Annotated in this window: 55 protein-coding genes, 3 tRNA genes and 1 pseudogene (2 of these 59 running past the window's edge); 28 read left to right on the forward strand and 31 right to left on the reverse strand. The window is 62.2% G+C overall.

The annotated features are described in order from the left end of the window. On the reverse strand, positions 1–524 hold the 5' portion of the coding sequence (locus NKI17_RS07285) for a PAS domain-containing protein (protein ID WP_352492545.1). It extends 115 nt beyond the left edge of the window; 524 of the gene's 639 nt are visible here — the first part of the coding sequence; it begins with the start codon at positions 522–524; its stop codon lies beyond the left edge, outside the window. 393 nt (positions 525–917) lie between these two features. On the opposite strand from NKI17_RS07285, the gene NKI17_RS07290 reads away from it, so the two are divergent. The 4 genes from NKI17_RS07290 (at position 918) to NKI17_RS07305 (ending at position 4,396) form a co-directional block, all read left to right on the forward strand. After that, positions 918–1,685, forward strand: coding sequence for a rhomboid family intramembrane serine protease (locus tag NKI17_RS07290; protein WP_352570900.1), 768 nt, complete (start codon positions 918–920; stop codon positions 1,683–1,685). Positions 1,686–1,785: 100 nt separating this feature from the next. Next, entirely contained in the window at positions 1,786–2,217 is a 432-nt protein-coding gene (locus NKI17_RS07295) for a CBS domain-containing protein (protein WP_023717464.1), read from the forward strand. A 189-nt stretch (positions 2,218–2,406) separates the two neighbouring features. Then, positions 2,407–3,906, forward strand: a complete 1,500-nt coding sequence (gatB, locus tag NKI17_RS07300; RefSeq protein WP_023674811.1) for an Asp-tRNA(Asn)/Glu-tRNA(Gln) amidotransferase subunit GatB — start codon at positions 2,407–2,409, stop codon at positions 3,904–3,906. A 1-nt stretch (position 3,907) separates the two neighbouring features. Continuing rightward, positions 3,908–4,396 (forward strand): GNAT family N-acetyltransferase, encoded by a 489-nt coding sequence (locus NKI17_RS07305; RefSeq protein ID WP_352905563.1) that lies wholly within the window; start codon positions 3,908–3,910, stop codon positions 4,394–4,396. A 16-nt stretch (positions 4,397–4,412) separates the two neighbouring features. Here the strand turns inward: NKI17_RS07305 and NKI17_RS07310 are convergent, their stop codons facing one another. From NKI17_RS07310 to NKI17_RS07330, 5 genes are all read right to left on the reverse strand, one after another. Further along, positions 4,413–4,754 carry a hypothetical protein gene (locus NKI17_RS07310; protein ID WP_352905564.1) on the reverse strand — a complete coding sequence of 114 codons (342 nt, stop codon included), beginning with the start codon at positions 4,752–4,754 and terminating at the stop codon, positions 4,413–4,415. 151 nt (positions 4,755–4,905) lie between these two features. Beyond that, entirely contained in the window at positions 4,906–6,117 is a 1,212-nt protein-coding gene (locus tag NKI17_RS07315; protein ID WP_352905565.1) for a hypothetical protein, read from the reverse strand. A gap of 146 nt (positions 6,118–6,263) precedes the next feature. After that, positions 6,264–6,563 (reverse strand): hypothetical protein, encoded by a 300-nt coding sequence (locus tag NKI17_RS07320; protein ID WP_352646745.1) that lies wholly within the window; start codon positions 6,561–6,563, stop codon positions 6,264–6,266. A gap of 94 nt (positions 6,564–6,657) precedes the next feature. Beyond that, the gene (locus tag NKI17_RS07325) at positions 6,658–8,058 is read right to left on the reverse strand and encodes an ArnT family glycosyltransferase (protein ID WP_352905566.1); all 1,401 of its coding nucleotides are present in this window, start codon (positions 8,056–8,058) and stop codon (positions 6,658–6,660) included. Positions 8,059–8,267: 209 nt separating this feature from the next. After that, the gene (locus NKI17_RS07330; protein ID WP_352570906.1) at positions 8,268–9,428 is read right to left on the reverse strand and encodes a helix-turn-helix transcriptional regulator; all 1,161 of its coding nucleotides are present in this window, start codon (positions 9,426–9,428) and stop codon (positions 8,268–8,270) included. A gap of 258 nt (positions 9,429–9,686) precedes the next feature. Between NKI17_RS07330 and NKI17_RS07335 the strand changes: the two genes are divergently transcribed. The 3 genes from NKI17_RS07335 to NKI17_RS07345 all read left to right on the forward strand — a co-directional run bounded on the left by NKI17_RS07335 (position 9,687) and on the right by NKI17_RS07345 (position 11,181). Next, positions 9,687–10,085 (forward strand): NADH:ubiquinone oxidoreductase subunit NDUFA12, encoded by a 399-nt coding sequence (locus NKI17_RS07335; protein ID WP_023674818.1) that lies wholly within the window; start codon positions 9,687–9,689, stop codon positions 10,083–10,085. 156 nt (positions 10,086–10,241) lie between these two features. Further along, positions 10,242–10,724 carry a DUF2155 domain-containing protein gene (locus tag NKI17_RS07340; protein ID WP_023674819.1) on the forward strand — a complete coding sequence of 161 codons (483 nt, stop codon included), beginning with the start codon at positions 10,242–10,244 and terminating at the stop codon, positions 10,722–10,724. Between the two features lie 88 nt (positions 10,725–10,812). Next, a complete protein-coding gene (locus NKI17_RS07345) occupies positions 10,813–11,181 on the forward strand; it encodes a hypothetical protein (protein WP_352593854.1) in 369 nt (122 codons plus the stop codon). A gap of 83 nt (positions 11,182–11,264) precedes the next feature. On the opposite strand, the gene aat is transcribed toward NKI17_RS07345, so the two are convergent. From aat to NKI17_RS07375, 6 genes are all read right to left on the reverse strand, one after another. Next, on the reverse strand, positions 11,265–11,882 hold the full coding sequence (aat, locus tag NKI17_RS07350; protein WP_023674821.1) for a leucyl/phenylalanyl-tRNA--protein transferase: 618 nt from the start codon (positions 11,880–11,882) through the stop codon (positions 11,265–11,267). Between the two features lie 15 nt (positions 11,883–11,897). Then, positions 11,898–13,241, reverse strand: coding sequence for an acetyl-CoA carboxylase biotin carboxylase subunit (accC, locus tag NKI17_RS07355; RefSeq protein ID WP_023674822.1), 1,344 nt, complete (start codon positions 13,239–13,241; stop codon positions 11,898–11,900). A 19-nt stretch (positions 13,242–13,260) separates the two neighbouring features. Next, positions 13,261–13,719 (reverse strand): acetyl-CoA carboxylase biotin carboxyl carrier protein, encoded by a 459-nt coding sequence (gene accB / locus NKI17_RS07360; RefSeq protein WP_352570908.1) that lies wholly within the window; start codon positions 13,717–13,719, stop codon positions 13,261–13,263. Between the two features lie 26 nt (positions 13,720–13,745). Next, positions 13,746–14,180, reverse strand: coding sequence for a type II 3-dehydroquinate dehydratase (gene aroQ, locus NKI17_RS07365; RefSeq protein ID WP_031211260.1), 435 nt, complete (start codon positions 14,178–14,180; stop codon positions 13,746–13,748). Between the two features lie 163 nt (positions 14,181–14,343). After that, complete coding sequence (locus NKI17_RS07370) at positions 14,344–15,147, reverse strand: DsbA family protein (protein WP_352451092.1); 804 nt, start codon at positions 15,145–15,147, stop codon at positions 14,344–14,346. 70 nt (positions 15,148–15,217) lie between these two features. Continuing rightward, a complete protein-coding gene (locus tag NKI17_RS07375; protein ID WP_352472763.1) occupies positions 15,218–16,612 on the reverse strand; it encodes a M48 family metalloprotease in 1,395 nt (464 codons plus the stop codon). A gap of 145 nt (positions 16,613–16,757) precedes the next feature. Between NKI17_RS07375 and NKI17_RS07380 the strand changes: the two genes are divergently transcribed. Together NKI17_RS07380 and NKI17_RS07385 are read left to right on the forward strand one after the other, a co-directional pair. Then, a complete protein-coding gene (locus tag NKI17_RS07380) occupies positions 16,758–17,906 on the forward strand; it encodes a pyridoxal phosphate-dependent aminotransferase (protein ID WP_352570910.1) in 1,149 nt (382 codons plus the stop codon). Between the two features lie 11 nt (positions 17,907–17,917). Then, entirely contained in the window at positions 17,918–18,865 is a 948-nt protein-coding gene (locus tag NKI17_RS07385; protein WP_352905567.1) for a glutaminase, read from the forward strand. A 198-nt stretch (positions 18,866–19,063) separates the two neighbouring features. Here NKI17_RS07385 and NKI17_RS07390 read toward each other — a convergent pair whose 3' ends face one another. Continuing rightward, positions 19,064–22,045 (reverse strand): Rne/Rng family ribonuclease, encoded by a 2,982-nt coding sequence (locus NKI17_RS07390; protein ID WP_352905568.1) that lies wholly within the window; start codon positions 22,043–22,045, stop codon positions 19,064–19,066. A 666-nt stretch (positions 22,046–22,711) separates the two neighbouring features. Between NKI17_RS07390 and NKI17_RS07395 the strand changes: the two genes are divergently transcribed. The 6 genes from NKI17_RS07395 (at position 22,712) to NKI17_RS07420 (ending at position 30,171) form a co-directional block, all read left to right on the forward strand. Then, entirely contained in the window at positions 22,712–23,974 is a 1,263-nt protein-coding gene (locus NKI17_RS07395; protein WP_352905569.1) for an N-acetylmuramoyl-L-alanine amidase, read from the forward strand. Positions 23,975–24,188: 214 nt separating this feature from the next. Beyond that, positions 24,189–26,645 carry a penicillin-binding protein 1A gene (locus tag NKI17_RS07400; protein WP_352457450.1) on the forward strand — a complete coding sequence of 819 codons (2,457 nt, stop codon included), beginning with the start codon at positions 24,189–24,191 and terminating at the stop codon, positions 26,643–26,645. A gap of 167 nt (positions 26,646–26,812) precedes the next feature. Beyond that, positions 26,813–27,944 (forward strand): peptide chain release factor 2 gene (prfB, locus tag NKI17_RS07405; RefSeq protein ID WP_156948021.1). Its coding sequence is split into 2 segments (ribosomal slippage): positions 26,813–26,878 and positions 26,880–27,944, totalling 1,131 coding nucleotides; the frame shifts between segments, so codons are not numbered across the junction. 473 nt (positions 27,945–28,417) lie between these two features. Continuing rightward, the gene (locus tag NKI17_RS07410) at positions 28,418–28,804 is read left to right on the forward strand and encodes a hypothetical protein (RefSeq protein ID WP_031212810.1); all 387 of its coding nucleotides are present in this window, start codon (positions 28,418–28,420) and stop codon (positions 28,802–28,804) included. A 176-nt stretch (positions 28,805–28,980) separates the two neighbouring features. Beyond that, positions 28,981–29,349, forward strand: coding sequence for a GFA family protein (locus NKI17_RS07415; RefSeq protein WP_023679923.1), 369 nt, complete (start codon positions 28,981–28,983; stop codon positions 29,347–29,349). Between the two features lie 174 nt (positions 29,350–29,523). Continuing rightward, entirely contained in the window at positions 29,524–30,171 is a 648-nt protein-coding gene (locus NKI17_RS07420; RefSeq protein ID WP_023679922.1) for a YiaD family glycine zipper/OmpA-like lipoprotein, read from the forward strand. Between the two features lie 90 nt (positions 30,172–30,261). Here NKI17_RS07420 and NKI17_RS07425 read toward each other — a convergent pair. Together NKI17_RS07425 and NKI17_RS07430 are read right to left on the reverse strand one after the other, a co-directional pair. After that, positions 30,262–30,534: pseudogene (locus NKI17_RS07425) on the reverse strand (DUF2798 domain-containing protein). A gap of 50 nt (positions 30,535–30,584) precedes the next feature. Next, the gene (locus NKI17_RS07430; protein WP_352905570.1) at positions 30,585–31,469 is read right to left on the reverse strand and encodes an NmrA/HSCARG family protein; all 885 of its coding nucleotides are present in this window, start codon (positions 31,467–31,469) and stop codon (positions 30,585–30,587) included. A 134-nt stretch (positions 31,470–31,603) separates the two neighbouring features. Between NKI17_RS07430 and NKI17_RS07435 the strand changes: the two genes are divergently transcribed. Continuing rightward, entirely contained in the window at positions 31,604–32,497 is an 894-nt protein-coding gene (locus tag NKI17_RS07435) for a LysR family transcriptional regulator (protein WP_352905571.1), read from the forward strand. A gap of 447 nt (positions 32,498–32,944) precedes the next feature. Then, a complete protein-coding gene (locus NKI17_RS07440; RefSeq protein ID WP_352905572.1) occupies positions 32,945–34,957 on the forward strand; it encodes a BTAD domain-containing putative transcriptional regulator in 2,013 nt (670 codons plus the stop codon). Between the two features lie 81 nt (positions 34,958–35,038). On the opposite strand, the gene NKI17_RS07445 is transcribed toward NKI17_RS07440, so the two are convergent. The 7 genes from NKI17_RS07445 to NKI17_RS07475 form a co-directional block, all read right to left on the reverse strand. Beyond that, entirely contained in the window at positions 35,039–36,634 is a 1,596-nt protein-coding gene (locus NKI17_RS07445) for a DEAD/DEAH box helicase (protein ID WP_352905573.1), read from the reverse strand. Between the two features lie 190 nt (positions 36,635–36,824). Further along, positions 36,825–37,598: an NAD kinase gene (locus tag NKI17_RS07450; protein WP_023679915.1), complete on the reverse strand. Its 774-nt coding sequence runs from the start codon at positions 37,596–37,598 to the stop codon at positions 36,825–36,827. Positions 37,599–38,059: 461 nt separating this feature from the next. Continuing rightward, on the reverse strand, positions 38,060–38,821 hold the full coding sequence (locus tag NKI17_RS07455) for an MBL fold metallo-hydrolase (RefSeq protein WP_352797117.1): 762 nt from the start codon (positions 38,819–38,821) through the stop codon (positions 38,060–38,062). Continuing rightward, positions 38,818–39,888 carry an ABC transporter ATP-binding protein gene (locus NKI17_RS07460; protein ID WP_352905574.1) on the reverse strand — a complete coding sequence of 357 codons (1,071 nt, stop codon included), beginning with the start codon at positions 39,886–39,888 and terminating at the stop codon, positions 38,818–38,820. The genes NKI17_RS07455 and NKI17_RS07460 overlap by 4 nt, the downstream gene beginning before the upstream one ends. Continuing rightward, complete coding sequence (locus NKI17_RS07465) at positions 39,885–40,667, reverse strand: ABC transporter permease (RefSeq protein WP_352623244.1); 783 nt, start codon at positions 40,665–40,667, stop codon at positions 39,885–39,887. The genes NKI17_RS07460 and NKI17_RS07465 overlap by 4 nt, the downstream gene beginning before the upstream one ends. 2 nt (positions 40,668–40,669) lie before the next feature. Then, positions 40,670–41,512 carry an ABC transporter permease gene (locus NKI17_RS07470; protein ID WP_502894444.1) on the reverse strand — a complete coding sequence of 281 codons (843 nt, stop codon included), beginning with the start codon at positions 41,510–41,512 and terminating at the stop codon, positions 40,670–40,672. 13 nt (positions 41,513–41,525) lie between these two features. Further along, positions 41,526–42,632 (reverse strand): polyamine ABC transporter substrate-binding protein, encoded by a 1,107-nt coding sequence (locus NKI17_RS07475; protein ID WP_352905575.1) that lies wholly within the window; start codon positions 42,630–42,632, stop codon positions 41,526–41,528. A 91-nt stretch (positions 42,633–42,723) separates the two neighbouring features. Between NKI17_RS07475 and NKI17_RS07480 the strand changes: the two genes are divergently transcribed. Then, positions 42,724–43,338 carry a TetR/AcrR family transcriptional regulator gene (locus NKI17_RS07480; protein ID WP_023679909.1) on the forward strand — a complete coding sequence of 205 codons (615 nt, stop codon included), beginning with the start codon at positions 42,724–42,726 and terminating at the stop codon, positions 43,336–43,338. Between the two features lie 55 nt (positions 43,339–43,393). Here the strand turns inward: NKI17_RS07480 and NKI17_RS07485 are convergent, their stop codons facing one another. Then, the gene (locus tag NKI17_RS07485; RefSeq protein WP_023679908.1) at positions 43,394–43,594 is read right to left on the reverse strand and encodes a DUF2905 domain-containing protein; all 201 of its coding nucleotides are present in this window, start codon (positions 43,592–43,594) and stop codon (positions 43,394–43,396) included. A 138-nt stretch (positions 43,595–43,732) separates the two neighbouring features. On the opposite strand from NKI17_RS07485, the gene NKI17_RS07490 reads away from it, so the two are divergent. Next, a complete protein-coding gene (locus NKI17_RS07490) occupies positions 43,733–44,299 on the forward strand; it encodes a DUF2569 family protein (RefSeq protein ID WP_352691875.1) in 567 nt (188 codons plus the stop codon). Between the two features lie 64 nt (positions 44,300–44,363). Here NKI17_RS07490 and NKI17_RS07495 read toward each other — a convergent pair whose 3' ends face one another. The 4 genes from NKI17_RS07495 to NKI17_RS07510 all read right to left on the reverse strand — a co-directional run bounded on the left by NKI17_RS07495 (position 44,364) and on the right by NKI17_RS07510 (position 46,079). Beyond that, complete coding sequence (locus NKI17_RS07495; protein ID WP_023680420.1) at positions 44,364–45,002, reverse strand: cupin domain-containing protein; 639 nt, start codon at positions 45,000–45,002, stop codon at positions 44,364–44,366. 135 nt (positions 45,003–45,137) lie between these two features. Next, complete coding sequence (locus NKI17_RS07500; protein ID WP_084641813.1) at positions 45,138–45,335, reverse strand: hypothetical protein; 198 nt, start codon at positions 45,333–45,335, stop codon at positions 45,138–45,140. A gap of 275 nt (positions 45,336–45,610) precedes the next feature. Continuing rightward, positions 45,611–45,850: a hypothetical protein gene (locus NKI17_RS07505; protein WP_156937488.1), complete on the reverse strand. Its 240-nt coding sequence runs from the start codon at positions 45,848–45,850 to the stop codon at positions 45,611–45,613. Between the two features lie 153 nt (positions 45,851–46,003). Then, positions 46,004–46,079: transfer RNA gene (locus tag NKI17_RS07510), tRNA-Thr, on the reverse strand. Between the two features lie 156 nt (positions 46,080–46,235). On the opposite strand from NKI17_RS07510, the gene NKI17_RS07515 reads away from it, so the two are divergent. From NKI17_RS07515 to NKI17_RS07525, 3 genes are all read left to right on the forward strand, one after another. Beyond that, on the forward strand, positions 46,236–46,403 hold the full coding sequence (locus NKI17_RS07515) for a hypothetical protein (RefSeq protein WP_352905576.1): 168 nt from the start codon (positions 46,236–46,238) through the stop codon (positions 46,401–46,403). 191 nt (positions 46,404–46,594) lie between these two features. After that, on the forward strand, positions 46,595–46,894 hold the full coding sequence (locus tag NKI17_RS07520) for a BA14K family protein (protein ID WP_352636975.1): 300 nt from the start codon (positions 46,595–46,597) through the stop codon (positions 46,892–46,894). Between the two features lie 464 nt (positions 46,895–47,358). Then, complete coding sequence (locus tag NKI17_RS07525) at positions 47,359–47,715, forward strand: hypothetical protein (RefSeq protein ID WP_352457467.1); 357 nt, start codon at positions 47,359–47,361, stop codon at positions 47,713–47,715. A 40-nt stretch (positions 47,716–47,755) separates the two neighbouring features. On the opposite strand, the gene bhcR is transcribed toward NKI17_RS07525, so the two are convergent. Continuing rightward, positions 47,756–48,613: an HTH-type transcriptional regulator BhcR gene (gene bhcR / locus NKI17_RS07530; RefSeq protein ID WP_352699895.1), complete on the reverse strand. Its 858-nt coding sequence runs from the start codon at positions 48,611–48,613 to the stop codon at positions 47,756–47,758. Between the two features lie 202 nt (positions 48,614–48,815). Between bhcR and gcl the strand changes: the two genes are divergently transcribed. The 3 genes from gcl (at position 48,816) to NKI17_RS07545 (ending at position 52,549) form a co-directional block, all read left to right on the forward strand. Further along, on the forward strand, positions 48,816–50,597 hold the full coding sequence (gene gcl / locus NKI17_RS07535; protein ID WP_352905577.1) for a glyoxylate carboligase: 1,782 nt from the start codon (positions 48,816–48,818) through the stop codon (positions 50,595–50,597). Positions 50,598–50,620: 23 nt separating this feature from the next. Next, positions 50,621–51,418 (forward strand): hydroxypyruvate isomerase, encoded by a 798-nt coding sequence (gene hyi / locus NKI17_RS07540; RefSeq protein WP_352905578.1) that lies wholly within the window; start codon positions 50,621–50,623, stop codon positions 51,416–51,418. A 243-nt stretch (positions 51,419–51,661) separates the two neighbouring features. Further along, positions 51,662–52,549 carry a 2-hydroxy-3-oxopropionate reductase gene (locus tag NKI17_RS07545; protein ID WP_352905579.1) on the forward strand — a complete coding sequence of 296 codons (888 nt, stop codon included), beginning with the start codon at positions 51,662–51,664 and terminating at the stop codon, positions 52,547–52,549. Positions 52,550–52,672: 123 nt separating this feature from the next. On the opposite strand, the gene NKI17_RS07550 is transcribed toward NKI17_RS07545, so the two are convergent. After that, the gene (locus NKI17_RS07550) at positions 52,673–53,524 is read right to left on the reverse strand and encodes a TrmH family RNA methyltransferase (RefSeq protein WP_352905580.1); all 852 of its coding nucleotides are present in this window, start codon (positions 53,522–53,524) and stop codon (positions 52,673–52,675) included. A gap of 202 nt (positions 53,525–53,726) precedes the next feature. Between NKI17_RS07550 and NKI17_RS07555 the strand changes: the two genes are divergently transcribed. Then, positions 53,727–53,811: transfer RNA gene (locus NKI17_RS07555), tRNA-Tyr, on the forward strand. Positions 53,812–53,878: 67 nt separating this feature from the next. Further along, positions 53,879–53,952: transfer RNA gene (locus NKI17_RS07560), tRNA-Gly, on the forward strand. Positions 53,953–54,117: 165 nt separating this feature from the next. Here NKI17_RS07560 and NKI17_RS07565 read toward each other — a convergent pair. Next, positions 54,118–54,585, reverse strand: coding sequence for a YidB family protein (locus tag NKI17_RS07565; protein ID WP_352451061.1), 468 nt, complete (start codon positions 54,583–54,585; stop codon positions 54,118–54,120). Positions 54,586–54,744: 159 nt separating this feature from the next. Here NKI17_RS07565 and NKI17_RS07570 point away from each other — a divergent pair, with 159 nt between their 5' ends. Beyond that, positions 54,745–55,002, forward strand: coding sequence for a GlsB/YeaQ/YmgE family stress response membrane protein (locus NKI17_RS07570; protein ID WP_023717513.1), 258 nt, complete (start codon positions 54,745–54,747; stop codon positions 55,000–55,002). Positions 55,003–55,047: 45 nt separating this feature from the next. On the opposite strand, the gene NKI17_RS07575 is transcribed toward NKI17_RS07570, so the two are convergent. After that, on the reverse strand, positions 55,048–55,681 hold the 3' portion of the coding sequence (locus NKI17_RS07575; RefSeq protein ID WP_352905581.1) for a peptidoglycan recognition protein family protein. Its footprint extends 26 nt past the window's final position; only the last 634 of its 660 coding nucleotides appear in the window; the start codon falls outside the window, past its right edge — the gene reads right to left on this strand; it ends in the stop codon at positions 55,048–55,050.

Below are 55,681 nucleotides of genomic sequence, written 5' to 3' on the forward strand. Positions count from 1 at the left end.
ATCGCCGGCCGGTTCTTCAGGAACATCGGCTCCTTGTCGGGATCGACGACACGGATCGAATCGATCAAGGCGTCGAGAACCGGGTCGGCACCCAGCCAGAAGGGTTTTTCGACGGCGCTTATCACGCCGAGGCAGCGCGGGCTCTCGACACCGCCGTCGAGCGGCAGCGCGAGCAGCTCGAACCTGTTGGACCGGCCGTTGCGGCTGAAACCCTCATAGGTGATGAGCATCACCGATTTCAGGTCGAAGACGCCATCGGTCAGCTTCGAAATCAGTCGCTGGTCCTTCTCGCGCCACAGTGAAGGGAATGAAAACCCCTTGAGTTCGCGGCCATAGACCGCGCAGAGCCTGGTGCCGGCCAGCCGGAACACCGCTTCGCCGCGCGTGTCCTTTTCCAGGATGAACGTGTCGGCCAGCAGCGACTTGATATCGGCCGGTTCGACTTCCGAGCGTTTCGGGGCAGGGCGTCCGTCACGCAACCGGTTCCAATAATGGAACAGCGTGATCGATCCGGTCTGGTTCATGCTAATGCTGCTCCGCGCATTCTGTCTTCTGATGTCCCATCGGTGAACAGAAGGGCGCCCTCCGAAGACCTACATGCGTTGCGGAGCAGGATGCGTGCCAGCATCGTTAATACTTGTTCACGGGTCGGGGCGGTTAAGGTTAACAACTGGTTTACGTTGCGCGCCTGCCAGCCCTGTGGCACACCAAAACCACTCCAGAAGCGGTCGTTTTGCGACGATCGGCAGCACTTCAGTCAAGAGTTCAGGGGGAGCAAGGGGGCTCGACCAGCCGTTCAAGGGAAACCTTGGACGGCTTCTTTTTTTGATTCGGGGCTGCTGATTCGCCGTTTGTGATTCGGTTGGCCGTGATCTACATGCTCGCCAAGTCCAATCCAGCGACTGAGTGCAAGCCATATGAGCGACCCAGAAAGCCCACCGGAGATCGAGCAGGGCGAGAGCGGGCCTGTCGCCCGCGAACCGGAGCGCCGCGAACCGGTGTTCAACCTGCCGCCCGTGGTGCTGGCGGTGATCGGCATCTGCGTCGCGGTCCATCTGATCCGGGTCTATTGGCTGACCGACGACCAGGACTTCGAACTGCTTGTCCGGGCTGCCTTTGTCCCGATCCGCTATTCCGGCCGCTTCGATCTGGATTTCTTCGCGTTTTCGAGCCCTTTTACCTATGCCTTCCTGCATGGCGGCTTTGCCCATCTTGCCATCAACATGGTGTGGCTCGCGGCCTTCGGCTCACCGTTGGCCAACCGCTTCGGCGCGCTGCGCTTCAGCCTGTTCTTCGCCGCGACCGGACTGGCGGCGGTGGCGCTGTTCTGGGCCATGCACCCGCTTGGCGAGGCCCCGCTGGTCGGCGCCTCCGGCGCGATTTCCGGCATGATGGGCGCCGCGGCACGCTACGGCTTCCGCATCGACCGCTCGTCGGGCAAGGCCGCCTTCGCCGGCCGGCCTTTGCCGATGGCGGCGGTGCTGCGCTCGCGCGGCGTCGTCACCTTTCTCGCCATGTGGATGGTGATCAACCTCGCGACCGGCCTCTTCGGCCTGGCGCCTGGCATTGACGGCCAGATCGCCTGGGAAGCCCATATTGGCGGTTTTCTTGCCGGCTTCTTCGGCCTGCGGTTTTTTGATCGGCGAGAGCAGGTGCCCCGGCAGGCGGACGAGCCGGAGACCTGAGACCGCCGCACTTGAAAAGCAACCGATCGCGGCGCACGATGTTCATCCCAGGGAAAGCCGGCCAGGGCAGGAGCCGGCAGGAAATGCAGAGGAGGACGCCATGACTGTTAAGGCAATTCTCGAGGCAAAAGGCCACGACGTGGTGACGCTCGGGCCGAACGAAAAGCTCAGCGAAGCCATCCGCATGCTTTCCGAACACAGGATCGGCGCGCTGGTCATCACCAACGGCGATCACAAGATCGTCGGCATTCTTTCCGAGCGCGATGTGGTGCGGGTTCTCGCCAAGGAGGGGGCGGCGGCGCTCGACCTTGCCATCCGCTCGGCGATGACGCCCAAGGTGAAGATCTGCAATGAGAACCACACCGTCAACGAGGTCATGGAGATCATGACCAAGGGCCGCTTCCGCCATCTGCCGGTGGAGAAGAACGGGCTGCTCGACGGCATCGTGTCGATCGGCGACGTGGTCAAGCGCCGCATCGAGGATGTCGAGCGCGAGGCCGAGGAGATCAGGGCCTATATCGCCACGGCATAGGTGACGGCGGCCGGGTTGCCGGCAGTTCGATTTTTCAAGCTGCTATCGCAGTTCGTCGCGGCAGGTGCGGGCCTGTGCCGCGTCGGCGCGTGCGGCTTTGCGCTTGTCTCTTTTGGCGGTTTGCACTAGCGAAGTTGCACATCAAAATATGCGTTCTCGCATATCCGCAATTTCAATATGCAGGCCCTTATGAGCATCATCGATACCCGCACGCCCGACGCCAAGCGCCTGGTTCCCGGCGCCACCGGCGACTGGGAGATCATCATCGGCCTCGAGGTCCACGCGCAGGTGACCTCGCAGGCAAAGCTGTTTTCCGGCGCCTCGACCATTTTCGGCGCCGCGCCCAACGCCAATGTCAGCCTGGTCGACGCGGCGATGCCCGGCATGCTGCCGGTCATCAACGAGGAATGCGTCAAGCAGGCGATCCGCACCGGGCTGGGCCTGAAGGCCGAGATCAACCACAAATCGGTCTTCGACAGGAAAAACTATTTCTATCCCGACCTGCCGCAGGGCTACCAGATCTCGCAGTTCAAGCAGCCGATCGTCGGCGAGGGCAAGGTGATCGTCTCGGTCGGCCCGGACCGGCAGGGCGAATTCGAGGACATCGAGGTCGGCATCGAGCGCCTGCACCTGGAGCAGGATGCCGGCAAGTCGATGCACGACCAGCATGCGACGATGTCTTATGTCGATCTCAACCGCTCCGGCGTGGCGCTGATGGAGATCGTCTCCAAGCCGGATATGCGCTCCGCCGATGAAGCCAAGGCCTATGTCACCAAGCTGCGCACCATCGTGCGTTATCTCGGCACGTGCGACGGCAATATGGACGAAGGCTCGCTGCGCGCCGACGTCAACGTCTCGGTGCGGCGGCCCGGCGGCGAATTCGGCACGCGCTGCGAGATCAAGAACGTCAACTCGATCCGTTTCATCGGCCAGGCCATCGACTATGAAGCGCGCCGCCAGATTGCCATCCTCGAGGACGGCGGCAGGATCGAGCAGGAAACGCGGCTGTTCGACCCCAATAAGGGTGAGACGCGCTCGATGCGCTCCAAGGAAGAAGCGCATGACTACCGCTATTTCCCCGATCCCGATCTTCTGCCGCTGGAATTCGACCAGGCCTATGTCGACGAACTGGCAAAGGACCTGCCGGAACTTCCCGATGCCAAAAAGGCGCGGCTGATCGCTTCGCTTGGCCTGTCGACCTACGATGCCTCGATCCTGGTATCGGAAAAGGCGGTCGCCGATTATTTCGAGAAAGTGGCGGCCGGGCGCGACGGCAAGCTCGCCGCCAACTGGGTCATCAACGACCTCCTGGGTGCCTTGAACAAGGCCGGCAAGGACATTGAAAACGCTCCTGTTTCACCCGACCAGCTTGGTGCTGTCATCGACCTGATCAAGGAAGGCACCATCTCCGGCAAGATCGCCAAGGATCTGTTCGAGATCGTCTGGAACGAGGGCGGCGATCCGCGTCAGCTGGTCGAAAGCCGCGGCATGAAGCAGGTCACCGATACCGGCGCCATCGAAAAGGCGGTGGACGAGGTGATCGCGGCCAACCCGGACAAGGTCGAACAGGCGCGCGCCAAGCCGACCATGGCCGGCTGGTTCGTCGGCCAGGTGATGAAGGCGACCGGCGGCAAGGCCAATCCGCAGGCGGTCAACGAGCTGGTCAAGGCCAGGCTCGGGATCGAGTAGGATGTTCGTCCGCACCGCCGGCGAGCGCGATCTGGCGGCGGTGCGCGCATTGCTGATCGAGACGTGGCATGCCACCTATGACGCCATCTACGGCGCGGCGCGGGTTACCGAAATCACCGATGAATGGCATTCGATCGCCGCGCTCAAGGCACGGCTGACGCGGCCGAACTCGGAGTTCCTGCTCGCCGACGACGGCAAAAGCATCGGCGGCATGGCCTTCGCCGCCGCCACCACGGATCCCGCGATCGTCATGCTGAACCAGCTTTACGTCCATCCGGCCTGGCAGAGGCAAGGCATCGGCCAGGCGCTGCTGGACGAGATCGAGGCCAGCTTTCCGGAGGCCCGGACGCTGCGCGTCGAGGTCGAGGAAGCAAATGCTCCGGCCGTCGCCTTTTACCGCGCGAGAGGGTTCTTGCCCGCCGGCAACACGGCCGATTGCGGCGGCGCCTCGGGCCTGCCGGCGCTGGTTTTGGAGAAGGCGATCGGCTAGCTCGTTCGCCTGGCGCTCAGTTGCGTTTCTCAGGCAGGTTGGAGCAGCCGGCAGCGAGAAACTCGCACGGCAGGCTGCCGCCGCCGCCCGACGTGTGCGGGGGCGTGGCGGCTTCGATTTTTTCCACCTCGTAATATTTCGAGGTGACGCCCCATTTTTTGACGCCCTGGCACGTCGAGCGCACGCCAACCTCCGTCGCCTTCGCCGCCGTCTTGTAATAGGTGGTGATCCGGCAGGATTGGCTGACCGGCAGCGCGTTCGCCGGGCTTGTGACCGGCGGCATGAAGTTCGGTAAAGCAAGCAGCGAGATTGCCGCAATGATCCTGACGGCGGGCATGGCGTGAGGAAGGTGCAGCATCGTTTGTCTCCATCGATGGCGCCGCTCGCTCGTGGCGCAGCGGCGCGTTTGTTCCGGCAAGATCGGGCCATGATGCCGGCGCTGCCGCATCTGCCGCGCGGGGGAAGGCGGCAGCGGTCTGAACCGCCGCCGTCATCCGCGAGCGGCCGCGTCAGGGCGTTTTCGGCTTGATGAGCGTCTTTATCGGAACGGCGACTTTTGGAGGCCGGACCGTAGTGGTTCCACCATCGACGGCCAGCCCGCCGCTGTTGAGATAGCGTACCGTATAGTGCAGCTCATAGCCGGGAACTCTGATCCATGTAGGCTTGGGATTGAACTGGTCCGGCGGCCTCGAATACCACTTCGGGATCTGCATGATCTTCGAACCGGCACCGAATCCCGCAGTCTTAGCCGCTACCGCGAAGGCGCTGTCTCTGGGGTCGTTCGGCGGCTGGTCGACATTGCCGATGACGACCAGTGAATCGTATTTTCGCGCGTCCAGCCGTACTGCGGGAAGGTTCAGCGCAGCCACGTCGCCTTCGCGCATCGTCAGCGCCTTCTGACGGCCATCCTCATTGGCATAGACGTTGAGGTTTATGGCCTCGGATTCCGCATAGACGACATTGTTGTGGAAGTCGCGGGCTGGCAGGCGTGTGAGGCTGTCGAAGGTCACTTCAACCGTCGGCTTGGCTATGGCGTCCGTCACCACCAGGTTGCGCCGCGGCACCGTCCAGAAGATGAGATCATCACCGGTGGCCTGCGTGCCGGCATCGGAGCCGTCTATTGCCGAGCATTTCGAATTTGGAACCGGCGTCGTCACCGGCAGAGGTGCCGAAAACGAGCTGCGTACCTGAGCGTCGATGTAATTGCCGACGTTGAAAACGTCTTCGAGGATGTTGCCGCCCTCGAAGCTCGCCGGGCCGGGTTGCGAGCGGATGATGACCTGGCTGGAATCGGTCTGCCAGCCGCTGCAGAAGACGTTGACGTCTATGGGAATGCCGATGTGGCGGTCGGAGGTCACCGGGATCGAGACTTTGATGGTCAGGATGTAAGGAACTTTGACAAACCAGCTGTTCGGCTGGTTCAGCATCTGCGTCGCAAAGCGCGACGGCCGCCATTGCTTCAGCGATTCGATCGATGCGCGTGACGATCGTCCCTGGGCGGCCAGCTGTGCGTTGGTGGCGTCGACCTTGGCTTGCGCCAGGTTGCGGACGGTGTTGGTGATCAGGAACACGCCGAGTTCGGCTTTGCAGGGCCTGTTCGATTGTGTGGCGTTGCATGAGGCAAGTGCCGCACTGGGAACCGGCGGCCCCGAAGGCGGCGGCTGGGCGGCCGCGGTGGCCGCCATGAGGCAGAAGAACAGCATCGTGCAGGTTTTCAACATGGTATCCTCGCTCTGTCGTTGGAAACCACCCTCCGGCTAGACAGCAGCATGTGTTCGATGGCGGTTCATCGCCCGCACGGGGGATGAACCGCGAAACATCGGGCCGGCCCAGCGACGTCGAGCCGCCGTCCTTTCGGATTGGATATCTACTGCTTCACGACGCCTTTGGTTGTCGCCTTCGGCGCGACGACCTTGGGCTTGGGGGTTTTCGGGCCGGGGTCGACTACCAATGCGGCCGTGCAGGAGCATTTGCCCGAACCGCAGTTCAGGTCGCCCTTGCACATTTTGGAATGCCGCATATCGGTGCAGTCGGCGGTCCCGGAGCAGGAGCAACTGCCTTGCCCAATCGTTCCGGACTGACATTTGAAGCTCCATGCCGGATCGGCGGCAAGGCCGGCCACAGCGAGCGATAAGGCAAAAAGCGTCGTCGAGATGAGCTTGCGCATGAATACCTCCCGGTTCTATCGAGCGATGGAACCACGAAGCAGCAACGCCTTCATCTCCCGCGCGGGGGACGAACTCGCATACCGGTGACGATCGTCAATGCTGTCCCTTCAGCACGACGAGATAGCCGCGTTCGACGCGAAGCCGGAACGCGATTTGCCCTGCAGTGCCGGGATCCTTGGAAACCTTGTCGATGACATAGCCGCTGGGATGCGAGCCAAGCCATTCTTCCGGTTTGTCGGTGGTTTCGAATGGCTTTTGCAACCGGGCCAGGAAGCCGACTTCGCCTTGATAGTCGAAAGCTACGGCCCAGTCCGCATCCTTTCGCTCGTCGATGAAGTTGGCGAGCGGCGTCAGATCATAGCGTTTGAACGCGGTTGCCGATGCCACCGCGTGGCCGATGCCGAAAATGACAAGCATGACGATGGCCGAGCTCTTCAGCCTGGCGAGCGGGATCTCCGCCATGAAATAGCCGAACAGGATGACCACGAACGGCAACATCGGCACGACATAATGAGGCTGCTTGCCGGATATCGCGCTGAACACGAGAAACACGGCAACGAACGAGAATGACAGCAGGCGCAAGGCGCGCAGATCCGGCGACTTCGCGTCGATCAGGCTGCGTATCCGCGTGCGCAGCTTCAACCGCCACACCTCGGGTATGAAGATCCACGGTATGAACATGACGGGCAGCAGCAGCAGATAGAAATAGAACGGCCGGCCATGCGAATTGCGCAAATTGCCGGTGACACGTCCCGCCGACTGGTTCCAGACGAGATCGTAGACGAAATTGCCTTTTGTCAGGATGGTCGCCGGCACCAGCCAGATCGCCACCGGAATCAGCGCGGCGAGCACTGCCAGGCCCACTCCAGCGAGGAAGTTCGGTGTCGTCAGTCCCGCCCGCCGGTCGCGCCAGAACGGGTAGAACAGGATGGGCGCGCCGATATGGATCAGCACCACCGGGCCTTTCGTCAGCACGCCCATGCCGATGAACAGCCCGGCCAGAACGGCCTGCCAGCGGTTGCCGCTGCGGGCAAAGGCAATCAACGACAACAGCGCGGCGAGCACGAAGACCGTCAGCAACAGGTCGAACAGGATCAGCGTCGAATAGATGACGAACACGCTGCTTCCGGCAACCAGCCAGGGGATGCGCCGCGCGATGTCGTCGCGGCCCGGAAACAGGGTCTTTGCCAACGCCGTCGTCAGCCAGATGACGAGCGAGGAGGCGGCGAAGATGACCAGCATCGCCGCCGGCCGGCTGGCGCCGAAAATATTCCAGACAAGGTCGATAAGCCAAAACAGCAGTGGCGGCTTCTGCAGATAGGGCGCGAAATTCATCGTCGGGACGAAGATCTGTCCGCTCAGATACATTTCCCAGGTGACGCTGAGATATCGCGTTTCGTCGACGGGCAGCAGTGGCCGGAAAGCGACCGCGATTACGATCAGCCCAAGCAGAAAGAGGTAGGGGAGCAGCCGCTCGGTAGATGTCGGTGTCAAAGATCGAGATCCGCGCCAGAAACCATTTTCATTCCAGCCGAGCATAGTGCCGCGTTTCTGGACCGCGAACGACCGCACCATGATTTTGGCCGAATTGCAACGATGCCGGTTTCGTTTCGCAGATTTTGCGGACGATGGTCTCAAGGGCTTGAAAAACTTGCCGGCCGAGTCTTTTGGACCGCTGCCGGTTCCGGGGAACCTGAGCAAAATCAACTGGAGCGCAACGGCGGTGACAATTCGCGCATCAACAGTTCGAGCTCGCGCTGATCGCCTGTACCGGTCTTGTCGAAGATCGTCGCCAGCTGCGACTTGACGGTGCCGTCCGAGACGCCGCCGGCCGCGGCGATTTCCTTTCGCGTCAGGCCGGCGGCAACGTGACCGGCGACGCGCCTTTCTGCCGCGGTCAATCCGAACAGCGCCGCAATGGCGTCCAGCGCCGGGGTCGGTGTCGAACCGGCCGCGGCGATGAAGATCGCTGCGGCGGCGCGTTGCGAGATGCGCGCCGAGATTTCACGCCGCGCCAGCGGCATGACATGGGCCACCGCCGGAACGACCGTCCTGGCCAGGGGAATGTTGATGCCGCAAGGTCCGAGCGCGAATTCGTCGCGCGTGCCGAGCTGGACGGCACGGCCGATCGCGGCGTTGGCGTTGGCATAGGTGAACGAAAGCTGTCCGCGCACGCAAGCGACCGAGATGTTTTCGGCGAGCAGCGCTTCGGCTGACGGGTTGGCGAAGATGATGGTCATGTCTTCTGCGACGATCAGCACCGGATGGTCGAGGCTTTCGATGATGGAGCGGAAGATTTCGGCCTTGCGCCGCTCGGCCTCGAACAGGTCGCCGATGGTCACCGCGCGCCGCACATGCGGTGCCAACAGGCAGACAAGCTCGATATCCTCGCGGGAAATCTGGCGCCTGTCCTTGTCGGTAACCACCATCAACGTGCCGATCCGGGTCGGCCGCTTCATCAACGCCACCCAGAAGAAATCGTCCAGGCGGTTGGGTTGCACCCATTCGCGCACGATGCGGCTTTCGAGCCATCTCTGTCGCGTATCCGGGCCTTGCAGGGCGTAGATCGAATCGACGGTGAACGGCACGTCGATCTCCATCTTGGGAACCGCCGCATAGAACGGCACTTGCGAGCCGTAGTCATGCTTCAACGGCTCAAGAACTGCGGGATCGCCGCAAGACACCGAAAACCGCGCGGAGCTGCTGATCGTGTCGATGACGGCGAGCATGGCAAGCTGGCCTTCCGCCAGGTTGCAGATGGCCTCGAGTGTCGCCTGCCAGCGGTCGACGTCGGCAATCGAATCGTAGATCGCCTCAACGACCTGCGGCAACGCGCGACCGGCCGTGCCCGCCAGCGATGACATGAGCCCCTCTCATTTGCCGTCCTTGAGGCAACGAAGCTTCAACTCCTAGAATAACGCTGCGTAAGGTTGCCAACAACCCATTTCATCTGCTTCGCTCGGTCGCGAGGATCGCATGAACGTATCGCTTCGCCGCCAGCCATTTGCTCGCCGGTTGCGGCAAGACCCTTGCCTTCGCAATGCCGTGACGCCATAAGCAGGAAAAGGCGCCGCCGCAGCCGCCGCGAGGACTTGCTACAAGGACTTGCCACGAGGATTTGAATGAAAACTTTCCTTCTGCAGTTTTTCACCTGGTGGAACAGCCAGACATTGGGAACGCGCTTCCACACATGGCGGCATGGCAAGAAGGTCGGGCAGGACGAGGTCGGCAACGTCTACTACGAGGGCGGCGTCGATTCGGAAGGCCGCACCCGTCGCTGGGTCATCTACCGCGACTATTCGGAAGCCTCGGCGATTCCGCCCGGCTGGCATGGCTGGATCCATCATCGTGTCGACGTTGCGCCGCCAAGCGAAGACTACAAGCCACGCGACTGGCAAAAGCCGCATGTGCCGAACCTCACCGGCAGCCCCGCGGCCTATCGCCCGAAAGGCTCGGTGCTGACCAACCAGCATCGTCCGCAAGTGACGGGCGACTACGACGCCTGGACGCCTGGTTCGTGATCGATCGCCGCGACACGCGCGCGGTCCCCACGGGGGCGGTCCCCACGAGGGCGGTCCTTTGTCGCCACAATTGCTGTTTAGCTGTTTGCTGATCCGACAGCAGCAACTAGCCTTGGCGTTGAGAGAATCACCCGGGCGCAAACCACCGGACCTTGCATGAGCATGTTCAGCCGAATTTTGACGGGCGGATTAACCGCGGTCGTTCTCGCTTCTATGGTGGCGCTTGCTACTGCGCAGGAATTGGCGCCGCCTGCGCCGGACGCGTCGGTGGCGCCTGCAGCACCCGCAGTATCCGAGCGCATCACCAATCCAGTCGCTGAATTCGCCGGCATCGACAAGATCACCGGCCGTATCATCACCTTCGATGTCTACATCGACGAGACGGTTCAGTTCGGCGCTTTGCAGGTGACGCCGCGCATCTGCTATTCGCGGCCCGAAAACGAAGAGCCGAAGACGGATTCGTTCGTCGAGGTCGACGAGATCACGCTCGATCGGAAGATACGCCGTATCTTCACCGGCTGGATGTTTGCCGAAAGCCCCGGGATCAACGCCGTCGAGCATGCCGTCTATGATATCTGGCTGAAGGGCTGCAAGCAGAAGTCCGACGTGCCGGCACCCGCCGCCCCCAAAACCAACTAGAATCTGTCAGTGCGCGGCGGATACCGCGCCCTGCGGAACCGCCGCGTTGCCCGAGCGTTGGTGCCTCTCTACGGAGGACGTTGCCATGATGATGGCCAACAAGAACGAACTTCTCGACATCGAAAGGGGATTCTGGAGCGGCGGTGCCGACTATTTCAAGGCCAATGCCGATACCGACTGCCTGGTGGCCTTCCCGCAGATGGCGCGGGTGATGAGCAATACCGATCTGGCCGCAACTGCCACGGACCCGAACCGCTGGCGCGATCTCGACATCGACCTCAAGGGCATCATCGAGCCGGGCAGCGACATCGTCATGCTGACCTACGAGGCGCGTGCGACGCGGCAAGATGGCGAAGCCTATGCGGCGCTGGTCAGCACCGGCTATGTCCACCGCGTCAATGGCTGGAAGATGATGTTCCACGCACAGACGCCGCTGGTGACGGCAGCAAAAGGCTGACCGGCCGCAAGAGCAATTCCAGGAAAGTGTGAACGGCTTTCCGTCCGGAATTGCGTTTCTGTGAAACGATGAACCATTCCAGGTTATGGAAAAAACACGGCCTCGCCCTTCAGCGCCTCGGCCAGCATCTTCTCGTACTTGCCGCGCGGCACGTCGATTGCACCGAAGCGTTTGAGATGCTCGGTGGTGAACTGCGTATCGAGCAGTGCAAAGCCACGCGCCTTCAGGCGTTCGACGAGGTGAACCAGGCAGGCCTTTGACGCGTCGGTCTCCCTGGCGAACATGCTCTCGCCGAAGAACACGCGGCCGAGCGATACGCCGTAGAGCCCCCCGACCAATCGGTCGTTGTGCCAGGCCTCGACCGAATGGCAATGGCCCATCCGATGCAGCTCGATATAGGCTTCGCGGATCGGCGCGTTGATCCAGGTCGACCGACGTTCCTCGCGCCTTTCGGCGCAGGCCTCGATCGTCGCCTCGAAGTCGAAATCGATGCGGAACTCGAACAGGTTCTTGCGGATCGTCTTTCTCAGGCTTTTCGGTATGTGGAACCCGTCGAGCGGAATGATGCCGCGCGTCTCCGGCCGCACCCAGAATACTTCGGGGTCATTGGCGCTTTCGGCCATCGGGAAGACGCCGGAGGCATAGGCTTTGAGCAACAGGTCGGTCGGGATGCGATAACCGGGTGCGTAGGGACGGGTCATCGCTTCGCCCCTGTGTCACTCGCCTTCGGCCAGGTATTTTTCCAGCCAGTGGATATCGTAGTCGCCATTAGCGATGTCGGCGTTGCCAACGAGGTCGCGAAACAGTGGCAGCGTCGTCTTGATGCCGTCGACGACGAATTCGTCGAGCGCGCGCCGCAGTCGCATCATGCATTCGACGCGGTTGCGGCCATGCACGATCAGCTTGCCGATCAGGCTGTCGTAGTAGGGCGGGATCTTGTAGCCGGAATAGACGCCGGAATCGACACGGATGCCGAGGCCGCCCGGCGTGTGGAAATGGGTGATGGTGCCCGGCGAGGGGGTGAAGGTGCGCGGATCCTCGGCATTGATGCGGCATTCGATGGCATGGCCGTGGAAGCGGATGTCCTCCTGGCGCACCGAAAGTCCGCCGCCCGAGGCGACGCGGATCTGCTCGTGCACGAGGTCGATGCCGGTAATCGCCTCGGTCACCGGATGTTCGACCTGCAGGCGCGTGTTCATCTCGATGAAATAGAACTCGCCGTCCTCATAGAGGAATTCGATGGTGCCGGCGCCGGAATAGCCGAGATCGGCGATCGCCCTGGCGCAGACGCCGCCAATATGCGCGCGCTCCTCGGCATTGAGCGCCGGCGAGGGCGCTTCTTCCCAGACCTTCTGGTGGCGGCGCTGCAGCGAGCAGTCGCGCTCGCCGAAATGCACGCCGCGCCCGGCGCCGTCGCCGAACACCTGCACTTCGATATGGCGCGGCTTCTGCAGATATTTCTCGATATAGACTGCGTCGTCGCCGAAGGCCGCACCCGCCTCCGAGCGTGCCGTCTGCAGCGCCACCTCGAGATCGGCCTCGCTACGCGCCACTTTCATGCCGCGCCCGCCGCCGCCGGCCGACGCCTTGATGATCACGGGGTAGCCGATCGCGGCGGCAATGCGCTTGGCTTCCTTGTCCTCGGTGACCGCGCCGTCGGAGCCGGGCACCACGGGAATGCCGAGGCGTTTTGCGGTACGCTTGGCCTCGATCTTGTCACCCATGATGCGGATATGGTCGCCGGTCGGGCCGATGAAGGTGATGTTGTGCGCGGCGAGGATGTCGGCGAACTTGGCGTTCTCCGACAGAAAACCGTAGCCGGGATGCACCGCGTCGGCGCCGGTGATCTCGCAGGCGGCGACGATCTGGTGGATGTTGAGATAGCTGTCGCGCGACGGCGGCGGGCCGATGCAGACGCTCTCGTCGGCGAGACGCACATGCATGGCGTCGGCGTCGGCGGTCGAATGCACCACCACCGTCTGGATGCCGAGCTCCTTGCAGGCGCGCAGCACCCTGAGGGCGATTTCGCCGCGATTGGCGATGAGGATTTTCTGGAACATCTTTCGCCTGTTCCCGGCTCTACTCGATCACGACGAGCGGCATACCATATTCGACCGGCTGCGCATCTTCAAACAGGATCGCCGTCACCGTGCCGGCGCGCGGCGAGGGGATCTGGTTCATCGTCTTCATTGCTTCGATGATCAGCAGCGTCTGGCCTTCCTTGACCTTCTGGCCGATTTCGATGAACGGCCTGGCGTCGGGCGACGCTGCCAGATAGGCGGTGCCGACCATCGGCGAGGCAACGGCGTTCTTCGACACGTCGGGCGTCGCCGGCGCGGCCGCTGCCGCAGGCTGCGCGGCTGCCGGGGCAAAGGCCGGCTGAGCTGTGGCGACGGCATGGACGGCCGGGGCCTGCCGCGAGACGCGCACCTTCAGATCGCCCAGCTCGACCTCGATCTCGGTCAGGTTGGTGTCGTTCAGTATGCCCGCCAGATCGCGGATCAGCTGCTGGTCAACACCGTTCTTCTTTATCGACATTTTCGAGCCTTCTGTTTGTTGGCCGGTCATAGGCGTGCAGCCAGCGCCTGCAGCGCCAGCGTGTAGCCGAGCGGCCCGAACCCGCAGATCATGCCGACGGCGACCGGCGCGACCATGGAGACGTGGCGGAATGGTTCCCGCGCGTGGATGTTGGAGAGATGCACCTCAGCGACCGGCAGCGGCGCGACAGCGCGGATGGCATCGTGAATGGCGATCGAGGTATGGCCGTAGGCGCCCGGATTAATGACGATCGCGGCGGCCTTGTCGGCGGCCTCCTGGATCCAGTCGACGAGGTCGCCCTCATGGTTCGATTGGCGGAAATCGATCTCCAGCCCAAGTGCGGCACCTGCCTGCTTGCAGTCGTCGGCGATCGCGGCAAGCGTCTTGCCGCCATAGATGCCCGGCTCGCGCTTGCCGAGCGCGTTGAGATTGGGGCCGTTCAGGACGAAAACCGTTTTCAAAATATGCCGACCTTTCCCGGCGCGGCTAAGCCGGCGCGCCGGACCCTCTATAATGGGCATAGACGCTGGCGAAAAGAGCGCAAGTGCGTTCTTTCGCCGTCCACAACAGCCGGAAAACGGCCCGTGCCGGAAACCCGCAGCCTAATCGAAACCCGAATGCTGATCAGAGCGCGGCCTTCGCCGCCTCGATCTTTTCGGCCAGCACTTCCTGGCCAAGCGCGCCGAACACCACCTCGTTGCCGACGACATAGGACGGCGTTCCGGTGATGGCGAGCTTGGTGGCGAGGTCATAGGTCTTGGAGAAGGCCTCGGTGATGCTCGGGTCCTTCATCTTTTCGCGCAGCGCCGCCTCGTCGGCGCCGAGCGACAGCGCCACCTTGATTGCCGCCGCCTCGGTGGCGCGCCCCTGGCCGCCGAGCAGCGCATTGTGGAATTCGCCGTATTTCTCCGGCTTCATCAAATGGAAGGCCATCGAGACGACGCTCGCCTTCTGCGAATCCGGGCCGAGGATCGGGAACTCCTTGAGTACGAAGCGCAGGTCCGGATCGGCCTTGGTCAGCGCGCGCATGTCGTCGATGGCGCGTTTGCAGTAGCCGCAATTATAATCATAGAATTCGACGATGGTGACCTTGCCGTTCGGATTGCCGACAACACCGTCGAAGGAGGAATTGAAGATCTGGTCCTTGGCGTCTTTGATGACGCCGAGACTGGCGACGCGCTGTTCTTCCTTCTGCTTGGCCTCGAGTGCCTGCTGGGCTTCCAGAAGCACTTCCGGGTTCTTCAGCAGATAGTCGCGGACGATGCCTTCGACTTCGGCACGGTCGAGCTTGGTACCTGAGGACGTCGTCTGGGCAAGCTGTGCCGTGCCGGCCTTCGCCGTCTGCGGATTGCCGGCGACGAAGCCGAACGCCAGCATGGCGAGAGCCGCTGCCACTCCGGTAGTGCCCAGCAGAATTGCCTTGGTCATGATCCTCGATCCTCTTGCCCGTGTTCCGGTCCGCTCGCTTTGGCTGGGTCGCAGCCTGCGTCCGAAAGGTTCACTTCTTCTTACCTGATGGTGCGTAGTTTATAATGTCCTGCGCGCGAAGCCAGCCCGGCTCGCCCCGCTTCATGCTCTGCTGGGCCCGCATGGCGAAGATCTTCGCATTCTTGTAGTCGCCGGAATAGAAATGCCCTTCGGCGGTTGCAAGCTCGGCGGCCGGGATGTTGCCGAGTTCCCCGTAAGCCTGTGCCAGATAGCGGTATCCGGCGGCGTTTTCGCGATCCCGTCCGAGGCCGGTGTTGATCTGCGCCACCGCCTTCTTCAGCGAATCCTGCGTGCCGATCGCCATCAGCGCCTGGCCGTAAGAGACCGGCAGCAGCCCCGATCGCGCCGGATCGAGGCTGACCGACTTGGCATAGGCGTCCGCCGCATCCTTCGGCCGGTTCGCCTTCATCAGGATGTCGCCACGTAATTCCTGGAAATAGGGATTTTTCGGCTGTTCCTTGATCAACGCGTTGGTCTTGGTGAGCGCCGACGCCAGATTGCCGAAAAGATAGGTCATCTGCGCGTCGCCATAGCGTGAGGCGAGGCTGCCGGGGTTCTTGCGCATCAATCGCGACGCCGCCGCCTGGCCCTGCATGTAGGCGGCGATCTTGATGCGCATCATGTCGTGGCGCTGCTGCAGTGCCGGCGGGTCGACCTTGTCGACGTAAGGGCTCTGCTTCACCAGCACTTCGAGATTGGCGATACGCTCCTGCGGCATCGGATGGCTGATCCTGTAGGGATCGACTTGCGCGCCCGAGAGCGACAATGCGTTCTGGAAGCGGCCAAACGTCTTCAGCATGCCCATGCCGGACTGGCCGGTTGCATTGAGATAGGTGATCGCCGAACGGTCGGCGGTCATCTCTTCGGTGCGCTGATAAGCGAGGATACTGCGTTGCGCCATCTCGCCGCCGCCGGCCACCACGCCCATGCCGGCGCCGGCGAGACCGCGGCTGTTGCTGGTGGCGCCGGCCACCATGGCGCCGGCGCCAAGCAGCGTCGCCAGGATCGCCATCGTCTTGGCGCGCTCGAGCTGTTCTCGCAATTTCTGCTGGTGTCCGCCGGCGATATGGCCGGCCTCGTGGGCAATGACGCCAATGATCTCGTTGGGCGTTTCGGCCGTCATCAGCGCGCCGGTGTTGATGAACAGGCGGCGGCCGGCAACAAAGGCGTTGAAGCTCTGGTCGTTGACCAGCACGATGTTGATGGCGTCGCCCGACAAGCCCGCCGCCTTGAAGATCGGCCGCGCGTAATCGCGCACCAGCGCCTCGATCTCGGCATCGCGCACAACCGGCACATTCTGCGCAAAGGCATTGACCGAGCCGGCCATGGCGACCACCGCGGCAAGCGAAAGCGTCGCGAGGGCGCGCGCTGTCCTGGCGATCGTCGATTTGGGTCGGCTCAACATGGCAGGTCCACTGGTAGACGAGTGGGCGAAGGATGAAAAGTCGGCAGCCTAAACTTACCGAACTTGTGATCCCCACACCAATCGGGCATTTGTGCGGCGCGGCCAGCATGGCCGGCACGTGCGGACAAGTGTGGTGGATTGAAAAATGGTTGTTTCGCTTTCGCGCCGCGGCGCGGTCGAACCGTTCCATGCCATGGACATCCTGGCCGAGGCGAATCGGCTGAAAGCCAAGGGCCTGCCGGTCGTTTCCATGGCCGTCGGCCAGCCTTCCGATCCGGCGCCGGCCGGGGTTCGCGAAGCGGCGGCCAATGCCTTGAAAGCAGGCCGCATCGGCTATACCGACGCGCTGGGCCTCGCCGGCCTGCGCAAGGCGATCGCGGCGCATTATGGCGAGCACTACGGGCTTGACGTTTCGCCCGAGCGGATAGCCGTCACCACCGGATCGTCGGCTGCCTTCAACCTCGCTTTCCTGGCAATGTTCGATCCAGGCGACCGCGTCGCCATCGCTGCGCCCGGCTATCCTGCCTATCGCAACATCATGGCCGCGCTCGGCATCGACATCGCCGAGATCGAGTTGGACGGCGCCGCCTATCTGCATGCCGAGCACCTGCAAGCCGCGCATCGCGAAAAACCGCTGAAGGGCGTGCTGTTCGCCAGCCCGGCCAACCCGACCGGCGCGGTCATCCCCGCCGGCGATCTCGAGGCGCTGGTCGAGACGGCGCAAGAGCTCGGCATCGCCGTCATGTCGGACGAAATCTATCACCGGCTGGCCTATGCGGCGCCCGACACGACCGCGCTTTCTTTCGGCGCGGATGTGACGGTGATCAATTCCTTCTCGAAATATTATTGCATGACCGGCTGGCGCATCGGCTGGATGGTGCTGCCGCAGGAACTGGTGCGGCCAGTCGAGCGCATCGCCCAGAGCCTCTACATCTCGCCGCCCGAACTGTCCCAGATTGCCGCGATCGAGGCATTCAAGGCGACGCCAGAGCTGGAAGCGGTGAAGGCGCGCTATGCCTGGAACCGCGAGCTCCTGATGCAACGCCTGCCGGAGCTCGGCTTTGCTTTGGCCGCGCCCATGGACGGCGCGTTCTACGCCTTCTGCGACGTCACCAGGCACACCAATGACAGCATGGCGTTTGCGCGCCGGATGCTTGCCGAGGCGCATGTGGCTGCGACGCCGGGCCGCGATTTCGATCCGCTGCAGGGCCATCGCACGATGCGCTTTTCCTATGCCGGCAGCCACGACGACATGGTCGAGGCGATGGCGCGTATCGAACGCTGGCTGAAGTAGCGGGGGCGACGATGCCGGAGCTTGAACAGGCGCCCCAACTCGAACATGCGTTGCGCGAGGTCGCTGCCGAAATGGCGGAGCGTACCGATCGCGGCGACGTCGCCAGCTATATCCCCCAGCTCGGCAAGATTGATCCGAAAAAATTCGGCATTGCCGCGGTGACCAATGACGGCCGCATGCTGACCGCGGGCGATGCCGACGAGGCGTTTTCGATCCAGAGCATCTCAAAGGTGTTCACGCTGACGCTGGCGCTCGGCAATGTCGGCGACGCGCTGTGGCAGCGGGTTGGGCGCGAACCTTCGGGCAATCCGTTCAACTCGATCGTCCAGCTCGAGCACGAGAACGGCATTCCGCGCAATCCATTCATCAATGCCGGCGCCATCGTGGTCTCGGACATCCTGCTTGCCGGCCATCAGCCGCGCGAGGCGATCGGCGAGATCCTGCGCTTCATCCAGTTCCTGGCCGATGACGACACCATCATCATCGACCGCGAGGTCGCGGCGTCCGAACGCGCCACCGGCTTTCGCAATTTCGCACTTGCCAATTACATGAAATCGTTCGGTAATCTCAATCACGCGCCGGAGCTGGCGCTGGGCGTCTATTTCCACCATTGCGCTATCGCCATGAGCTGCCGGCAACTGGCCCTGGCCGGCCGCTTCCTTGCCAATGGCGGCAAGAACCCGGCGACCGGGCATTCCGTCGTCTCGGCAGAGCGCGCCCGCCGCATCGGCGCGATGATGCTGACCTGCGGCCACTATGACGGCTCCGGCGACTTCGCTTTCCGCGTCGGCATTCCCGGCAAGAGCGGCGTTGGCGGCGGCATATTGGGGATCGTGCCGGGCGTCACCTCGCTTGCCGTCTGGTCCCCTGGCCTCAATGCCAATGGCAATTCGAGGCTGGGGTCGATCGCGCTGGAAAAATTGGCGAAGACGATGAACTGGTCGATCTTCGCGCCATAAGCATTTTGCAGCCAAATGGAATCATTTGGCGTCCGCACAAATGCGGCAAAACAAACAGTTAGAGCGGAATGCCCCATTCAATTTGAATGCATTCCGCTCTGGTGCCTGTCGCCTGAATTGGGGCAAAAAAATCCCGCGCAGCCGATCGGCAGCGCGGGATTTTTTTAATCAGAAAGTCTGGCTAATGCACGGAAAGGCTTAGAAAAAGCCCTTCCGTTGCCACCAGCCGGCACGCTTCGGCTTGTCCTCGGCCTTTGCTTCCTCGGTCTTTGCCTCGTCGGTCTTTGCCTCGTCCGGGACGATCGAGGAGACGACCGGCACGACCGGAGCATCCACCGGTACGGGCTTGCGCCGCGACGGCCGGACCTTCGGCGTTTCCTCGGCAGCCGCCGCTTCGGTCTCCTGCGAAGCCGGCGCAGCGGTCTCGCCGGAAGCCACGGAGGCGGCCTCGGCAGCCGATGTCTCGGCGCCCGCAATCTCGGCAACTGCTTCCGCCGCAACCTTCTTCGGCTTGGCGGCACGGCGCGGCTTCTTCGGCTTTTCGGCGCTCGGCATGTCGTCGTTCGCCGGAGCAAGCACCGCAAGCTCTTCGGCCGGCGGCGCACCTTCCGGCTCGCCGATTACGGGCTCTGCTTCCGACACGGCACCTTCCGTCATGGCGGTGGGCTCGCCGGGGGCAGCTTCCAAGCCGTCCTCGCCGTCCTCACGGCGATTGCGCTTGCCGCCGCGCTTGCCGCGCCGGCGCTTCTTGCCGTGACCGTCGTCCGCCGCTTCCGCCGTTTCGGCAACACCGGCCGGCGTTTCACGTTCCGCTTCGGCGCCTTGATCGCCGGCGGCTACGAAGGCATCGTCTATCGGCGCCGAAACGGAAGCACCTTCCACAGCAGCGCCATGCTCGCGATCGGCGTGTTCACGTTCCCCGTGTTCACGATCCCCGTGTTCACGATCCTTGCCGCCGCGCCGTCTGCGGCGCTTGCGGCGCTTGCGATCGCGGCCTTCGCCGTCCTCGCCGGACCTTGGCTGCTGCGGCTGCTGGGCAGGGCGTGGCTGCTCGGCCTGCACCGGTGCCTCGTCTTCCTCTTCGATGACGATCTCGTCCTCGGGTTCTTCCGGCTCGACATAGGCCGGGAACGTGCGCGCCTCGACAAAGCCTTCCGGCTTTTCGGCCAGCGCGCCGCGGAAGATGGCATAGTGTTGTGCACCGACCGCGTCATCGGCTTCGATGGTGATGGTCACGCCGAAGCGGTGCTCGAATTCCACCAGCGTGCCGCGCTTGTGATTGAGCACATAGAGCGCGGTCGCCGCCGGCGTCCGCACCGTGATGTGGCTGCGCGAATCCTTGAGCAGGAATTCCTCGATTGCCCGCACCACCATCAGCGCGACCGACGAATCGGAGCGCACATGGCCGGTGCCGCCGCAATGCGGGCAAGGCTTCATGGTCGATTCCAGCACGCTGGCACGGATGCGCTGGCGCGACATCTCCATCAGGCCGAAATGCGAGATGCGGCCGACCTGGATGCGGGCACGATCGTTCTTGAGGTGATCCTTCAGCCGCTTCTCGACGGAGCGGTTGTTGCGGTTCTCCTCCATATCGATGAAGTCGATGACGATGAGGCCGGCGAGATCGCGCAGCCTCAATTGCCGGGCGACTTCCTCGGCGGCTTCCAGATTGGTGTGAAGTGCGGTGTCCTCGATCGAGTGCTCCTTGGTGGAACGGCCCGAATTGACGTCGATGGCGACCAGCGCTTCCGTCTGGTTGATGATGATGTAGCCGCCGCTCTTCAGCGTCACCTGCGGCTGCAGCATGCGGTCGAGCTGCGCTTCGATGCCGTTGCGCACAAAGATTGGCGTCGTGTCGCGGAACGGCTGAACCACCTTGGCGTGGCTCGGCATCAGCATGCGCATGAAGTCCTTGGCTTCACGGTAGCCTTCTTCGCCGGAAACCAGGATCTCGTCGATATCCTTGTTGTAGAGGTCGCGCACCGAGCGCTTGATCAGGCTGCCTTCCTCATATACCAGGGCAGGGGCCGTCGATTGCAGCGTCAGATTGCGAACATTTTCCCAAAGTCGCATCAAATATTCGTAGTCGCGCTTGATCTCTGCCTTGGTGCGGCTTTCGCCGGCCGTACGCAGGATGACACCCATGCCTTGCGGCACTTCGAGATCGGCGACCACTTCCTTCAGCCGCTTGCGGTCCTGCGCATTGGTGATCTTGCGCGAAATACCGCCGCCGCGTGCCGTGTTCGGCATCAGCACCGAATAGCGGCCGGCCAGCGACAGGTAGGTGGTCAGCGCTGCACCCTTGTTGCCGCGCTCTTCCTTGACGACCTGTACCAGCAGGATCTGCCGGCGCTTGATCACTTCCTGAATCTTGTACTGGCGGCGCACCGGCTTGCGGCGGTTGCGCACTTCTTCGAGCGCGTCTTCAGCGCCGACCGATTCGATCTCGTGATCGTCCGGATGCGAGGATTGCACCTCCTCCAGCATGCCGCGATCATTGTCTTCGGACGTCGCTTCGCCGCTTGTCTCGGCCCCGCTTGTCTCGACTTGTGGGACGGCTTCGGAGATTACGTCGGCATCGACGCTGGCAGCGATGGAACTCGATCCGCCTTCGGAAGGCTCGGTCTCGCCGCTATGCGCGACTTCTTCAATCTGTCCAGCGGCATCCTCGCTCTGTCCGGCAGTGTCGGACGTGGTGTTGTCGGCAACGGCATCCAGCTTTTCTGCGACGGCATCTTCGCCGTTCTCGCCATTCTCACCGTCGGCCGCGCCTGCCTCGCGCCTGTGCTCGCCGCGGTCGCGGCTCTTGCCGCCGCGCCGGCGTCCGCGCTTGCCACGGTCGCGGCTCTGGCGGTCCTCGCCTTCGGCTTCCTCGTCCTCTTCGTCCTGGGCTTCCTGTGCTTCCGCACGCAGCAGCGCCTGACGGTCGGCGACCGGAATCTGGTAGTAGTCGGGATGTATTTCACTGAAGGCGAGGAAACCGTGACGGTTGCCGCCATATTCGACAAAGGCTGCCTGGAGGGAAGGTTCGACGCGCGTTACGCGGGCGAGATAGATGTTTCCTTTGAGCTGCTTCTTGTCCTGGGATTCAAAGTCGAATTCTTCAATACGGTTACCGCGAACGACGACAACGCGTGTTTCCTCCGGGTGGGAGGCGTCTATCAGCATTTTGTTGGGCATTATTTCGTTTCCTCCCGGCAGCCGTCGGCCGCAGCTTGCAGGACACTGCCCGCTGCCGTGGACCTGGAACATGGGTGCCGGACAATTGAACGTCCACCGGCCGCTGCCTGAGCGCCATGGCGGTGCCGCCCGCAGCCGTAGTGGCGCGGTTTGTTGCGGACCTTTCCATGATTGCGCTTGAAGCCATCGTCACCAGCAGAACCTTTTGAACCAAAGCCCGGAAAAAACCGGACCAGCTTGTTTGCTCATACAGAGCCGGCACGGGACAATCCCGGCCGTTTTGCTCACGCAGGCGATTCCCCCGCCACGGGAGCACGCCTGCGAAAATCGTCGCGATCACCGATGCCTTCTTCGCCTGAAGCGAAAGGAACCGTCTTGCGTCTGACCTGTAGCAGGAAGCTGCGGAGGAGGACGGTTCCAGGATTGCAGTGATCCACCATCGCTTTTATGATTTGGCGGGTTGGAAGGCAACCCCGATTCCCGATGCCGGCAAAAAGCCGTTCCGCAGCGGAAGCCCCGGTTCCAAGCCTTCCATGAAAAGGCTTGGTTAACCTTCTCTGGATACCAATCGTTAATCGAGTTCGCGGCCTGCCAGCACTTTGACAAGCAATAGGGCACTTCGACAAGCGATCGGGCATGACGCCAACGGGAGCGATTGGTAGAAAGATGGGACTGGCAGGCTTCGCAGACAAGGGCCGTCATCATGGAGGCTGGTTCTTCCGCACCGCCTGCCTGCTGCCGCTGATCCTGGCTTGCCTGGTCTTTTCGCCGCTTTCGCGTGCTGCCGACGCACCGCTCGGTGCCATAAGCTACAAGATGGCCGGCGATGCCACCAAGATGCGTATCGTCATCAATTTCGACCGCGAGCCCGACATGAAATGGTTCCTGCTGCGCGGCCCCAATCGCCTGGTCATCGATCTCCCGGCCACGAGATTCGCCCTCAATGCCAAGGATATGAAGCCGCGCGGGCTTGTCCGCGCCGTGCGTTACGGCGGACTCGGCGAGGGGAAATCGCGGCTGATTCTCACCGGCAAGGGACCGTTCGCCGTCGACAATCTCGACGTGCTCAAGAACGATGACGGCAACGGCTACCGCATCGCCATCGACATGTCGGCGGCCTCGCAGCGGGAATTCGACGCAGCGCTCGCCAATCAGGCGCTGACCACCGGTTCGACGGTCTCCGCCGACAAGGCCGGCAGGGTCGGTACCGGGCCGGTCTCCAATCCGGGCCATCGTTTCACCGTCGTCATCGATCCCGGCCATGGCGGCATCGACGGCGGCGCCGAGGGCCTGAACGGGACGGTCGAGAAGAACGTGACGCTCGCCTTCGCCATGGAACTGCGCGACAAGCTCGCCGCCGGCGGCAAATACGACGTGTTCCTGACACGTGAGACCGACGTGTTCCTGCGGCTCGACGACCGCGTGCGCATTGCCCGCCAGCATGAGGCCGACCTGCTCATCTCGATCCATGCCGACACGATCAGCCTCAAGGGCATTCGCGGCGCAACGGTCTACACCGTGTCCGACAAGGCTTCCGATCCCGAGGCGCAGGCGCTTGCCGACCGTGAAAATCTTTCCGACCAGTTCGCCGGCATGGAGATCAAGGACGACAGCAAGGAAGTGACCGATATCCTGATCGACCTGATCCGCCGCGAGACGCATAATTTTTCGATGAGCTTCGCCCATACTCTCGTCGGACAGCTTTCCACCAGCGTCGGTCTGATCAACAACCCGCAGCGTTCTGCCGGCTTCAAGGTGCTGAAAGCGCCGGACGTTCCATCCGTGCTGGTCGAACTCGGCTATCTGTCGAACGCCAAGGACGAAGCGCAATTGCTCAGCGCCGATTGGCGCAACAAGGCGACCCAGAGCATAACCAACGCCGTTGCCCTATTTGCTTCGGCCAAGAGCGGAACGGGGGCCGGAGGCTGAAATGTCCGCCGGCGCCCACAACCTGAAGCAGCGTTGCACGGCGACAACACCCTGTGCTTTTATTTCCGGCATTCGAAACCGAAATTCCACGCTGCCGTATTTTGCCCACATGGTCGCGACATGGGTTTTGCGATTACGGTTTGGGATCGTCCCGAAAGCTTGCGCGAAGGGCGGCTTCGTTTAGGAAATTCCCGAACCAAGGACTGGAGCGGGTATGATTCGTCTCATTGGCTATTTCTTCGGCATCGGCACGACGCTGGCCCTTTTGGTCGCGGCGGGCGTGGCGATCTATATCGGCCATTTGTCGAAGGACCTGCCCGATTACGAGGTGCTGGCCAAATACGAGCCGCCGGTGACGACCCGCATCCACGCGTCGGATGGCGCGCTGATGGCCGAATATGCGCGTGAGCGGCGGCTTTATCTGCCGATTCAGGCGATCCCGGATCGTGTCAAGGCGGCCTTCCTGTCGGCCGAGGACAAGAACTTTTACAATCACCCCGGCATCGACGTGACCGGCCTTGGCCGGGCCATTGTCGTCAACCTGCAGAATGTTGGCTCGGGAAAGCGCCAGGTCGGCGCCTCGACCATCACCCAGCAGGTGGCGAAGAACTTCCTGTTGTCTTCAGACCAGACCTACGAGCGCAAGATCAAGGAGATGATCCTCGCCTTCCGCATCGAGCAGGCCTACTCAAAGGATCGCATTCTCGAGCTCTATCTCAACGAGATTTTCTTCGGCTTCGGCGCCTATGGCGTCGCCGGTGCTGCGCTAACCTATTTCGACAAATCGGTGAACGAGCTCACCGTGGCCGAAGCCGCCTATCTCGCCTCTCTGCCGAAGGGGCCGAACAACTACCATCCCTTCAAGCATGCCGATCGCGCCTTGGAGCGCCGCAACTGGGTGATCGACCAGATGGTCGAGAACGGTTACGTCACGCATGAGGAAGGCGAGAAGGCCAAGGCCGAGCCGCTCGGCGTCACGCCGCGCCGCACCGGCAACTATCTCTTCGCCGGGGAGTATTTCACCGAGGAAGTGCGTCGCCAGATCATCGCGCGCTATGGCGAGAATGCGCTCTACGAGGGCGGCCTTTCCGTCCGCACGACGCTCGATCCGAAGATGCAGCTGATTGCCCGCAAGGCCATGCAGAACGGACTTATGAAGTTCGACACGCTGCGCGGCTACCGCGGGCCGGTCACGAGCATCGACGTTTCCGGCGACTGGGGCGTGCCGCTGGGCAACGTCAAGCGGTTGGAGGACGTGCCGGAATGGTCGCTCGCCGTCGTGCTCGACAGCTCGGCCACCGGCCTGTCCATCGGCCTGCAGCCGACGCGCCAGATCTCCGGCGAAATCGTCAAGGACCGCGTCGAAGGCACTGTCAGCAAGGAAGACATGAGCTTCGCCATGCGCCACGTGGTCGACGGCAGGACCGTCAAGGCGAAGTCGCCCGCCGACGTGTTGAAGCCGGGCGACGTGATTTTCGTGCAGAAGAACGACGGCTCGGACAACAGCTACAGCTTGCGCCAGGTTCCCGAAGTGGAAGGCGGCCTGATCGCCATGGACCCGCATACCGGACGCGTCCTGGCCATGGTCGGCGGTTTCTCCTACGCGCAATCGGAGTTCAACCGGGCGACGCAGGCCATGCGCCAGCCGGGATCGTCGTTCAAGCCGATCGTCTATTCGGCCGCCCTCGACAATGGCTATACCCCCGCCTCCGTGATCATGGACGGGCCGATCACCATCCAGAGCGGCAACACGACCTGGACGCCCAAGAACTACGACGGAACGGTGGCCGGCCCGGCGACGTTGCGCTCCGGCATCGAGAAATCGCGCAATCTGATGACGGTGCGGCTTGCCAACGACATGGGCATGAAGCTGGTCGTGGAATATGCCGAGCGTTTCGGCGTCTACGACCACCTGGCGCCGTATCTGCCGATGGCGCTGGGATCCGGCGAGACGACGGTGATGCGCATGGTGTCGGCCTATTCGATCATGGCCAATGGCGGCAAGTCGATCAAGCCGTCGCTGATCGACCGCATCCAGGATCGCTACGGCAAGACCGTCTTTAGGCAGGACGAACGCGGCTGCTCGAACTGCAATGCCGCCGAGTGGCAGGACCAGCCAGAGCCGGAGCTGGTCGACAACTCCGAGCAGGTGCTCGATCCGATGACCGCCTACCAGATCACATCGATGATGGAGGGCGTCGTGCAACGCGGTACCGGCGCCACCATCAACGAGCTTGGCCGTCACATCGCCGGCAAGACCGGAACGACCAACGACGAAAAGGATGCCTGGTTCATCGGCTATACGCCGAACCTCGTTGTCGGCCTCTATATGGGCTACGATCAGCCGAAAGGTCTTGGCAAGGGCGCGACCGGCGGCGGCCTTGCCGCGCCGATCTTCAAGGATTTCATGCGCGTGGCGCTGGATGGCACGCCCAATGTCGACTTCAAGGTTCCGGAAGGCATGAAGCTGATTGCGATCAATCGCAAGACCGGCATGCGAGCCAACGCGGGCGACGCCGGAACCATCATCGAAGCCTTCAAACCGGGTACCGGTCCCGCCGACAGCTACTGGGTGATCGGCATGGGTGCGGACGGCTCCAACGCCACCGGCGGGGCGCTGTCGCCGCAGGCCAACCAGGCCATCCAGTCGGGCGGCGGCGGGCTCTACTGACAATCGCTACATCGGGTCGGGCCGGCTTGACGATGATGGTCGAGCCGGTCCATTCCGCTTTACAGGGGCCGGTACATTACAGGGGCCGGCGCTTTACAGGAGACTGTGCCGTCCCTATGTATCGCGCCACCAAACCGCCATCCAGCAACAGGACAGAACAGCCAGCCATGCGCGCGGAAACGCAAAACATTGTCGACGAGATCAGGCAGGCGATCACCCTGCTGAGGAGGCATCTTTGACTGGGACCAAGCCATAAAGCGGCTTGAGTACCTGAACGTCCGTGCCGAGGATTCGAGCCTCTGGAACGAGCCGTTGGAAGCGCAAAAGCTGATGCGCGAGCGTCAGGGCCTCGAGGAAGGTATTGCCGCGGTCAAAGGCCTCACCCAGGCCTTGGAAGACAATATCGGCCTGATCGAGCTTGGCGAGGAAGAGGGCGACGAGGGCGTCGTTGCGGAGGCCGAGGCGGCGATCCGCTCGATGCGCGGCGAGGCCAAGGCGCGCCAGATCGAAACGCTGTTGTCGGGCGAGGCGGACGCCAACGATAGCTATCTGGAAGTTCATGCCGGCGCCGGCGGCACCGAAAGCCAGGACTGGGCCTCGATGCTTCTGCGCATGTATACGCGCTGGGCCGAGCGCCGCCGCTTCAAGGTCGAAGTGCTGGAAGTGCATGACGGTGAAGAAGCCGGCATCAAGTCCGCCACGCTGCTGATCAAGGGCCACAACGCCTACGGCTGGCTGAAGACGGAATCCGGCGTGCATCGTCTCGTGCGCATTTCGCCGTATGACAGCAATGCGCGCCGCCACACCTCCTTCGCCAGCGTCTGGGTCTATCCCGTCATCGACGATACGATCGACATCGACGTTTCCGAATCCGACGTCCGTATCGACACGTATCGGTCGTCGGGATCGGGCGGCCAGCACGTCAACACCACCGATTCGGCCGTGCGCATAACCCATCTCGCCACCGGCATCGCGGTTGCCTGCCAGGCCGAGCGCTCCCAGCACAAGAACAAGGCCAAGGCCTGGGAAATGCTGCGCTCGCGGCTTTACGAGGAAGAGCTGAAGAAGCGCGAAGCTGTGGCGAACGCCACCGAAGCGTCGAAGAGCGATATCGGCTGGGGCCACCAGATACGGTCCTACGTGCTGCAGCCCTATCAGTTGGTGAAAGATCTGCGCACCGGTGTCGAGAGCACCAGCCCGTCGAGCGTGCTCGACGGCGACCTCGATGATTTCATGGAAGCCTCGCTGTCGCAGCGGATCGAGGGTGGCGCCGGCGAAACGGTGGCCGATATCGACTGAGGCCGCCGGGCACCAATCCGGCAGGAATGTGGGTTCATCACGCGAGAGTTACGGCCATCGTGCGAGAGTGACGAGCTCTCAATTTGCACCTACCTGTCGTTCTACAACTTTGTTTTTCGTAGAGTTTTTCAAAATCGATTTCGGCTTTTGACGCGGATGCCTCGGGCCTGCCGGTGCCAAGCCTGGAACCAGCGCGAGCCAAATCCCGTTATTGGCGATCCCGCTGCCGGGGTTGATCAGGTTTCGTCAATCAGGACGGCAGGTTGGTTCCGGCTGCAGAGGTCGGCGTTCGGTTGCGACAGCAATTCCTTGCGCCAACCAAGGAATCAGCCCAGCATTCATGCGCTGGGGAGGAAAAAAGCATTTATGGCCGGACGCGGCGTATCTGCGACCTGACGATCCGGCCACTGGGAAGACACGTTCCGGGAACGGGCAAGCGAAATGCTTGACAACCGTTGATAGGAACTGCGCTCATGCCTGCTCTCACAACCAGACCGGCCCCAGTCGCCCGCACGGCGCGCCGACTCCTGAATTCACTTGTCGCGGCAGTGGTTTTGATTGCTGCCGCCATTCCATTTGCGGCGCCTGCTCTGGCGCATGATGCCAAGCCGACCGCGGCAATGCCGCAAGGCTGGAGCTATCCGTTCTCCTGCTGCTCGGGCTATGATTGCCGCGAGGTCTCTCAGACATCGATCAGCGAACGTCCCGAGGGCTATGTCATCAAAGGAACCGGGGAAGTCGTGGCCTATAGCGACAAGCGGATCAAGAATTCGCCCGACGGCGAATATCATTGGTGCTCCGTTGCCGGTGCCAATGACGGAAAGACCATCTGCCTGTTCGTGCCCCCATCGTCCTACTAGCGCATGACGCCCAAAAGCTTGCCCACGGGCTGACCCGAGCGTGTGCAGCGGTTTTGGATCGATGCCTTCGATCTGTGCATCGCAGGCTCACAAGCCTGCTGACCGGCAGTTGTCAGGAGCGTTTCTTTATGCTGCCTTTGCCGTACGGGGCGGCGGCATTGTGAGGGAACCAATTCATGACCATCAAGGCAAGCTGCCACTGCAAGGCGACGACGTTCGAGGTTTCGCAAGCGCCGCAGACAGTGACGCGATGCACCTGTTCCTTCTGTTCGAAACGCGGTTCGTTGTGGGCCTATTACACCCCATCGCAATTCAGACTCACCAGCCCGCCGGAGAATGTTTCGTTCTACCAGTGGGGATCGAAAACCATAAAACACGGTTTTTGCGCCACCTGCGGCTGTGGCACCTTCACCGAGACGCCGGACTGGTCGACAGGCGAGCCGAATTTCGACAATCCGAAGATCAGCGTGAACTCGCGGCTGTTCGACGATTTCGATCTCGACAAGGTCGAAGTGGTGGTCATCGACGGCAAGAATCTCTGGTAGCCGGTCGAATTGGGGTGGTCGCGCGAGCCGCTGCAGGCGTGTGGAATTGAGCCGGGGAAAGCCGCGGCAACGGCTTTTGCTGGTCCGCTTTTCGCCGCATTTCATGTTACAAGTCGCTGGAAGGGCTGATGCGGTGCGCCGTTGCGCGGCCGTGGAATGGAGAGGGACCACCATATGAAAAAGATTGTGCTCGCCGTCGTGGCGACGGCTGTGCTCGTGAGCGCATGCACCACCGATCCCTACACCGGGGAACAGAAGGTTTCCAACACCGCTGCCGGCGCCGGTCTCGGTGCTTTGGCGGGTGCCGGGCTCGGCATGCTTGCCGGCGGTAACGACCGCCGCAATGCGCTGATCGGCGCGGGCATCGGCGCGCTTGCCGGCGGTGCCATCGGTGCCACCATGGACCAGAATGAGGCCGAACTGCGCCGACAGCTTCAGGGCACCGGCGTCAGCGTCACCCGCACCGGCGACCAGATCATCCTCAACATGCCGTCCGACATCACCTTCAACGTCGACCAGGACGCGGTGAAGGCCGGTTTCTATCCGGTGCTGAATTCAGTGGCCCTTGTGCTGAAAAAGTTCCGCCAGACCACGGTCGACGTGTTCGGCCACACCGACTCGACCGGCGGCGACGAGCATAATTTCGACCTGTCGCAGCGCCGCGCCCTGGCGGTCGCCAACTATCTGTCCGGGCAGGGCGTCGATTCCCGCCGCTTCGCCGTCACCGGCTTCGGCAAGACGCGTCCGATCGCCTCCAATGCGACGGCTGCCGGCCGGGCTCAGAACCGCCGCGTCGAGATCCAGCTGTCGCCGCTCACCTGAGGCAAGCACATGAACCGAGAGCGGCCCCGTCCGGGGCCGCTCCAATGGTTATGCCGGACCACCGGCCGCCGGCGCCCTTCGTTCGCGATATCAGGACCGGGCCGGCTGATCGACAATTGCGGCAACGATCCGGCGCACGATCGGAAGCACAATCAGCAGGCTGGGAAACGCAACAAGCTATGAAGCGCCCCACGCATAGCTCCAGGCCGCTATGAACCCGTTCGTCCAGCCTGCGCCGATTGCCGTCGAAACCGCCGAGACAATCGAGGACATCAGAATCGAAAGAACCAACGGCATCACCACCGCGCCGTAGGAGGGCGGCAGCTTTCTCAACTTGAAGGCTCGATCCGGTGATGCTTGCATCGAAATCTCCCAATCAGAAAAAATGTGCGTCAGCGTTACTGTGAGGACGATCAGGCGGCATATGCCGCCTGCAGCGCCAATTCCCGAATGAAGCTTCGCAGCGAACGCGGCTCGCGGCCAAGGGCGGCGCGCAACGCCTGGCTGTTCCCGCCGAGGCCGTATTTGGCGTAGTGGCTGTGTACTTTGGCCAGCATCTGCAACTGCCGGTCGGTATACGGAAGGCGGGCCTTCGCCGCCCAGTCCTGAAATGTCGGCTCGCCGGCCGAAACCGGCCGGCCAAGCGCTTCGCTCATCATGGCGACGACCTCTTCGCGGCTGTGCATACCGTCGGCGCACAGCTCGAGGGTCGCATAGGACAAACGCGCTTCGGTCAGTGCGATTGCCGCCACTTCAGCCACATCGCGATAGTCGACGCGGGCGAGCTTCGCCGTCCTTGGAAACGGCTCGGCGAAAACGCCGTGCTCGACGACAGACGGCCAGGCCGCCGCGATATTTTGCATGAAATTGGCCGGGTGCAGAATGGTGTACTCCATGTTCGTCGAATAGAGGGCAGCTTCAACGGGTACCTTGCTTGCATGGTTTTCCAGCCTCGTATTGGTCGGCTGGATCACCGACGAAAAGACGAACTTTCGAACGCCTGCTCGCGCCGCCGCCTCAACCATGGCAACGCCCATGGCGGCTTCGTCGGGAGCAAAGGCCGGTCCGATGTGAAAGACACCGTCGACACCTTTCACGGCCTGCTCAAGGCTCTGATGGTCGCGCAGATCTCCGATCGCGATCTCGGATGCACCGGCTTTCCGGGCTTTTTCGGCACTCGCGGCGTCACGAACAAGCGCCCGAATCCTGGCATTGCGGCCGACGAGTTCAGGCACCACCAAACCGGCAACGCGGCCTGCGGCGCCTACGACCAGGACTGTTGGACCGGGTATTCGCATGACGATCTCCTTCCCTCAAGTCTGCCTTTCGGCCTGTGCAGGGAAGATAAAATCTAGCGAACTGCGTTACAATTGATCGATTTTGCGATAGTTTCTCCCGATTTTCGGGAGAAATAAGCGATGAGCGATGAGCGATGAGCCGGATAGATGATTTCGAAGCCTTCATTGCCATTGTCGAGCATGGCAGCCTGACGGCTGCCGCACGCCGGCTGAACCGCTCACTGCAGTCGGTCAGTCGGTCTTTGGCGACATTGGAGGAATCCATCGGGGTCGAGCTTCTGCACAGGACGACACGCCGCTCGACGCCGAGCGAAGCCGGAGCGGCCTTTTTCCAGCGCATCAAACCTGCCGTCGAGGAAATTAACGAAGCCAGGCTTCAGGCGGCCAACCGACGATCCGAGCCGTCGGGCATCCTGCGTGTGAGTGCCCCGGTTCTGTTTGGCCCGGATTTCCTCGTGCCGGTTATCGCCGACTATATGCGGACATATCCTCGCGTCGAGGTTGACCTCCAGCTTTCCGATGAATTTGTCGATCTTGATGCCGAGGGTCTCGATTTGGCTGTCCGGATCGGCAATTTGCCGGATTCCAATTTACGTGCGAAGCGCCTGGGCACGCTTCGGCGCGTGGTGTTCGGCGCACCTGCCTACTTCCAGCAACGCGGCCGACCGGCCCATCCGCTTGAATTGCGTGAGCACGATTGCATCGTACGAACTGTCGACGGCCGCCCGGGCGAATGGATGTTTCAGATTGAAGGCAAGCCCCGGTCGGTGAAGGTCGCGGGCACTTTCCGGTCGAATTTGATGATATCCATCTATGCAGCCGCGGTTCACGGATTGGGTCTGGGCTACTCGCCGCTTTGGCAGATAAAACACCTGGTGGACGACGGCCGCCTGGAACTGGTTCTGACCGAATTCGAGCCAGTGCCGGTGCCGATACACGCCGTGTGGCCGGAAGGCAGATCATCCTCCGCCAAAGTTCGCGCTTTTCTGGACCTGCTGGCATCCCGCCTGGAGCTCAAGAACCTTTAGGGCGCAAAACTAATCTGAGCGCCGATCTTACCTCATCGACATCAAGTTCGTGATCAGAACTGCCTTGGCGGCGTTGACCACGGGTTGATGGACCTCCGAATGACCGATGTCATTCAGCTGATCGGTCGTCAAATTTGCCAATGCCCTGCGTCTTGCGACGGTCCGCCGCCACCCCGTGAAGGCAGTGATCATCATTGCTGCGCTTTTCAGGCCAGACCCAAGCAAGCGGCGTTTGGACGCGCTGCTGCCGGCGCGAGTTCCCGTGTGAGCCATTTCTTAGTCTCCCATTTCGAGTTTGCGGGTGGGAGCGTGCCACGCAGGTGTTTTCGGGCTGTTCGGCTGTGCGTGAACAATTGGGAGGAGTCCGACGATCCGCCGTTAAATCGGTGTTAAATCGATCCACCGAGATGCTATTCTGTCGCTGCGGTCGAAGTCTGGAGACGATTTGTGCGCATCCGGTTGCTTGGTGGCCTCGAGGTTGCTTCCCCGGAGCAACGGCCCGTCCGGTTCGCCACACGCAAGACTTCGCTTCTTTTTGCTGCTCTGGTTCTCGCAGGCCGCCGCGGCCATCGTCGCGAGCAGCTTTCCGAAGCCTTTTGGCCGGGGCGAAGCAATGGGCAAGCCCGCAATAGTCTGCGGCAAGCGCTTGTCGACATCAGGCGCTCGTTCCCGGCCAGCTTGGATGCCACCGTCTACATCGATGGGGATCAGGAAACCGTTGCGCTGATTGCCGGACCGGATGAGGCGGACATCTCGATCTTCGATCGGAAATTAGAGGAGGGCCGAACCACCGATCTCGCCTTCGCCGCCGATCTCTACCGCGGTGAGCTGCTTGCCGGGCAAACGATTCCTGACGAACTGGACGAGTGGTTTGGACCCTTTCTGAGTAAGTATCAGCGCAAGGCGCTGCAGTTGGTCGATCGGCTGAGCCTGGCGCTGCCCGCACCCGGCTCAGCGGAAGAGACGGCCTGCGAAGGGCTCGCGGAGAGATTGCTCGCCTCGGATCCGACGGCGGAGGCAGCCCATCGGGCGCTTATCCGCATCCACGCTCATCGAGGTCACGAAAACGCGGCCTTGCGCCAGTTCGAGCTGTGTCGGGCAGCTTTAAAAAAACATCTGAATGCGGACCCAGAGGAGCAGACAAGCTCACTTGCGGCTTCCCTGCAGTCCCGTGAAAGAACTGAACGTCAGCGGCCGGAGCCAAGCTCTGGCGCCGCATCACTGGCGCAGGTTCTGGCGGCCCCGACGAGGCGCGACGACCAGCCGTCGATTGCGGTGCTGCCGTTTCAGAATCTAAGCGGTGATGTGGAGCAGGAATATTTCGCCGACGGCATGGTGGAAGACATTGTCACCGCCTTGGCTCACTTTCGTCACCTGTTCGTGGTCGCACGGAATTCGAGCTTCACCTACAGGGGACGGTCCATAGACATAAAGCAGGTCGGGCGTGAGCTGGGCGTGCGCTATGTGGTCGAGGGAAGTGTTCGCCGGGCGGGCGACCGCCTGCGCATCGCCGGGCAGCTCATCGACACCTCGACGGGGGCCTATCTCTGGGCCGACCGTTTTGATGGAACGCTCGCCGAAGTTTTCAATCTGCAGGACCAGGTCGCCTCGAGCATCGTCGGCGCAATCACACCGAAAATGGAGGAGGCTGAGATCGAGCGTGCCAAACGCAAACCGACAGAAAGCCTCGATGCTTATGACTACTATCTCCGCGGGCTGGCGGCCTTTGACCGAACGATCACTAGTAGATCGGCCATTGACGACGCCTTGCGCCTCTTCATGAAGGCGATCGACCGTGACCCGGAGTTCGCGATAGCCCATGCGCGGGCGGCGCGGTGCTACGCTACCCGAAAAAGCAACGGCTGGATGGTCGACCGTGCAGAAGAGATTGCCGAAGCTACTCGACTGGCCAGGAGAGCGGTCGAACTCGGAAGGGACGATGCAATTGCGCTTTCCTACGGTGGATACGTCCTCGGCTACGTAGGCGGCGACCTTGATGATAGTGCGGCTTGCATCGATCGCGCGCTCGCTCTCAACCCGAACTTGGCCGCTGCTTTGGGCGTCAGCAGCTGGGTGAGGGCTTGCTTGGGCGAGCCAGGCAAGGCCATTGAGCACGCCGCGCTTGCCATGCGCCTAAGCCCATTGGATCCACGCCTGTTCGCTTGGCAGTTCAACACCGGGCTCGCTCATTTTTGTGCAGGCCACTACGATGACGCCGTCGCTTGGGCGGGAAAGTCGCTGCGTCACCAGCCGAACTACGTGAGCGCGATGCGTGTAGTGGCGGCGGGTCATGCCCTTGCGGGGCGCCTAACGGAAGCGCAGCAAATGATGGCCCGGCTATGCGAGTTCGATCCCTCGCTGCGGCTTTCGAATCTCGCCGAGGTGCTGCCGCCGTTTTATCGACCGGATGATCGCAGCAGATATATCGAAGGCCTTCGTAAGGCGGGCCTGCCGGACTAACGCAGTATCAGCGCGAAGCGAGGCCGTCTTATGCAGCTTTCGGTGCTTCGCGCGTCGGCGCGACGCGCAAGCCCTGCAGCATCAGACCTTGGCGACGATCCGCATGAAGGCCGGCATGTCGTCGCCGAAGCCGACGGTCGCGTCATTGTCTTCCTGTCGCTGGCGGCCAGGGCGCTCGCGCTGCGGCCTGGTGTCGCCCCGTTCCGGCGCGCGCCTTTCGTTGCGATCCGGCGAAGCCTTGCGTTCAGGTGAAGCCTGGCGCTCGCTGTTTTCCGAGCGGATCGCCTCTTTGCGGGTACGCCGCTCGTCGATGTCGGCGACGGTGGCTTCGGCCAAGACCGGCTGTTCCTCGCTAACTGCTTCCGGCGCTGCTTCTTCGCTGCGCTTGGCGTGGCGTTCACGCGGTTTGCGCTCGCCCCTGTCCTTGGCGTCGTCCTTGCGGCCGGCACGGCGTGGCGCACCGCGGCCACGGCGCGGGGCCTCATCCTCGCCGCCTTCGCTGGCAACGACCGTCGACAAATCGCCGTCATGCCACTCGATCTTCGTGCCGATCAGCCGCTCGATGGCGTCGATGTATTTGGTGTCCGACTTGGTCGCGATGGTGAAGGATTTGCCCGAGCGCCCGGCGCGGCCGGTACGGCCGATGCGGTGGACGTAATCCTCCGCGTGGATCGGCACGTCGTAATTGAAGACATGGCTGACATCGGGAATGTCGAGGCCGCGCGCCGCGACATCCGAAGCAACGAGGTAGCGCAGCTTGCCGTCACGGAAATTGGCCAGCATCTGCATGCGCGCGCGCTGGTCCATGTCGCCGTGCAGAGCGCCGGCGTCGAAGTCATATTTCAGCAGCGAGCGGAACAGCTCCGATACCTCGATCTTGCGGTTGCAGAAGATGATGGCGTTCTTCAGCTCGGCATCCTCGGCTTTCATCAGATTGCGCAGCGTCTCGCGCTTGTCCCAGGGTTTCGGGCCGGATTTCACCAGCCGCTGGGTGATGTTGGTGGCGGCCGATGCTGCCTTCGACACTTCGACGCGCACCGGTGCGTGCAGGAATTTCTCGGTGAGCTTGGTGATTTCCGGCGGCATCGTCGCCGAGAAGAACAGCGTCTGCCTGGTGAACGGGATCATCTCGCAGATACGCTCGATGTCGGGGATGAAGCCCATGTCGAGCATGCGGTCGGCCTCGTCGATGACGAGGATCTCGACGCCGTTGAGCAGGAGCTTGCCGCGCTCGCGATGGTCGAGCAGGCGGCCGGGGGTCGCGATCAGCACATCGGCGCCGCGCTCGAGCTTCTTGTCCTGCTCGTCGAAGGACACGCCGCCGATCAGCAGTGCGATGTTGAGCTTGTGGTTCTTGCCGTATTTGACGAAGTTTTCCTCGACCTGCGCGGCGAGCTCGCGCGTCGGCTCGAGGATCAGCGTGCGCGGCATGCGGGCGCGGGCGCGGCCCTTTTCCAGCCGGGTGAGCATCGGCAGGACGAAGGACGCCGTCTTGCCGGTGCCGGTCTGGGCTATGCCCAGCACGTCCTTGCCGAGCAAGGCGTGCGGGATGGCGCCAGCCTGGATCGGCGTCGGCTCGGTGTAGCCGGCATCGGTAACTGCGGAAAGGACCTTCGGCGACAGGCCGAGGTCTGCGAAGGTCAACGCTTCTTGAGCGATCTGGGTGTCTGAGGACAAGTTTGGCTGTCTTTGGCTGGTTCGGGGGCGCAACATATGCAGTCGCGGCAAGCGCCGCGCGCCTGCAAGATTGGTATTGCAGGTAGGCGCAAGCCCACGATTTGTCAACACAAACGGGCGGCATTGGCGCGATTGTGAAGCCGTAACCTTAATCGCGATGCTTAATTTGCGCAGCGGCCGCCGCGCCGGCTCAGTAGCGGAACTGTTCGGCGAGAATGCGCTCGTTCCACGAATGGTTGGGATCGAACAGCAGCGTCGCCGTTGCCGTCGGCGATTCCCTCACCGTGACCGTCGTCACCGCCTTGACCTCGGTGTGGTCGGCGGCGGCATTCACCGGCCGCTTTTCCGGCTCCAGAATGTCGAAACGCACGATCGCCTTGTTGGAGAGCAGCGCGCCGCGCCAGCGGCGCGGACGAAACGGGCTGACCGGGGTCAGCGCCAGCAGCGGAGCGTCGAGCGGCAGGATCGGCCCGTGCGCCGACAGATTATATGCGGTCGAGCCGGCCGGCGTCGCAATCATCACCCCGTCGCAATGCAATTCCTCCAGCCGCTCTTGCCCATCAACGGTGATGCGGATCTTGGCCGTCTGGTACGACTGGCGCCAAAGCGCGACCTCGTTGATCGCGAGCGCCGAAATCGTCTCGCCTTCGGCCGTCACCGCCTGCATCTCCAGCGGACGGATCGTTTCGGCGACGGCAGCCGCGATGCGCCCCGTCAAACCGCTGGCGCGGTATTCGTTCATCAGAAAACCGATGGTGCCACGGTTCATGCCGTAGACCTTCTTTCCCGTGCTCATCGTCTCGCGCAGGGTCTGCAGCAGAAAGCCGTCGCCGCCGAGCGCCACGACGATCCCGGCCTCCTCGACGGATGCCTGGCCGTAGCGTGCCGAAAGGCTTTCCAGCGCCGCATTGGCGTCGGCGGTACCAGATGAGACGAAGGCGAAACGGCTGGCGGTTTTGCTCATGGCTCTCAACGACAACCGATTGGCGACGACCGTCTGGCGACCGATTGGCGGCGACCGGTTGCTGGGCCGCGCCAGCGCCGGGTTAGCATGGGTGGGCATTTCTGCAAAGGGAGGGAGGTGCCTGGAGATGGCGACCAAACAAGCCGCACTCGCGCATCATGTCGGAGGACAAAATGATGTGATGGTTAAGACTCGCCTTAAACTCTCGTAAAGCCATATCGATCATGTTAGCCGGCAGCGGACGGGCGGCGTGGGGGCTAACCAGTCGAGGCCGATCTATTGCCGCTGGCACGCTTGATTATTGTCTTCCTGATGCTGGCAAGTTTTGCCCTGGCTTTCGCGGAACTGGTGCGCCAGTCGGAGGAAAAGAGCTTTAGACCCGAGCCCACGGCCTCACGCTGCGGCGACGCGGCGGGGACACCCTGTCCGCAAAGGGCGCTTTGACGCCACAGCGCCAGTGCTTATCGGGCTTGCAACAGATGGCAGCCGGCCTGGCGCTTTTGCGCGAGATACTCGTCGACAAGCTGGCGATAGCGGACTTTGCCGAAGCTCGGGAAATGGCCGCCGTGCACGACCGAGACATCGAGATCGCGCATGCGCAGCAGCGTTTCGACATAATCGTCGATATCGGAGTGATAGACGTCGTCGATCAGCGGGCCGTCATAGATGATGTCGCCGGAAAACAGGATGCCCGTCCTGTTTTCGTAGAGCGCAATGCCGCCGGGTGAATGGCCGGGCGTGTGGATGACCTCGAAGGCACGGTCGCCGAGATCGACGATGTCGCCTTGCTCGAGCAACCGGCCGGCTGGTGCGGGCAGGATCTGGTAGCGCTTCGTGTCCCAACCTTGCGGCATGCCGTCGAACATCTCGTCGGTGGCATAGCGGTCGGCAACCGTCCATTCGTTGCGCGGGTCGGCGAGGATTTCGGCCTCGGCCGGGTGGACGCAGCGGTCGGGAAATTCGTGATGGCAGCCGATATGATCGAAATGGGTGTGGCTGGCCACGCAGGTGAGCTTGCGCTCCGTGACCAGCGGCACGTGGCGGCGCAGGCTGAAATGGCCAAGGCCGGTGTCGAACAGAAGATCGCGGTCGCGGCCGCGCACATGCCAGATGTTGCAGCGGAAGAACGGCTTGATCCACGGCTCGTGGATCAGCGTCACGCCATCGCCCATGCGGATAGTTTCGTACCAGTTAGGAGCGTCGATGATTGGAAGCGAGCTCATGTTTGGTCCGCAAGCAGGATGATGTCGCCAGCATCGCACGATACCGCGACCACGTCGCCCGGCTGGACGGCCGATGCCGAGGGAACCTTGGCGATGAAGTGCAGCGCCGGGTCGGTCGTGGAGGTCCCCAGCACACGCTTGAAGCTACCCTGGAAGACGACGTCGCTGACCTTGACCATACCGAGCGCCACAGCACCGCCGGCAGCGCCGAGAACAAGATGCTCCGGCCGGACGGCCAGCGCAACGGTCGAGCCGGCCGGCAATGTGCCGGGCAAAGAGAGCGACCCAAGCTTCGTGTTGACGGTGATTTTGCCGCTCTTCGCCTCGGTCACTGTTCCGGAAATCAACGTGCTTTCGCCCATGAAAGTCGCGGAAAAGCGCGTCGCCGGCCGTGCATAGACGCGCTCGGGCGGTCCCTCGTCCTCGATGCGCCCGTCATTCATCACCACGCAATGATCGGCCAGCGCCATCGCCTCTTCCTGGTCGTGGGTGACGTGGATGAAGGCGGTGCCGACGCGTTTCTGGATCGCCTTCAATTCATCCTGCATCTGCCGGCGCAATTTCAGGTCGAGCGCGCCGAGCGGCTCGTCGAGCAGGAGCACCGCCGGCTCGACCACCAGGGCGCGCGCCAGCGCCACGCGCTGCCGCTGACCGCCGGAAAGCTGGTGCGGCTTCTTGTCGAAGGCAGTAGCCAGCCCGACCAGCGCCAGCGCTTCGCGCGCCCTCGCTGCCCGGGTTGCGCCATCGACACCCCGCATGCGCAGGCCGAAGCCGACATTGCTGCCGACGCTCATATGCGGGAACAGCGCATAATCCTGGAACACGGTCGTCGTCGGCCGCTTCGCCGGTGGCACGGCGGTGCAGTCCTCGCCGCGGATCAGCACCTTGCCCTCGCTCGGCGTGACGAAGCCGCCGAGGATGGACAGAAGCGTCGTCTTGCCGGAGCCGGACGGCCCGAGCAGGATCGTGTAGCTGCCCGGCTCGATCGTCAGCGAGACGTTCTTCAGCACGGTGTGCTGGCCGAAGCGATGCGAGACGGAGCTTATATCGACCAGTGGCGCACTCATGCCGGCTTCCTCCGCAACAGCATCAGCTCGAACAATACCACCAGTACGATGGAGACGGCGAAGACCAGCGAGCCGACGGCGTTGGTCTTGGGATTGAGGCCGGAGCGGAGCAGGTTCCAGATCTCGACCGGTAGCGTCGTGTCGAAGCGCGTCAACAGGAACGAGATGACGAACTCGTCCCAGGAGAAGGTCATCGACAGGAAGAAACCGGCGAAGATCGCCGGCGCCATAACGGGTACGGTAATCAAAAGCAGCACCTTCCATTCGGGGGCGCCGAGGTCGCGCGCGGCGCGCTCGATGTTGATCTGGTGATCGCCCATCTGGCTGTAGACGATGGCAAAGCAGAGCGGCAGGTTGATCACGACATGGCCGATGCCTGCGGCAAGTAGAGACTTCGGTACGCCGGTCCAGTTGAACAGCACCAGCAGCCCCATGCCGATGATGAGATAGCTGACGGTCAAGGGCAAGGTGATCAGCCCGCGCATCAGGCCCGAGCCCGGCAAGGCGAAGCGCGCAAAACCCCAAGCGGAGAGAAAGCCAAGCGTGACGGCGACAGCCGAGGAGACGACCGCCACCAGCAGCGAATTGACCAGCGCCGAAGTCAGCCGCGTGTCGGCGAGCACGGCCTCGTACCAGCGCAGCGACGGCCCGGTGAAGGGCGGGATCGGAAACGAGGTTGCCTGCAGCGAAAACAGCACCAGAACGATGACCGGCAGAAAGATGAAGCCGTAGATTGCGATGGCGTAAAGGCCGGAGACGAGGCGGATGAAAGCGCGCATGGTCAGGCCCGCTCGATCTTCAGCCAGCGGGCGCAGGCGAGGTAGGCGACGGTGACCACCGCCATCAGGATGATCGACAGAGCCGAAGCGAGCGGAAAGTCGCCGCGCCGGCCGATCTGCATCATGACGAGTTGCGGCATCAAAAGCTCGTTGTTGCCGCCGAGGATCTGCGGCGTGATGTAGTCGCCGATGCACAGCACAAAGGTGAGGAAGGCGCCGACCATGATACCGGGGAGCGTCAGCGGCAGAACGACATGCAGGAAAGTCCGAACCGGCCCGGCGCCGAGGTCGGCGGCGGCCTTGCGGTAGCTGGGGCTGAGCTGCTTCAGATTGGCGAAGATCGTCAGCGTCAACAGCATGACGAAGAAATGCACGAAGCCGATGACGGTGGCCAGCCGCGTATTGGCGAGCTGCAGCGGTTCGCCGAACAGGCCGGAGCCGGTCAACGCGCGGTTAACGACGCCGTTCTGCGCCAGCACCAGCAGCCAGGAATAGGAGCGCACGACGTAGGAGGTCCAGAACGGCAGCACCGCCAGCATCAGCGCCAGTCGCTGCCAGTGCTCCGGCACCTGCTCGGCCAGGATCCACGCAAACGGATAGGCAAGCAGCACCGAAATCACGGTGACAATGGCGGTGACCTGCAGCGAGTTCACCATCGCCTGCCAGTAAGACGGATTGGCAAAGAACTGGCTGTAGTTGGACAGCGTGAAGCCGCCGCCTTCATGCGCCGTCAGGCTGGATACCGCCATGGCGACGAAGGGCAGCACGAAGAACAGCAACGTCCAGCCGAGCGCCGGCGTGACCAGCGCCCAGGGCAGGGCACGCCCGCTGTTGGCGGCGTTCACGACCAGCAGCCGGTCATTGCGCCTGCAGCATTTCGGTCCAGACGTCCTGCATCTTCTTGTCGAGATCGGCATTCGGCGCCGGATAGGACTGGGCGCGGGCGAGGAATTCCGGCTGCTCGTCGAAGCGCAGGATTTTCTTCTGCTCGTCGCTCAACGCCGCCTTGCTGTTGGCCGGCATGCCCCAATAGCAGGACGAGGTGGCGAGCCGCGCCTGGCCTTCGGGGCTCATAATGTACTGGATGAATTTAAGCGCCAGCTCCTTGTTCTTGGAATCCTTGAACATTGCCAGCGACTGCGACCACAGCACGGCGCCTTCTTTCGGGATAGAGAAATCGAGGGCAGGGTTTTCCTTGGCCAACCCCGCCGTCACCCATTCGCCGCCGCCGACCAGAATGTCGACCTCGCCGGTCGCCAGCGCCGTCTGGCTGGCGGTCACCTCGCCGACCAGCTTGGCGTTGGCCTTCATTTTGAGCAGCTCTTCCTTGATGGCGGGAAGGTCGGCTTCGGTCAGCTCGGCAGTCTTCTTGCCGATCGCCAGTGCGGCCATGCCGATGACCGGCAGGTAATAATCGTAGATGGCGATCTTGCCCTTGTATTTGTCGCCGGTCAGCGCCGCCATCGTCTGCATGTCGGCCGGATCGACCTTGGTCTTGTTGTATCCGATCGTGTTGTAGCCGAACTTTTCGGTGATGCCGTAACGCTTGCCGTCAACGACGGTGGAGCTATCCATCTTCACCTGAGGAAACAGGTCGGCCAGCGGCAGCTTGTCTTCCGGTAGCGGCTCGAACAGGCCTTTTTCGACACCGCGCCGTACGTCGATGCTGTCGATCACCATCACGTCCCAGTCGCCGGGCTGCGATTGTTCGACGATCGCCAGGCCGGCCCCGGTGCCTTCGAATTCCTTGACATTGACCTTGACGCCGTTCGCCTCCTCGAACGGCTGCAGCAGCGCCGGATCGGCGTGATCGCACCAGATCAGTGCGTTGAGATCCTGCGCCTGAGCGAGGCTGCCCGCCGCCAGCAGCAGTGCTGCCGCCGCACAGGCGCCTTGGAGATGGCTCTTCAGAACGGAAAGCGGATTCCTGGTAATTGGATTGGGGGTCTTTTGATTGATGGACATCGAGTGTTCTCCCATGCCTTTTTGGCTTGTAGGAAAAAATTGAACCAATTCTAAAATTGAGTCAATTCTGTTTTTGTGGCAAACAGCCGATATGAGCGGATTGCGGGCAAGGCAGAAGGCGGATCGGCACCGTCGCATCATCGAGGCGGCGGCGGCGCTTTTCCGCGATGCGGGTTATGAAGGCGCCAAGATCGAGACCATCGCCGCGCAGGCCGAAGTCTCGGTCGGCACGATCTACAATTACTACCAGAACAAGGGCGACATCCTCGGCGCCATCGTCTCGATGGAGGTCAACGAGGTGCTGAATGCCGGGCGCGGCGTCGTCGCCAACCCGCCGGCCAATGTCGGCGACGCTCTCGATACGCTGCTCGGCATCTATATCGAGCACTCGCTGCATTATCTCAGCAAGGAGATGTGGCGGCAGGCGATGGCGATCTCGACGCAACTGCCCGACAGCCCGTTCGGCCAGGCCTATACCGCGCTAGACCGCGCCCTGACCGAGCAAATCCGCGCGCTGATCGTCCGCCTGCAGGCGCTCGGCCTGGTGCGCCGCGACATCGACGGGCCGGCGCTCGGCGAACTCATCTTCAACAACATGAACATGATGTTCATCGAATTCGTGAAGCGCGAGGAGGCGAGGATTGCCGAACTGCGCACGGCGATACGCAGGCAGAACAGGATATTGGTGGCGGCGATCGGAGTGTAAGAAGATCAAGGGCGAGTAGGGCCTGCAACCCAAATCGCCGCAGCCGGAGCATCGCCTAACGGTTGATCAGCCATAGAATGGCCGAGAGCACGATGCTGACCAGTATGCCCGTGGTGATAGGGACATAAAGCCTGAAGTTCTCACGCTCGATCACGATATCGCCGGGCAGCCTGCCAAGGCCGGTCCGAGCCAACCAAGGCCACAGCAGGCCTATGGCGACTATGCTGAGACCAACGACGATCAGAGTTCGCGACATGGCAGCATCCTGCCGGAAATAGTATCATGCCGGAAATCTAGTGTTGACGGGTCTGCAAGCAGCGCTTCCTCTCGATGTTGCCTCTTGAGTTGAGGTTGAAATCTGTTACAACCTAAAAGGGCATCAAGGGAGGGTTGGATGCAGATTTCCATCTGGCATTGGGCTATAGTGCTGCTGCTGATCGGCGTGCCTGTTTTCTTTGCCGTTCGGTCAGCCGCAAAGCCATTACAGGATCCTTCGGCTCTCGTAGGTTTCGGAGGCTGGCTTATGCTGCTGGCGATCCTTCAGGCTTTCTCCCCGCTACGCACGCTCGTCTCATTGGGCTCATCGAGTGAAGGCTACCGACAGCTCATGACGCTCCCGAATGGCACTTTGGCGGTCTACGGAGAGATTGCCCTCTTGCTGGCGTTTGTGGTGTTCCAGGTGGTTGTGCTCTTTGCGATGCTGCTGCGGAGTTACCGCTTCAAGCAGCTATTCCTGTATCAGTGGTTTGCAATACCAATCGTGTTTATTCTGGACGCGGCATGGATCTCAGCGGTTATGAGCGCTCCTGTGAGCTTGGTGCTTGCAGGGGATGCGCTGGTAATGCCCGCAGTTTCTTTTGTCCTGACCGGCATCTGGGTCGCCTACGTCTACAAGTCGGTCAGGGTGAGAAACACGTTCGACCGGGTCGCCATATCCGGTCATGTCGCGAGTGCTTCATAGAGCTTGCCGCGAGTCCTATGTATGGCTGCCGACAAAAATGCCGGGCGCCCAATATGGACCCGGATCATCCGGCTACTAGGCCTGCTCTAGCGAGGATTTCAGGAGCCGGCGTGACATGCCCGTGCGGCTTGCAGTAGTCCGGGTCGATCGCGCGATAGCCGAGCAGATGGCCGAGTGGCGCCAGGATCGCCAGCGCCACTCGCTGAATCGAAGGTGGCGGGTGCGTGAAGACGATCACGTCGGCAAATTCTCTGGCGATGACTGCTGCCTGAAGCGGCGAAGGTCTACCTTTTCTGTCCACCTTGCCGGCATTGGCCAGGCCGAAGAGCATGCCGATCAGCAGCTCGAAACGGTTCGGGTCGACATTGTCCGCACCTGGCGCCCGGTCGACTTCGACCAGGACATGCGCTTCTTCGGTTTTGCTGCTGTTCCACCAATCATGTGCGACGCCTGCTTCGACCGTGGCGGATTGGCCAGGCCCCAGGGACAAAGTTTTCCCGGCGATGCAAGCGTCGAGACGGCCACGGAGGACGGTAAACCGTTCCGTCAGGTTCGGGTGGAAGTGCTCGCCCACCACTGCGGCTCCCGGCCGGGCTGTCAGATGAGCGATGCCAGGTCCCTGGCCGCGGTCTTCGGTGCCACGCAGGATGACCGCATATTCGCCGGTCACTTTGTTCTCGTAGACATCTCCACAGCGTGACATGGATCGGCTCCGGAGTTTCAGAGCACCACTGCCCGGCAACTCTATCGTCAAAGGCTTGGTCGTTCAACGACGCTCCAACGGGCGATTGCGGAAACACCAGTTGCCGGCTCTTCGTCAACGCGAGCGATCAGCGCTCTACCGAACATGCTTAGGCGGCCGCGCACGCGGAAACGGCACAACCGTCAGTGGCGCCTTGCGGAATTCCGCGATGGCTATTTCTTCAATCAGCGCGTCGAGGGCCTCGTTGACGCGTCGGCTCGTTTCATCCGCGCCGCAGAGGCGGTTTTGTGCGCACTCCAAAAGCTCGCGCGCCGCGGCGAAATCACTTCGCATGACAACACCCTTTGGTTTTTGGCCCGCCGCACCGACATTGTCGGCGCGCTTAATTGAGCGAGTGCTAATATACACAGGAGCAATTTAATCGAATGGTACGAGATGGCCGAGGCCGGGAGAGAGGGCCGAAATGACGGCTCTGCAACGGCGAAGTCACGCCCGGGCTCAGCGTCTCTAGATATGAGATGCTAACTCGTTGTCTGGCGACAGATTTTGCCAGCAATTTCACGGAAGTTTCTGGTGACCCGACGAGGACGGTCCCGACACGTACGCCCCTAGTACGATCTTGGGCGGCTTATATATTCTCTGGCGGCGGCAATCTGGCGCCGGTGCTCGCGGAGGAAGGCTGCGCCGAAACAAATGGCGAAGGCCAGTACTGAAAGGCTTGTCGTTGCTCTTGATGTTGGATCGGGATCGGGACTTAGCAGGAAACGGAAACCGAACGCGAAGGCGAAGACGATAAATCCGCCAAATATGCCGTTGATGAAGGGGGCGGTCGTGCGTTTCTGCTCCAACGAAGACTCCTAGGTTTTCCGCTAGGGAACTATGGTTTCCGCTAGGGAATATATGCGTTGAAGCTGATGTGCTACCGATCCTGACGGCCCCGGCCTGTGGATATCGGGGATGAGCAGATATCAAGCGCCCCGGAGGTCTCAAGAAGCCCGTACTGGTGCCCCCGGACGGAATCGAACCGCCGACCTTCGGTTTACAAAACCGCTGCTCTACCAGCTGAGCTACAAGGGCACGGCGCTCCGGTTACCATATTTGCCGCGCCAGTAAAGACAAAACTCCGTTTTCGGCCGCCGCGAACGCGCCGGTTCTGCCGCCAAGGCGTCCTGAAAACGGCCAATTCGCTTCCTATATTGATCGAAGGTGCAATCGCATCAGCGAGGCTGTCGCATGATCAGGTTTGTCATCATTCTCCCGCTCGTCGTCGTGGCTTGGGTTCTCCTGGTGAAGCTCGTCAAGGATCTGAAGCGCGCCAATATCGACTGGACCGGCGTCACCGCCATCGTCGGCTTCATCGCGCTCGCCTTCTGGCTTCGCCATATCACCGGCATGGGCTGAGGTCTGCCGATTGTTCCGGTGAACTGTCGACCGGCGACCGTTCGTGGTCGCGCGGCTGACCGCCACCTGGCTTCGACCAGGCGATTTCCCCCTTCGAGAAAAATCCAAAAAGACCTTCGAACCTTTTTCCTTGTTGCGACGACTGATGGTCAAGAGGCGGTTGGATCGCCTCCCACAACAAGGAGATCGTCATGTTCAAGCGCACCATCGTTTCCGGCCTCGTCGCCACCACCGTCGCCGCCGCCATGCTGGTTGGTACGGTTCAGCCTTCGGCCGCCCATCACAAGCACAAGCACCTCGGCATCGGCATTGCTGCAGGTGTCGGCGGCTTCCTGCTCGGCAGCGCGCTCGCCCAGCCGCGCACCGTCTATATCGAGGAAGACGGCGGCTCCTGGCACGTCCGGCGCTGCCTCAATCGCTACCAGAGCTACGACCCGTACTCGGACACCTATGTCGGCTACGACGGCTATCGCCATCGCTGCTGGCTTTGAGGGCCACTATGCCAGCTTGGGAGGAGGTGACCGTTTCAGGCAACCGGAAGAAGGGGCACCCCACTGCCCCTTTTTCTGCGCGTCTGAGTGGCAGGGCAGAGGGGTTGTTCCTCCGACCTCTTAGGACCTGGGTTCCTCGCCCGCCGCGAAGCGGGGGAGAGGTGGCCGCCCACGGGTCTTGCCTTCGGCAAGCCCGAGGACAGGCTCCGCGGCCGGAGAGGGGGCCTTCGTAGGGCGCGGTCCCCTCTCCGTCGCGGCTTCGCCGCGCCACCTCTCCCCACTTCCGTGGGGCGAGGAACCCAAGCTGGAATAAAGCCGCGCTCCGTCAGCCTCTCTGTCCTGTCGAACATCGCCCACTTAAGACGAGATCGGATGCCGCTTCAGCATTCGCCAACACTCTTGCCGATGTACAGCGATTTCCCAACAGCCTAATCTGCACCGATATTGAAACAGGGAGAGGGCACTTGGGCGAGCACGATCCGAACGAAGAGCCGATCGAGACGGTTTTCCGCAACGGCACAATCACCACCGTCGGCATCCTGCTGGCGTTCTCGCTGGGCTTCATCACGCATTGGGCCGCCAACCCGATACCATGGGAAATCTATCACCTGGCCGCCGTCGCGCCGATTTTGATCGGCATTGCCCTGCAGATACGAGCGCTGCGGTTGCTGCTCGACATAACGTCTCTACAACGGCGCGTTTATGAACGCGCCAATCGTATCTTCATTGCCGGCCTCATCTTCACCGCCTGCGGAGTTGGGCTGGCGATGCTGCTTGATTTCTACGACCTATCGACCAAGAGCGCGGTGCCCGGGGCCTAGCTCTGGCCATCCTGGCAGATGTCGCACCATTCCGCGCCGGTCAGCGCTGCCATGCGCTCGGCTCGCTGCCAAGGCCGGGAGGGGTCGGCAGCCCGCCGATCATCCTCGTCACCTCCGCCGCCGCATCGCGCACAAGCGGGCCGATCTCGGCCAGCCGTTCCGGCGTGACCCGTACTGTCGGCCCGGAGACCGAAACGCCGCCGATCGGCTCGCCGAATTCATTGAAGATGGCGGCGGCAACGCAGCGCATGCCCGGATGCCGCTCCTCGTCGTCTACCGACCAGCCGCGCAGCTTGATCGTCACCAGGTCGCGAGCGAGCGCCGAGATGTCGGACAGCGTATTTTCGGTGAAGCGCTCCAACCCGGCCCGGCGCAGGATGGTGGCGACGCGCTCCGGCTCGAGATGCGCCAGCACCGCCTTGCCGATGCCCGAGGCATGGAAGGAGCTGCGCGTGCCCGGCCGGAAAAAGGCGCGGATCGCCTGGTGCGTCTCGACCTGGCTGACGAAGACGACGCAATCGTCCTCGGCGACGCCGAGATTGGCGGTCTCGCCGGTCTTCTCCATCAGTTCCTGCATGACGATACGGGCGCGGTCGACCAGCTTGCGGCGGCGCAGGAACGCCGCACCCATGCGATAGGTCTCGACGCCGATCGACCACAGCTGGTCAGGGCCGTCGAACTCGACCATGCCGTGGTTTTCCAGCGTCGTCAGCATGCGGTAGGCGGTGGATGCCGGCAGACCGGAACTGGCGGCGATCTCGCTCAGCGACAGGCCGCTGCCATCGGCAACGATTGCCAGTATGCGCAGCGCCCGGTCCAGCGACTGCACCGAGGCGGCCTCGGCCGGTCCGTTGAAGGCGCGCGGCCGGCCGCGCTGGCGTTTTTCGGTGGTTTCCATGGATCCATTCTTCGCTCTGTTCGCCCAATAAGCAATGAAAAAGTTTTTCACCGATTTGCGAAGCGAATTCGTGGAAAACATAAAATCAAATAAATTCAATCCACAAGAGCTGTTTTCTAGAAATGAAAAAATATTCTGAAAAAATTGAAAAATCATTGGTGCGCTGGCATCATCGGCTATCAACAATTCGGTGGAGGCTGACATGGCCAGGATGCGCGCAGTCGACGCAGCGGTTCTCGTTCTCGAAAAGGAAGGCATCTCCTGTGCCTTCGGCGTGCCGGGTGCTGCGATCAACCCGCTCTATTCGGCGCTGAAGGCGAGGGGCAGTATCCGCCACATCCTTGCGCGGCATGTCGAGGCGGCTTCGCATATGGCCGAAGGGTTTACCCGCGCCAGATCGGGCAATATCGGTCTGTGCATCGGCACCTCGGGTCCTGCCGGCACCGACATGATCACCGGCCTCTATTCGGCCGCTGCCGATTCAATTCCCATCCTCTGCATCACCGGGCAGGCGCCGCGCGCGCGTCTCAACAAGGAGGATTTTCAGGCCGTCGACATTGCGGCGATCGCCGCACCCGTCGCCAAATGGGCGGTCACCGTCATGGAACCCTATCTGGTGCCGATGTCGTTGCAGAAGGCGTTTCATCTGATGCGCTCGTCGCGGCCGGGGCCGGTGCTGATCGATTTGCCTGTCGATGTGCAACTGACCGAGATCGAGTTCGACATCGATGCCTACGAGCCGCTGGTGCCGTTCAAGCCGGCAATGTCGCGCGCCCAGGCCGAGAAGGCGTTGACGATGCTGAACGCGGCGGAAAAGCCTGTCATCGTCGCCGGCGGCGGCATCATCAACGCCGATGCGTCCGATCTGCTGATCGAGTTCGCCGAGGTCACCGGCGTGCCTGTCATCCCGACGCTGATGGGCTGGGGCGCGATCCCCGACGACCACCGCCTGATGGCCGGCATGTGCGGGCTGCAGACCTCGCACCGCTATGGCAATGCGACGATGCTCGAAGCCGATTTCGTTTTCGGCATCGGCAACCGCTGGGCCAACCGCCACACCGGTTCGGTCGACGTCTACACCAAGGGCAAGAAATTCATCCACGTCGATATCGAGCCGACGCAGATCGGCCGGGTCTTCGCACCGGACCTTGGCGTCGTCTCAGATGCCGGTGCGGCGCTTAAGATGCTGCTCGACGTCGCCACCGAGTGGAGGACGGCCGGAAAATTGCGCGACTGGTCGGGCTGGGCCGGCGAATGCCGGCAGCGCAAGAAGACAATGAAGCGCAAGACCCATTTCGACCAGGTGCCGCTGAAGCCGCAGCGCGTCTACGAGGAGATGAACAAGGCGTTCGGCCGCGACACCACCTATGTCACCACGATCGGCCTGTCCCAGATCGCCGGGGCGCAATTCCTGCACGTCTACAAGCCACGCAACTGGATCAATTGCGGCCAGGCCGGCCCGCTCGGCTGGACGCTGCCGGCAGCCCTCGGTGTTCGCGCCGCCGATCCGGACCGCACAATTGTGGCATTGTCCGGCGACTATGATTTCCAGTTCATGATCGAGGAACTGGCGGCCGGCGCACAGCACGGATTACCCTACATCCATGTCGTCGTGAACAACGCCTATCTCGGGCTGATTCGCCAGGCGCAGCGCGGATTTTCGATGGACTTCGAAGTCAGTCTCGCCTTCGAGAACGTCAATCGACAGGGCGATCCAGAGGCGGGCTACGGCGTCGACCACGTCGCCGTTGCCGAGGCGATGGGCTGCAAGGCCGTCAGGGTGCGCCGGCCGGAGGAATTCGCCGGTGCCTTCGAAGAGGCAAAGCGCCTGATGGACGAGCACCAGGTTCCGGTGGTGCTCGAATTCATCCTCGAGCGCGTCACCAACGTTTCGATGGGTACCGAAATCGACAAGATCACCGAATTCGAGGAGCTAGCCGAACGCCATGAAGATGCCCCCACGGCGATCGTCATGCTCGATTAAGCCGCATATGAGGAACTACTGCCATGCCACGGTTCTCAGCCAATCTTTCGATGCTCTTTGGCGAGCATGACTTCTTCGACCGCTTCGATGCCGCCGCCCGCGCCGGCTTCAAGGGCGTCGAGTATATCGGCCCCTATGACCATGCGCCGGATGTCGTCGCGGCCAGGTTGAAGAAGAACGGGCTGACGCAGGTCCTGTTCAACCTGCCTGCCGGCGACTGGGCCAAGGGCGAGCGCGGCATCGCGATCCTGCCCGACCGCGTGCCGGAGTTCCGGCAGGGCATTGCCAAGGTCGTCACCTATGCCCATGCGCTCGCCTGCGAGCAGGTCAACTGCCTCGCCGGCATCGCGCCGCAAGGCGTCGATCGCTCCGTGCTGGAAGACGTCTTCGCCGAAAATCTGGCTTTCGCGGCCGAAAAGCTGGAGCAGGCCGGCATCAAGCTGCTGATCGAGCCGATCAACACCCGCGACATTCCGGGTTTTTTCCTGAATTACTCGGATCAGGCCCTGGCGCTGATCGACCGCGTCGGCTCGAAGAACCTGTTCCTGCAATACGACATCTATCACATGCAGATCATGGAGGGGGATCTCGCCCGTACCATCGAGGCACACCTCAACCGCATCGCGCATATCCAGCTTGCGGATAATCCCGGCCGTCATGAGCCGGGGACGGGCGAGATCAATTTTCCCTTCCTGTACAACCACATCGACCGCATCGGCTATTCCGGCTGGGTCGGTGCGGAGTACAAGCCCAAGGGCGGAACGGAAACCGGGCTCGGGTGGTTTCGGGACGCGGCCGGGCAGGGGAGTGCGGGGGCGTAGACGCTACGTATCGCACGTCGCGTTCCTGCGCGCCCCCCTCTGGCCTGCCCTCTTTGCCAAAACTTGGCATCTCCCCCACAAGGAGGGAGATTGGATGTCACCGCCGCTTTCGCCAATTTTCGAGGTCGGGAACGTTTAAGGGCCGGCGCGGGAACTGCCGATCTCCCCACTCGTGGGGGAGATGGCCGGCAGGCCAGAGGGGCGCGCGCAGGAACGCCCCCTTAACAAGAAACGGAGAAAGACATGGACACCATCGGCTTCATCGGTCTCGGCATCATGGGCGCGCCGATGGCGGGGCATCTGCTAGACGCCGGTTATCAGGTCGTCGCCAGCGACCACCGCTCGAAGCCGCCGGCCGACCTCGTCGCCAAGGGCCTGAAGGCCGTCACCGGCCATGATGCCGTCGCGCGTGCCGCCGACATCGTCATCACCATGGTTCCGGATACGCCGCAGGTCGCCGACGTGCTGTTCGCTGAGAACGGCGTCGCGTCAGGCCTTACTAAAGGCAAGCTGGTCATCGATATGAGCTCGATCTCGCCGATCGAGACCAAGGAATTCGCAAAAAAGATCAACGATGTCGGCTGCGACTATCTCGACGCGCCGGTGTCGGGCGGCGAGGTCGGCGCCAAGGCGGCTTCGCTGACCATCATGGTCGGCGGTGAGGAAAAAGCCTTCGAATGCGCCAGGCCCATCTTCGAGAAGCTTGGCAAGAACATCACTCTGGTCGGGCCGAACGGCGTCGGCCAGACCACCAAGGTCGCCAACCAGATCGTCGTCGCGCTGACCATCGAGGCCGTCGCCGAAGCGCTGGTTTTTGCATCGAAAGCCGGCGCAGACCCGGCCAAGGTCAGGCAGGCGCTGATGGGCGGGCTCGCAAACTCGCGTATCCTGGAAGTGCATGGCGAGCGCATGATCAAGCGCAGCTTCGCGCCGGGCTTTCGCGTCGAACTCCACCAGAAGGACCTGAATCTCGCCCTTGAAGGCGCGAAAGCGCTCGGCGTCGCCCTGCCCAACACTTCAACGACGCAGCAATTGTTCAACTCGTGCGCGGCGAATGGCGGGTCAAAGGAGGATCATTCGGCGCTGGTCAAGGCGCTGGAGCGAATGGCGGGATGTGAAGTGGGTGAATAGTGAATAGTGAATAGTGAATAGTGAATAGGTAGTCAGTTGCAGATAGGTGAGTAGTTGGTAGTGAATTGGTCACGACTTACGCACAGTCTCACCATTCACCATTCACCATTCACCATTCACCATTCACTCTCTCAAAAACTTCCTCGCCGCATAAAGCGCCACCGCCGCGGCATTCGAGACGTTGAGCGAACGAATGGCGCCGGGCATGTCGAGCCGGGCGAGCGTCGTCACCGTTTCGCGCGTTTTCTGGCGCAGGCCTTTGCCCTCGGCGCCGAGCACCAGAGCGATCTTGTCACCGGCAAAGCTGGTTTCAAGTTCCGCCGGCCCGTCCGAATCCAGCCCTATCGTCTGGAAGCCGGCCTCGTGCAGCTGCCCCAGCGCATCGGCGAGGTTCTTCACCGCGATCTGGTCGATATGCTCAAGCGCGCCGGAGGCCGACTTCGCCAGCACGCCGGATTCCTGCGGGCTGTGGCGCGCCGTGGTGATCAGCGCGCCGGCGCCGAAAGCCACTGCCGAGCGCAGGATCGCGCCGACATTGTGCGGATCGGTGATCTGGTCGAGCACCAGCACCAGCCTCGCGTCGCCAAGCGCATCGAGCCGCTTCGGTTTCAGCGGCTCGGCCTCGATCAGCACGCCCTGGTGCACGGCATCGGAACCGGTGACCTTGTCGATGTCCCTTGGTTCGACCAGTTCCGCCTTGAAGGGCAAAGCGCCGAGATCGGCGATTGCCAGTCGCTCGGCAGCGTTGCGCGTCACCAGCATCTTCTTGATTTTGCGGCGCGGATTGTCGAGTGCTGCCCGCACCGTGTGCAGTCCGTAGAGCCGCACCAGCCCATCCGCCGGGTTCTCGCCGGGCGGCACCGGCTGGCGTGGCCTGAACGCCGGCGCGCCGCCGCTCTTCTCGTCGCGATGCGCGCGGCGCAGCTTGGCGTAGTGGGTGTCTTTAGGGGTCTTGGATTTGTTATCGTTGCTCATGGCCGGCTTCTATAGCCGTGTCGTCCGGTCATGGATACAGCCGCAGAAGCTGCTTGTCGGGCGAGGCGTGAGATTCAGCGCTTTTTGCCGGGCTGTTGCGGTTGACAGTTTTGGGCGCTGCCGCCATAAGGCGCTTCGCGGAAGGGCTGCTTTGGCGGCCGCGACGCGTCGATGCCTCGTTGCATGGCTCCGGCGGCAGACTGGAGAGGTGCCCGAGTGGTTAAAGGGGACGGACTGTAAATCCGTTGGCTATGCCTACGTTGGTTCAAATCCAACCCTCTCCACCACTGCCGGCCCGGAAGCCCTGAAACGCAGAGCGAGCGTCGGAGCGGATCCGATGCTTGACTGAAAGGCGCGGGTATAGCTCAGTGGTAGAGCAGCAGCCTTCCAAGCTGAATATGCGGGTTCGATTCCCGCTACCCGCTCCAGATTTCCCGCAGCCGCAGCGTCCCTCGCACACGATTCCGAAGCAGGCACCGCCAAGCGAAGCGCTTTGCCGATAATTCAAAGTATTCGTTGCGCGTCCAGACGGACGCGCATCTTAATCTGTGTTATCGTTGTCCCGAACCGCAGGCGGCGTTGGGCGACAGGCGTCAGCTCGCGAATTTGCTGAATATGGACGCGAGCTGGTTCTGCTGCGGCACTTGCCCGTTCGGCGTCAGCTGGTCGACAAGCCCTGGCAAGGCCGCGGACAATTGCTTGAGCAGATCCTGCTGGTTCAGGCCCGTCCTTTGCGCGATCTCCTGAATGATTTGTGGCCCGAGAGCACTGCCCAGATCGCTGGGGTTGATCGGCTGGTTCTGACCGGTACCGACCCACGAATTGGCAACGTTGCCGTGGCCGGCGTCCTTCAGTTTGTCGAGCAGGCCGCCCAGACCGCCGAGCAGGCCGCCATCGGCGGATGTGGTTGTGTCAGGCGGGACGGGGGCAGGGCTTTGCGCTGCCTCCGTCTGGGCCGAACTTCCACCGCTCAGCATTTTTCCCACCAAAAGTGCGCCGAGCGCGATCATCAGCGGCTTGGCGACGTTGCCGCCGGGAACGGCATTGTCAAACAGTCCCATTGTGGATCTCCATGTCAAATTGCCCGTCCGTCTCCAACAATGACGCATCCATGGCGAATTTCAAGCCGGTTTGAGCTTTCCGTAATCATGATTTTCAAGTTGGCTTGAGCTTTGCTTAATAATGTGGAAGTAATCGGGTGCGGGGAACGGAGAGGAAAAATGTCAATATTAAGCTGGATTATTCTCGGCGTCATCGCCGGCTTCATAGGCAGTAAGATCGTCAATAAAAGCGGGCAAGGCCTTGTGCTCGACATCGTGCTCGGGATTGTCGGTGCCATCGTCGGCGGGCTCATCTTCAGCGCCTTTGGAGCGTCGGGCGTTACCGGGCTCAACATCTATAGCCTGATCGTCGCCGTGGTCGGTGCCGTGGTGGTCCTGTGGGCCTATCACCAGTTCAGCGGCAAGAGGGCTCTGTAGAAGCCGCTCGGCAATTGCGTCGGCATTCACCCGAATGCCGACCGCCTATCTGATCCTTTTGAGGATTTCGCTGATCAGCGTGTTGAGGCCGGCTTCCAGCCCTCTCACCATGATCGGCCATAGTTCCTCCAGCAATCGCTGCCATACCGCATCGCGCCCAATCCTCACCGGCAGCTTTGGCATCGCGCCCATTGCCGCCGTCACGTCGCGGCGCAGCCGCTCGCCACAGGCGCTTGCGCCGCTGATCGTCGGATCGAAGGGCAGCCGGGTGAAATCCCATTTTCCGCGCTGCTCGATGCCGAGATTGCTCTCGACTTCGGCATGCGACAGCACCGTTTTGGGCGTGACCTTGATGCGGTAATATTTGCAGAGTTCGGCGACAACCGCGGTCATCGCGTCCCACTGCGCCCCGGTCATCGGATAGCGGCCGGCATCGAACGGCCTTTCCTCCGCCCCGGCCATGCAGCACAGCGAAACCCCGATCGAGCCGCCGTTGCAGTTGAGCGTGTGCGCGGCATATCCCGGTTTTACCCGGCCTGAATTGAGCGCGATCGAAGGCCGGCCCCTGACCAGGCGGCCATTCCCCTCGACCAGTATGTGATACGCATCCCTGTCGGTATCGCCGGCCGAATGCGAGCCGGCCGTCCAGTGGCAAATGACGCGCTTCATCGCAACATTG

The sequence above is a fragment of the Mesorhizobium sp. M0816 genome (assembly GCF_040320005.1).
Lineage (GTDB): Bacteria > Pseudomonadota > Alphaproteobacteria > Rhizobiales > Rhizobiaceae > Mesorhizobium.

Coding starts and splice junctions, on each gene's coding strand:
- NKI17_RS07290 (WP_352570900.1), top strand. CDS start 918: ATGAGCGACCCAGAAAGCCCACCGGAGATCGAGCAGGGCGAGAGCGGG.
- NKI17_RS07295 (WP_023717464.1), top strand. CDS start 1,786: ATGACTGTTAAGGCAATTCTCGAGGCAAAAGGCCACGACGTGGTGACG.
- gatB (WP_023674811.1), top strand. CDS start 2,407: ATGAGCATCATCGATACCCGCACGCCCGACGCCAAGCGCCTGGTTCCC.
- NKI17_RS07305 (WP_352905563.1), top strand. CDS start 3,908: ATGTTCGTCCGCACCGCCGGCGAGCGCGATCTGGCGGCGGTGCGCGCA.
- NKI17_RS07310 (WP_352905564.1), bottom strand. CDS start 4,754: ATGCTGCACCTTCCTCACGCCATGCCCGCCGTCAGGATCATTGCGGCA.
- NKI17_RS07315 (WP_352905565.1), bottom strand. CDS start 6,117: ATGTTGAAAACCTGCACGATGCTGTTCTTCTGCCTCATGGCGGCCACC.
- NKI17_RS07320 (WP_352646745.1), bottom strand. CDS start 6,563: ATGCGCAAGCTCATCTCGACGACGCTTTTTGCCTTATCGCTCGCTGTG.
- NKI17_RS07330 (WP_352570906.1), bottom strand. CDS start 9,428: ATGTCATCGCTGGCGGGCACGGCCGGTCGCGCGTTGCCGCAGGTCGTT.
- NKI17_RS07335 (WP_023674818.1), top strand. CDS start 9,687: ATGAAAACTTTCCTTCTGCAGTTTTTCACCTGGTGGAACAGCCAGACA.
- NKI17_RS07340 (WP_023674819.1), top strand. CDS start 10,242: ATGAGCATGTTCAGCCGAATTTTGACGGGCGGATTAACCGCGGTCGTT.
- NKI17_RS07345 (WP_352593854.1), top strand. CDS start 10,813: ATGATGGCCAACAAGAACGAACTTCTCGACATCGAAAGGGGATTCTGG.
- aat (WP_023674821.1), bottom strand. CDS start 11,882: ATGACCCGTCCCTACGCACCCGGTTATCGCATCCCGACCGACCTGTTG.
- accC (WP_023674822.1), bottom strand. CDS start 13,241: ATGTTCCAGAAAATCCTCATCGCCAATCGCGGCGAAATCGCCCTCAGG.
- accB (WP_352570908.1), bottom strand. CDS start 13,719: ATGTCGATAAAGAAGAACGGTGTTGACCAGCAGCTGATCCGCGATCTG.
- NKI17_RS07370 (WP_352451092.1), bottom strand. CDS start 15,147: ATGACCAAGGCAATTCTGCTGGGCACTACCGGAGTGGCAGCGGCTCTC.
- NKI17_RS07375 (WP_352472763.1), bottom strand. CDS start 16,612: ATGTTGAGCCGACCCAAATCGACGATCGCCAGGACAGCGCGCGCCCTC.
- NKI17_RS07380 (WP_352570910.1), top strand. CDS start 16,758: ATGGTTGTTTCGCTTTCGCGCCGCGGCGCGGTCGAACCGTTCCATGCC.
- NKI17_RS07385 (WP_352905567.1), top strand. CDS start 17,918: ATGCCGGAGCTTGAACAGGCGCCCCAACTCGAACATGCGTTGCGCGAG.
- NKI17_RS07390 (WP_352905568.1), bottom strand. CDS start 22,045: ATGCCCAACAAAATGCTGATAGACGCCTCCCACCCGGAGGAAACACGC.
- NKI17_RS07395 (WP_352905569.1), top strand. CDS start 22,712: ATGGGACTGGCAGGCTTCGCAGACAAGGGCCGTCATCATGGAGGCTGG.
- NKI17_RS07400 (WP_352457450.1), top strand. CDS start 24,189: ATGATTCGTCTCATTGGCTATTTCTTCGGCATCGGCACGACGCTGGCC.
- NKI17_RS07410 (WP_031212810.1), top strand. CDS start 28,418: ATGCCTGCTCTCACAACCAGACCGGCCCCAGTCGCCCGCACGGCGCGC.
- NKI17_RS07415 (WP_023679923.1), top strand. CDS start 28,981: ATGACCATCAAGGCAAGCTGCCACTGCAAGGCGACGACGTTCGAGGTT.
- NKI17_RS07420 (WP_023679922.1), top strand. CDS start 29,524: ATGAAAAAGATTGTGCTCGCCGTCGTGGCGACGGCTGTGCTCGTGAGC.
- NKI17_RS07430 (WP_352905570.1), bottom strand. CDS start 31,469: ATGCGAATACCCGGTCCAACAGTCCTGGTCGTAGGCGCCGCAGGCCGC.
- NKI17_RS07435 (WP_352905571.1), top strand. CDS start 31,604: ATGAGCCGGATAGATGATTTCGAAGCCTTCATTGCCATTGTCGAGCAT.
- NKI17_RS07450 (WP_023679915.1), bottom strand. CDS start 37,598: ATGAGCAAAACCGCCAGCCGTTTCGCCTTCGTCTCATCTGGTACCGCC.
- NKI17_RS07455 (WP_352797117.1), bottom strand. CDS start 38,821: ATGAGCTCGCTTCCAATCATCGACGCTCCTAACTGGTACGAAACTATC.
- NKI17_RS07460 (WP_352905574.1), bottom strand. CDS start 39,888: ATGAGTGCGCCACTGGTCGATATAAGCTCCGTCTCGCATCGCTTCGGC.
- NKI17_RS07465 (WP_352623244.1), bottom strand. CDS start 40,667: ATGCGCGCTTTCATCCGCCTCGTCTCCGGCCTTTACGCCATCGCAATC.
- NKI17_RS07475 (WP_352905575.1), bottom strand. CDS start 42,632: ATGTCCATCAATCAAAAGACCCCCAATCCAATTACCAGGAATCCGCTT.
- NKI17_RS07480 (WP_023679909.1), top strand. CDS start 42,724: ATGAGCGGATTGCGGGCAAGGCAGAAGGCGGATCGGCACCGTCGCATC.
- NKI17_RS07485 (WP_023679908.1), bottom strand. CDS start 43,594: ATGTCGCGAACTCTGATCGTCGTTGGTCTCAGCATAGTCGCCATAGGC.
- NKI17_RS07490 (WP_352691875.1), top strand. CDS start 43,733: ATGCAGATTTCCATCTGGCATTGGGCTATAGTGCTGCTGCTGATCGGC.
- NKI17_RS07495 (WP_023680420.1), bottom strand. CDS start 45,002: ATGTCACGCTGTGGAGATGTCTACGAGAACAAAGTGACCGGCGAATAT.
- NKI17_RS07500 (WP_084641813.1), bottom strand. CDS start 45,335: ATGCGAAGTGATTTCGCCGCGGCGCGCGAGCTTTTGGAGTGCGCACAA.
- NKI17_RS07515 (WP_352905576.1), top strand. CDS start 46,236: ATGATCAGGTTTGTCATCATTCTCCCGCTCGTCGTCGTGGCTTGGGTT.
- NKI17_RS07520 (WP_352636975.1), top strand. CDS start 46,595: ATGTTCAAGCGCACCATCGTTTCCGGCCTCGTCGCCACCACCGTCGCC.
- bhcR (WP_352699895.1), bottom strand. CDS start 48,613: ATGGAAACCACCGAAAAACGCCAGCGCGGCCGGCCGCGCGCCTTCAAC.
- gcl (WP_352905577.1), top strand. CDS start 48,816: ATGGCCAGGATGCGCGCAGTCGACGCAGCGGTTCTCGTTCTCGAAAAG.
- hyi (WP_352905578.1), top strand. CDS start 50,621: ATGCCACGGTTCTCAGCCAATCTTTCGATGCTCTTTGGCGAGCATGAC.
- NKI17_RS07545 (WP_352905579.1), top strand. CDS start 51,662: ATGGACACCATCGGCTTCATCGGTCTCGGCATCATGGGCGCGCCGATG.
- NKI17_RS07550 (WP_352905580.1), bottom strand. CDS start 53,524: ATGAGCAACGATAACAAATCCAAGACCCCTAAAGACACCCACTACGCC.
- NKI17_RS07565 (WP_352451061.1), bottom strand. CDS start 54,585: ATGGGACTGTTTGACAATGCCGTTCCCGGCGGCAACGTCGCCAAGCCG.
- NKI17_RS07570 (WP_023717513.1), top strand. CDS start 54,745: ATGTCAATATTAAGCTGGATTATTCTCGGCGTCATCGCCGGCTTCATA.